51 protein-coding genes (1 of these 51 running past the window's edge) are annotated in these 57,671 nt (G+C 72.8%); 29 read left to right on the forward strand and 22 right to left on the reverse strand.

Annotation, left to right across the window (positions count from 1 at the left end; genetic code table 11):
- Positions 1-91: 91 nt before the first annotated feature.
- The 9 genes from AB0469_RS32135 to AB0469_RS32175 form a co-directional block, all read right to left on the reverse strand.
- Positions 92-1,342, reverse strand: a complete 1,251-nt coding sequence (locus AB0469_RS32135) for a cytochrome P450 (RefSeq protein ID WP_366455004.1) — start codon at positions 1,340-1,342, stop codon at positions 92-94.
- 15 nt (positions 1,343-1,357) lie between these two features.
- Positions 1,358-2,752, reverse strand: coding sequence for an FAD-dependent oxidoreductase (locus AB0469_RS32140; protein ID WP_366455005.1), 1,395 nt, complete (start codon positions 2,750-2,752; stop codon positions 1,358-1,360).
- On the reverse strand, positions 2,742-2,972 hold the full coding sequence (locus AB0469_RS32145; RefSeq protein WP_042813422.1) for a ferredoxin: 231 nt from the start codon (positions 2,970-2,972) through the stop codon (positions 2,742-2,744). The genes AB0469_RS32140 and AB0469_RS32145 overlap by 11 nt, the downstream gene beginning before the upstream one ends.
- A gap of 122 nt (positions 2,973-3,094) precedes the next feature.
- On the reverse strand, positions 3,095-3,712 hold the full coding sequence (locus tag AB0469_RS32150; RefSeq protein ID WP_366455006.1) for a hypothetical protein: 618 nt from the start codon (positions 3,710-3,712) through the stop codon (positions 3,095-3,097).
- A gap of 84 nt (positions 3,713-3,796) precedes the next feature.
- Positions 3,797-4,702, reverse strand: coding sequence for a hypothetical protein (locus AB0469_RS32155; RefSeq protein WP_366455007.1), 906 nt, complete (start codon positions 4,700-4,702; stop codon positions 3,797-3,799).
- A gap of 150 nt (positions 4,703-4,852) precedes the next feature.
- Entirely contained in the window at positions 4,853-5,932 is a 1,080-nt protein-coding gene (locus AB0469_RS32160) for a hypothetical protein (protein WP_366455008.1), read from the reverse strand.
- Complete coding sequence (locus tag AB0469_RS32165) at positions 5,914-6,669, reverse strand: ATP-binding cassette domain-containing protein (protein ID WP_366455009.1); 756 nt, start codon at positions 6,667-6,669, stop codon at positions 5,914-5,916. Before AB0469_RS32165 ends, AB0469_RS32160 begins: the two co-directional genes overlap by 19 nt.
- Before the next feature lie 220 nt (positions 6,670-6,889).
- The gene (locus AB0469_RS32170; RefSeq protein ID WP_366455011.1) at positions 6,890-8,251 is read right to left on the reverse strand and encodes an aspartate aminotransferase family protein; all 1,362 of its coding nucleotides are present in this window, start codon (positions 8,249-8,251) and stop codon (positions 6,890-6,892) included.
- Positions 8,252-8,254: 3 nt separating this feature from the next.
- On the reverse strand, positions 8,255-8,758 hold the full coding sequence (locus AB0469_RS32175) for an Lrp/AsnC family transcriptional regulator (RefSeq protein WP_042814156.1): 504 nt from the start codon (positions 8,756-8,758) through the stop codon (positions 8,255-8,257).
- A gap of 169 nt (positions 8,759-8,927) precedes the next feature.
- Here AB0469_RS32175 and AB0469_RS32180 point away from each other — a divergent pair, with 169 nt between their 5' ends.
- The 3 genes from AB0469_RS32180 (at position 8,928) to AB0469_RS32190 (ending at position 12,263) form a co-directional block, all read left to right on the forward strand.
- Positions 8,928-10,367: a gamma-aminobutyraldehyde dehydrogenase gene (locus tag AB0469_RS32180; RefSeq protein WP_366455013.1), complete on the forward strand. Its 1,440-nt coding sequence runs from the start codon at positions 8,928-8,930 to the stop codon at positions 10,365-10,367.
- A 130-nt stretch (positions 10,368-10,497) separates the two neighbouring features.
- On the forward strand, positions 10,498-11,676 hold the full coding sequence (locus AB0469_RS32185; protein WP_366455014.1) for a spermidine/putrescine ABC transporter substrate-binding protein: 1,179 nt from the start codon (positions 10,498-10,500) through the stop codon (positions 11,674-11,676).
- Between the two features lie 77 nt (positions 11,677-11,753).
- Entirely contained in the window at positions 11,754-12,263 is a 510-nt protein-coding gene (locus AB0469_RS32190) for a hypothetical protein (protein WP_366455015.1), read from the forward strand.
- Here the strand turns inward: AB0469_RS32190 and AB0469_RS32195 are convergent.
- The 5 genes from AB0469_RS32195 to AB0469_RS32215 form a co-directional block, all read right to left on the reverse strand.
- Positions 12,230-13,429, reverse strand: coding sequence for a serine hydrolase domain-containing protein (locus AB0469_RS32195; protein WP_366455016.1), 1,200 nt, complete (start codon positions 13,427-13,429; stop codon positions 12,230-12,232). The genes AB0469_RS32190 and AB0469_RS32195 overlap by 34 nt on opposite strands.
- Positions 13,430-13,579: 150 nt before the next feature.
- On the reverse strand, positions 13,580-14,281 hold the full coding sequence (locus AB0469_RS32200) for a response regulator transcription factor (RefSeq protein ID WP_366455017.1): 702 nt from the start codon (positions 14,279-14,281) through the stop codon (positions 13,580-13,582).
- On the reverse strand, positions 14,278-15,438 hold the full coding sequence (locus tag AB0469_RS32205) for a histidine kinase (protein ID WP_366455062.1): 1,161 nt from the start codon (positions 15,436-15,438) through the stop codon (positions 14,278-14,280). The genes AB0469_RS32200 and AB0469_RS32205 overlap by 4 nt, the downstream gene beginning before the upstream one ends.
- An 8-nt stretch (positions 15,439-15,446) precedes the next feature.
- Complete coding sequence (locus tag AB0469_RS32210; RefSeq protein ID WP_366455018.1) at positions 15,447-16,136, reverse strand: glycerophosphodiester phosphodiesterase; 690 nt, start codon at positions 16,134-16,136, stop codon at positions 15,447-15,449.
- Between the two features lie 36 nt (positions 16,137-16,172).
- Complete coding sequence (locus AB0469_RS32215; RefSeq protein ID WP_366455019.1) at positions 16,173-17,198, reverse strand: adenosine deaminase; 1,026 nt, start codon at positions 17,196-17,198, stop codon at positions 16,173-16,175.
- A 245-nt stretch (positions 17,199-17,443) separates the two neighbouring features.
- Here AB0469_RS32215 and AB0469_RS32220 point away from each other — a divergent pair, with 245 nt between their 5' ends.
- A complete protein-coding gene (locus tag AB0469_RS32220; RefSeq protein ID WP_366455020.1) occupies positions 17,444-18,037 on the forward strand; it encodes a hypothetical protein in 594 nt (197 codons plus the stop codon).
- An 87-nt stretch (positions 18,038-18,124) separates the two neighbouring features.
- Here the strand turns inward: AB0469_RS32220 and AB0469_RS32225 are convergent, their stop codons facing one another.
- Entirely contained in the window at positions 18,125-19,711 is a 1,587-nt protein-coding gene (locus AB0469_RS32225) for a TROVE domain-containing protein (RefSeq protein ID WP_366455021.1), read from the reverse strand.
- Between the two features lie 488 nt (positions 19,712-20,199).
- The gene (locus AB0469_RS32230; protein WP_366455022.1) at positions 20,200-20,754 is read right to left on the reverse strand and encodes an NADAR family protein; all 555 of its coding nucleotides are present in this window, start codon (positions 20,752-20,754) and stop codon (positions 20,200-20,202) included.
- 181 nt (positions 20,755-20,935) lie between these two features.
- Between AB0469_RS32230 and AB0469_RS32235 the strand changes: the two genes are divergently transcribed.
- The 7 genes from AB0469_RS32235 (at position 20,936) to AB0469_RS32265 (ending at position 28,768) form a co-directional block, all read left to right on the forward strand.
- Complete coding sequence (locus AB0469_RS32235; protein WP_366455063.1) at positions 20,936-22,450, forward strand: gamma-aminobutyraldehyde dehydrogenase; 1,515 nt, start codon at positions 20,936-20,938, stop codon at positions 22,448-22,450.
- Between the two features lie 74 nt (positions 22,451-22,524).
- Positions 22,525-23,775, forward strand: a complete 1,251-nt coding sequence (locus AB0469_RS32240) for a spermidine/putrescine ABC transporter substrate-binding protein (RefSeq protein WP_366455023.1) — start codon at positions 22,525-22,527, stop codon at positions 23,773-23,775.
- Between the two features lie 70 nt (positions 23,776-23,845).
- Positions 23,846-24,994, forward strand: a complete 1,149-nt coding sequence (locus AB0469_RS32245; RefSeq protein ID WP_366455024.1) for an ABC transporter ATP-binding protein — start codon at positions 23,846-23,848, stop codon at positions 24,992-24,994.
- Positions 24,991-25,920, forward strand: a complete 930-nt coding sequence (locus AB0469_RS32250; RefSeq protein WP_366455025.1) for an ABC transporter permease — start codon at positions 24,991-24,993, stop codon at positions 25,918-25,920. The genes AB0469_RS32245 and AB0469_RS32250 overlap by 4 nt, the downstream gene beginning before the upstream one ends.
- The gene (locus AB0469_RS32255) at positions 25,920-26,714 is read left to right on the forward strand and encodes an ABC transporter permease (protein ID WP_365152982.1); all 795 of its coding nucleotides are present in this window, start codon (positions 25,920-25,922) and stop codon (positions 26,712-26,714) included. The genes AB0469_RS32250 and AB0469_RS32255 overlap by 1 nt, the downstream gene beginning before the upstream one ends.
- Positions 26,715-26,735: 21 nt before the next feature.
- Positions 26,736-28,154: an FAD-dependent oxidoreductase gene (locus AB0469_RS32260; protein ID WP_366455026.1), complete on the forward strand. Its 1,419-nt coding sequence runs from the start codon at positions 26,736-26,738 to the stop codon at positions 28,152-28,154.
- A 143-nt stretch (positions 28,155-28,297) separates the two neighbouring features.
- A complete protein-coding gene (locus AB0469_RS32265) occupies positions 28,298-28,768 on the forward strand; it encodes a hypothetical protein (protein ID WP_366455027.1) in 471 nt (156 codons plus the stop codon).
- 41 nt (positions 28,769-28,809) lie between these two features.
- Here the strand turns inward: AB0469_RS32265 and AB0469_RS32270 are convergent, their stop codons facing one another.
- Positions 28,810-29,283 carry a phosphatase PAP2 family protein gene (locus tag AB0469_RS32270; protein ID WP_366455028.1) on the reverse strand — a complete coding sequence of 158 codons (474 nt, stop codon included), beginning with the start codon at positions 29,281-29,283 and terminating at the stop codon, positions 28,810-28,812.
- 445 nt (positions 29,284-29,728) lie between these two features.
- Entirely contained in the window at positions 29,729-31,075 is a 1,347-nt protein-coding gene (gene gabT, locus AB0469_RS32275) for a 4-aminobutyrate--2-oxoglutarate transaminase (protein WP_042809935.1), read from the reverse strand.
- A 239-nt stretch (positions 31,076-31,314) separates the two neighbouring features.
- On the opposite strand from gabT, the gene AB0469_RS32280 reads away from it, so the two are divergent.
- The 11 genes from AB0469_RS32280 to AB0469_RS32330 all read left to right on the forward strand — a co-directional run bounded on the left by AB0469_RS32280 (position 31,315) and on the right by AB0469_RS32330 (position 47,909).
- The gene (locus tag AB0469_RS32280) at positions 31,315-33,690 is read left to right on the forward strand and encodes an ATP/GTP-binding protein (RefSeq protein ID WP_366455029.1); all 2,376 of its coding nucleotides are present in this window, start codon (positions 31,315-31,317) and stop codon (positions 33,688-33,690) included.
- A 134-nt stretch (positions 33,691-33,824) separates the two neighbouring features.
- Entirely contained in the window at positions 33,825-35,405 is a 1,581-nt protein-coding gene (locus AB0469_RS32285) for a PucR family transcriptional regulator (protein WP_366455030.1), read from the forward strand.
- A 136-nt stretch (positions 35,406-35,541) separates the two neighbouring features.
- Positions 35,542-36,987: an aldehyde dehydrogenase family protein gene (locus AB0469_RS32290; protein ID WP_366455031.1), complete on the forward strand. Its 1,446-nt coding sequence runs from the start codon at positions 35,542-35,544 to the stop codon at positions 36,985-36,987.
- 158 nt (positions 36,988-37,145) lie between these two features.
- Positions 37,146-39,095 (forward strand): acyl-CoA dehydrogenase family protein, encoded by a 1,950-nt coding sequence (locus AB0469_RS32295; protein WP_366455032.1) that lies wholly within the window; start codon positions 37,146-37,148, stop codon positions 39,093-39,095.
- A gap of 68 nt (positions 39,096-39,163) precedes the next feature.
- Positions 39,164-40,474, forward strand: a complete 1,311-nt coding sequence (locus AB0469_RS32300) for a hypothetical protein (RefSeq protein WP_366455033.1) — start codon at positions 39,164-39,166, stop codon at positions 40,472-40,474.
- A gap of 21 nt (positions 40,475-40,495) precedes the next feature.
- The gene (gene dxr / locus AB0469_RS32305; protein WP_366455034.1) at positions 40,496-41,749 is read left to right on the forward strand and encodes a 1-deoxy-D-xylulose-5-phosphate reductoisomerase; all 1,254 of its coding nucleotides are present in this window, start codon (positions 40,496-40,498) and stop codon (positions 41,747-41,749) included.
- A complete protein-coding gene (locus AB0469_RS32310; RefSeq protein ID WP_366455035.1) occupies positions 41,746-43,047 on the forward strand; it encodes a site-2 protease family protein in 1,302 nt (433 codons plus the stop codon). Before dxr ends, AB0469_RS32310 begins: the two co-directional genes overlap by 4 nt.
- A gap of 176 nt (positions 43,048-43,223) precedes the next feature.
- Positions 43,224-44,381 (forward strand): flavodoxin-dependent (E)-4-hydroxy-3-methylbut-2-enyl-diphosphate synthase, encoded by a 1,158-nt coding sequence (ispG, locus tag AB0469_RS32315; protein ID WP_045947680.1) that lies wholly within the window; start codon positions 43,224-43,226, stop codon positions 44,379-44,381.
- Positions 44,382-44,602: 221 nt separating this feature from the next.
- Positions 44,603-45,445, forward strand: a complete 843-nt coding sequence (locus AB0469_RS32320; RefSeq protein ID WP_366455064.1) for a GNAT family N-acetyltransferase — start codon at positions 44,603-44,605, stop codon at positions 45,443-45,445.
- Positions 45,446-45,577: 132 nt separating this feature from the next.
- Complete coding sequence (locus AB0469_RS32325; RefSeq protein ID WP_366455036.1) at positions 45,578-46,150, forward strand: GNAT family N-acetyltransferase; 573 nt, start codon at positions 45,578-45,580, stop codon at positions 46,148-46,150.
- Positions 46,151-46,211: 61 nt separating this feature from the next.
- Positions 46,212-47,909 (forward strand): proline--tRNA ligase, encoded by a 1,698-nt coding sequence (locus tag AB0469_RS32330; RefSeq protein ID WP_366455037.1) that lies wholly within the window; start codon positions 46,212-46,214, stop codon positions 47,907-47,909.
- 54 nt (positions 47,910-47,963) lie between these two features.
- Here AB0469_RS32330 and AB0469_RS32335 read toward each other — a convergent pair whose 3' ends face one another.
- From AB0469_RS32335 to AB0469_RS32350, 4 genes are read right to left on the reverse strand one after another with little or no spacing between them, the layout of a single operon-like run.
- The gene (locus tag AB0469_RS32335) at positions 47,964-49,142 is read right to left on the reverse strand and encodes an SPFH domain-containing protein (RefSeq protein WP_366455038.1); all 1,179 of its coding nucleotides are present in this window, start codon (positions 49,140-49,142) and stop codon (positions 47,964-47,966) included.
- 42 nt (positions 49,143-49,184) lie between these two features.
- Entirely contained in the window at positions 49,185-50,087 is a 903-nt protein-coding gene (locus AB0469_RS32340; RefSeq protein ID WP_366455039.1) for an aminoglycoside phosphotransferase family protein, read from the reverse strand.
- A 16-nt stretch (positions 50,088-50,103) separates the two neighbouring features.
- Positions 50,104-50,586 carry a ferritin-like domain-containing protein gene (locus tag AB0469_RS32345; RefSeq protein WP_366455040.1) on the reverse strand — a complete coding sequence of 161 codons (483 nt, stop codon included), beginning with the start codon at positions 50,584-50,586 and terminating at the stop codon, positions 50,104-50,106.
- Complete coding sequence (locus AB0469_RS32350) at positions 50,583-51,113, reverse strand: hypothetical protein (RefSeq protein ID WP_366455042.1); 531 nt, start codon at positions 51,111-51,113, stop codon at positions 50,583-50,585. The genes AB0469_RS32345 and AB0469_RS32350 overlap by 4 nt, the downstream gene beginning before the upstream one ends.
- A 202-nt stretch (positions 51,114-51,315) precedes the next feature.
- Between AB0469_RS32350 and rimP the strand changes: the two genes are divergently transcribed.
- The 7 genes from rimP to truB all read left to right on the forward strand — a co-directional run.
- Positions 51,316-51,813 carry a ribosome maturation factor RimP gene (gene rimP, locus AB0469_RS32355; protein ID WP_366455043.1) on the forward strand — a complete coding sequence of 166 codons (498 nt, stop codon included), beginning with the start codon at positions 51,316-51,318 and terminating at the stop codon, positions 51,811-51,813.
- Positions 51,814-51,815: 2 nt separating this feature from the next.
- Positions 51,816-52,820, forward strand: coding sequence for a transcription termination factor NusA (gene nusA / locus AB0469_RS32360; RefSeq protein ID WP_042809345.1), 1,005 nt, complete (start codon positions 51,816-51,818; stop codon positions 52,818-52,820).
- A 192-nt stretch (positions 52,821-53,012) separates the two neighbouring features.
- Entirely contained in the window at positions 53,013-53,300 is a 288-nt protein-coding gene (locus AB0469_RS32365) for a YlxR family protein (protein ID WP_362063020.1), read from the forward strand.
- Between the two features lie 148 nt (positions 53,301-53,448).
- Positions 53,449-56,517, forward strand: a complete 3,069-nt coding sequence (gene infB / locus AB0469_RS32370) for a translation initiation factor IF-2 (RefSeq protein ID WP_366455044.1) — start codon at positions 53,449-53,451, stop codon at positions 56,515-56,517.
- A 153-nt stretch (positions 56,518-56,670) separates the two neighbouring features.
- On the forward strand, positions 56,671-56,964 hold the full coding sequence (locus tag AB0469_RS32375; protein ID WP_030227569.1) for a DUF503 domain-containing protein: 294 nt from the start codon (positions 56,671-56,673) through the stop codon (positions 56,962-56,964).
- A gap of 33 nt (positions 56,965-56,997) precedes the next feature.
- On the forward strand, positions 56,998-57,456 hold the full coding sequence (gene rbfA, locus AB0469_RS32380) for a 30S ribosome-binding factor RbfA (RefSeq protein WP_366455045.1): 459 nt from the start codon (positions 56,998-57,000) through the stop codon (positions 57,454-57,456).
- Positions 57,453-57,671, forward strand: partial view of a tRNA pseudouridine(55) synthase TruB gene (gene truB, locus AB0469_RS32385; RefSeq protein WP_366455046.1) — the start only. It continues 690 nt past the right edge of the window; the window shows 219 of its 909 coding nt (coding positions 1-219); it begins with the start codon at positions 57,453-57,455; the stop codon falls past the right edge of the window. The genes rbfA and truB overlap by 4 nt, the downstream gene beginning before the upstream one ends.

Below are 57,671 nucleotides of genomic sequence, written 5' to 3' on the forward strand. Positions count from 1 at the left end.
GGCTCCACACCTACAATCACCACCGCGGACACACCGCGCTCGCAGGCAAACCACCCGCCAGCCGCGTCCCCAACCTCACCGGGCAATACACCTAGGCCGCGCGGATGCCGTCGCAGGCGATCGGCAGGTGGCGCGGGCCGCGCAGGACCGCGTTCTGCCGGTAGGGCGGCGGGTCCTCCAGCAGCCGGGGGTTCTCCAGCCTGCGGGCCAGCTCGCTCAGGGCCAGCGCGGCCTCCAGCCGGGCCAGCGGCGCCCCGAAGCAGCTGTGGATGCCGCTGCCCAGGCCCAGGTGCTGGACGTCCTCGCGGTCGGGGTCGAAGCGGTCCGGGTCCTCGAACCGCTTCGGGTCGCGGTTCCCGGAGGCGAGGACCAGCCAGAGCGAGGAGCCCTTGGGGATGGTCACCCCCGCCACCTCGATGTCGGCCAGCGTGCTGCGCTGCGGCAGCAGCTGCACCGGGGGCTCGTAGCGCAGCAGCTCCTCCACCATCGGCACGGCCAGGTTCGGCTCGGAGCGCAGCCGTTCCAGGTGCTCCGGCTGGCGCAGCAGGGTGAGCATCCCGTTCGTGATCAGGTTGACGGTGGTCTCGTGCCCGGCGATCAGCAGCAGCGCCGCCGTGCTGAGCACCTCCATCGTGCTCATGGTCCCGTCCGGCCCCTGCCCGGTCGCCAGCTCCGAGAGCATGTCCCCGGTCGGGTTCTTGCGCCGCTCCTCGATCAGCCCGGCCAGGTACATGCCGAGCTCCATGCGGGAGTCCTGCGTCTTCTTCATCCGTTCGGCGGGGTCGGCGTCCGGATCGGGGTCCAGGCTCGCGGCGAGGGTGTCGGCCCAGACGTGGAAGCGGGCCTCGTCCTCGGGCGGCACGCCCAGCAGCCGGCAGATCACCGTCACGGGGAAGGGGTACGAGAACTCCTCGACCAGGTCGATCCGGCCCGGGTCCCCCTTCTCGGCGATCGTGTCGATCAGCCCGGTGACGATGCCGCCCAGATCGCCGCGCATCTGCTCGACCCGGCGCGGGGAGTGCGGCGGCCCGAAGGGGCGGTTGGTCATCCGGCGCAGCCGGTCGTGGTCGGGCGGGTCCAGCTTCAGGAAGGACGGCGGCAGGACCTGTCCCTCGTCCTCGTCGGCCTCGTTCAGCGGGTCGCCGGCCGTCGCCGTCAGGTTGCGGGAGTCGGAGCTGATCCGCGGGTCGTGCAGCAGGCCCTTGATCTCGTGGTAGGTGCTGATGACGTACGGGCCTTCCCCGTCGTGGAACACCGGTGTCTTGCGGAGCTCCTCGTACAGCGGGTACGGGTTGGCACGGCTGGAGTAGTCGAGGATCTGCCGCAGGATGCCTTGGGTCATGAGAGGTCCTCGTGCTCAGTTGTGCGCCGGTGTGAAGGTCATCCGCCGGTCGGCCGGCGAGTAGCCGCTCAGGGTGATGGTCGGCCCGTGCGTGGGCACCGACGGGTCGGGGAAGTCCGCGGGGAGCGGCCGGTCCCCCTCGGGCCTGCGGTCCACCGTCGGGAAGGGCGGCGGGAACGGCGCGGTCTGCTCGATCTGCTGCTCGTAGAAGTCCAGCCAGCGGCACTGGTCGAAGGTGACGGCCCCGATGACGCGGCCCTGGTACCCGTACACGCCGACGAAGCGGCGCTCGGCGCGGGAGCCCTGGGTGATCACGATCTCGGTCCCCATCGACGGGACCCCGACCGACTTGATGCTGACGCCGAACTGGGAGGACCAGAACGCCGGGACCCACAGGTGCGGCCGGCGGTCGGAGCTCCTGCTGAGCATGTTGTGCGCGGCGGTCTCGGCCTGCGCCACGGCGTTGCCCCAGTGCTCCAGGGACAGGAACTGGTAGCCGAAGAGGGCGTGCGGGGAGCGGGCGACGTCGCCGGCCACGTAGATGTCGTCGGTGACGATGCCCCGGATGTCGAAGGCCCGGCACCCCGCGTCGCAGGCGATGCCGCGCGGACCCGCGCCGAGTCCGGACCCGGCGAGCCACTCGGTGTTGCGCTGGGCGCCGAGCGAGACGACCACCACCTCGGCCTCCAGCGTGCTGCCGTCGGAGAGGTGCGCGGACCGGACCCGGCCGGAGGAGTCGCCCTCCAGGGCCGTGACCATGATCCCGGTGCGCAGATCGACGCCGTTCTCGCGGTGCATGTCGGCCGCGACCGCTCCGACCACCCCGCCGAGCGCGCCGACCAGGGGTGCGTCACCGCGTTCGGCCACGGTGACGGCGAGCCCGCGCTCCCGGCACGCGGAGGCGATCTCGGAGCCCGTGAACCCGGCCCCGATCACCAGCACCCGGCCGGGCCCGGCCGCGAGGGCGCGCTCCAGGGCGGCCGCGTCGCCTCGGGTGCGCAGGACGAAGACCCCGTCGAGGGCGGCCTCGTCGGGCTTGGGCCAGGGCCGGGCCCGCACGCCCGTCGCGATCAGCAGCCGGTCGTACTCCACCTCGTCCCCGTCGGCCAGCCGGACCCGTTGGGCCGCCATGTCCAGGCCGGCGGCGGGCACCCCCAGGCGCCACTTCGCGTCGATGTCCCGGCGGCGGGGGAGGGCCGTCCCGTCGGCGGTGGCCATGCCCAGCAGGACCTGCTTGGACAGGGGAGGGCGGTCGTACGGCTCGTGGGGCTCGTCGCCGATCATCGTCAGTGAACCGGTGAAGCCCTTCTCGCGCATGGTCTCGGCGGCCCGCAGGCCGGCCAGGGAAGCGCCCACGACCACGATGCGGCCCTCGCGCTTGAGCTGCTCCAGGCCTCCGTCACCGTTCACCGTCGGCCTCCGGCGTGTTGAGGGATCCGTTGACCGCGTCCAGGAGGATGGCCCGGACCGGGCAGGCGTGGGCGGCGCGCACGACGTTGTCGTGCTGGTCGTCGGGGGCCTGCGGGTTGTAGAGCAGCGCCTCGTCGCCGTGCATGGCGAAGACGTCGGGCGCGAGGAACGCGCACTGCGCGTACCCCTGACAGCGGTTCAGGTCGACGACGAGCCTCATGAGGCATCAGCCTTTCCGTGCCCTGATGACCCCCACTACCCCCCAAGCCCCCGCCACCCCTCCAGCATGCGCGAGGAACGAGCCCGCCGCCTGCCGGGCCGCAGCGGCGGCGAACGGGCAGGTCAGTGCGGTCGGCGCAGGTTGACGCGGAGGATGTGGAGGCTGACGGCCAGTACCCAGAGCGGGAACACCAGCTCGATCCACGGCAGCCACGACCCGGTGACCAGCAGGACCAGCCCGGCGGCGAAGCCGAGCAGGACCAGCGGCCGGGGGAAGACCCCCAGCCGGCGGGCGATGGTCGAGGTCGAGAAGACGAACACGGCCGCCATGCGCATCGCATAGGTGCTCAGGACGGCGTACGCGAAGGGCCGGCCGAAACCGGGTGGCGACCCGGCCTCCTGGAGCACGGTCCCGGCGGCCGCGGCTGCCACGAACAGCGTGGCGATGAAGACGTACCCGCTGCCCAGGAAGACGGTGGCGAGGAACCGGTCCTCGCCCTCGCCCGAGTGCGCGCGCAACGCCCCCATGAACCACAGGAAGAAGATGCCCGCGAATGGGACGATCTCCAGCGCCAGACGGACCGCCCAGCGCACGTCCGGCTCGATCGCGGCCTCGGCCGGGTTGCCCGAGGGGATGGCGATCCGCATGAGCACGATCGCGGCCCCGAGCAGCAGGGAGAAGACGACACCGGCCGTCCCGGCGGCGCGGGGCGTGCGCATCCGCGTGGTGGGGGAGTCCATGCCTTCAGCAGGCACCGGCCGCCGGGGCGCCGCCACCCCGGGGACCCGTGGGGGTGAACCGGTCGCCGCGGCCGGGCCGGCGGCTCAGCCGACGGGCTCGGGGACCGGCTCCCGCTCCGGCGTCGCGGCCCCGTCGTGGTTGCCGTACCAGGCCACCGCGACCGCGCCGGCCACCGCCAGCACGAAGCCGGCGACGGCCAGCCAGGCCAGCCCCGGCCGGGAGGCGTCGCCGAGCCACAGGACGCCGATCGCGCCCGGCAGCACCGTCTCTCCGACGACCAGGGCGGCGGTCGCGCCGTTCACCGAGCCGATCTGGAGGGCGACGGTGTGCAGGTACATGCCGCCGACGCCCGCCACGAGGATCGCGTACAGCGCGGGGTCGGTGAGCAGCGTGCCCAGGTCGAAGGGGTCGACGCCGTCCAGGATGCGCACGCCCACGCCCAGCGCGCCGAAGGCCAGGCCCGAGAGCAGGCCCGCCAGGATCGCCGCCCGCGCGCCGAGGAACCGTACGGCCACCGTGCCGCCGACGATGATCAGGAGGGTCACCGCCAGCAGCCACCAGTGCGTGGCCGTCGGGGCGTGGTGGCCGCCCTCGTGGCCCGCGGCGGTCGCGAGCAGCACCAGCGCCGCGCAGACGACCCCGATGGAGGTCCACTCCTTGCGGGAGAGGCGGATCCCGAGCATCTTCACGCTCAGCACGGCGGTGATCACGAGGTTGGCGCTGATCACCGTCTGCGAGAGGAACAGGGGCAGCAGGCGGGCCGCCAGCGCGCCCAGTCCGAAGCCCACGAAGTCCAGGATCGTGCCGACGATGAACTCCCAGGTCATCGCGGCCTTGGCGGTGGAGGTCAGGTTCGGTCCGCCGTGCGCGGTCACCCCGGCCGCAGCCGGCGACGTCCGCGCGGCACGGCGCGAGCCGACGGCTTGCAGGACGGAGCCCGTCCCGTAGCAGATGGACGCCGCGACAGCGGTCAGCAGGCCTATGAGCACGGAGGGCTCCGTTCAACGTCTGGCAGGTAAGGCGGTACCTCTGCCAGACGTCGGAACGGGCCGCGGAGTTGCCTGTCCAAGACGATTCGTTGACCGGTTCTTTGCCCGCGCCCGCCCGGGCCGGGGCGACGGGGCCACCCGGGCCCGGTCTCAGCGGGCCAGGGCCAGCGACGTCAGCTGCGCCACGCCCCAGGCCAGCGGTACGCATCCGGCGAGCAGCGCGGCGGCCCGCAGGCCGGCGGCCGTACGGAGCACCGTGCCCGGGGTGCCCAGCTCGAGCAGCGCCGCCCGGGCCGAGCCGCGGGCCTGCCGGGACTCGACCGCGGCGGTGAGCAGCGAGGCGGCCGCGCACAGGGCGACGAGCACGGCGGCCGGTATGGTCAGCGGCCCCAGCGGCGGCGCGGCCCCGCCGCCGGGGCCGTGCGGGGCGAGGGTGGTGAGGGCGGCCGCGCCGACGGCGCACAGCACCCCGAGCGGGCGGCCCAGCCGGGAGGCCTCCTCCTGGAGGGTCCGTCCGGCGAGCAGCCGCAGCGCGCCCGGGCGGACGGCCTGGACCAGGGTCCCGCAGGCGTAGGCCAGGCCGGGTCCGGCCAGGGCGAGGCCGAGCGCGATCAGCGCGCCGGCCGCCGGCGTCGCCGGGCCGTCCGGGCGGGCGTACGCCAGGAGCGCGAGCCCGCACGCGGCGAGCGCCACCCCCCAGGGCACGCCCGACTGCGGCGCCGGCCCGGAGCGCCGGGGGCGCAGGGCGAGGACGGTCGCGGCGGAGGCCGTCAGGGGGAGCAGGGCCAGCAGGGTGAGCGCCGCGGCCACCGGCAGCGGCCGGCCGGCGTGGAGCAGCCGGGCCCCGGCCCCGTCGAAGGGCAGTCCGGTGAGGTCGCCGCGCAGGTGCAGGAACGCGGCGAGGGCGAGGGCGCCGCCGAGGGAGCAGACGAGGGCGGTGGAGACGGCGGCGGCCAGCGCCAGCCGCACGGGTCCCAGCCCGACGGCGTCGAGCCCCTCGCGGGGGCGGGTGGCCGGGTCGGTCCGGGCCACGGCGACGGCGAACTGGACGGTGGCGGCCAGCGGCACCAGCGCCCACAGCAGCCGGGGCAGCGATCCGACGGTCCGGGCCTCGGCGTCCGCGAGGACGTACAGCAGCAGGAAGCCGCTGGCGGCGCAGGCGGCGGCGACCAGCAGCCTGCGCAGCTGGACCAGGGGCCGGGAGCCGCGGACTAGGCGGAGAGAGAGCACGCGGCCTGGCCCTCCGTGGTCCCGGGGGAGGCGGCGGCCGCGGCTGCGGCGGCCGGGCGGCCGTCGACCAGGGCCAGGCCCCGGTCGGCCGCGGCCGCGGACTCCTCGTCGTGGGTGGCGAGCACCACCGTGATCGCGTGCGAGCGGGCGGCGGTGGTGAGGGTACGCAGCAGCCGTGCGCGCTCGGCGAGGTGCAGCGGGGCCGTCGGCTCGTCGGCGAAGAGCACGTCGGGCTCCCCGACCAGCGCGCGGGCGAGGGCGACCCGCTGGGACTCGGCGCGGTTGAGGGCGCCGGGGCGCTTGCCGGCGAAGGCGCCGATGTCGAGGCGCTCCAGCCATTCGTGGGCGGCGGCCCGGGCGGCCCGGTGAGGGGCGCCGGTGATCAGCAGGGGCAGGGCCGTGTTCTCCCAGACCTTGAGCTCGGGCAGCAGCTGCGGCTCCGGCCCGATCCAGGCGAACCGGGCGCGGAACAGCCGTTCCCGGGCCAGGGCGCCGAGGGTGTGCACGGGGGCGCCGTCGAACCAGACCTCGCCCTGGTCGGGCACCAGCCGTCCGGCCAGGCAGCGCAGCAGCGTGGTCTTGCCGCTGCCGCGGGGGCCGGTCACGGCGACGATCTCGCCCCGCCGGACTCCTGCGCCGACCCCGATCAGGCCGGGGGAACCGCTGTGGGAGTAGTGAAGGGACCGCGCCCAGAGGACGTTGTCGTCTGGCGGGGCACTGTCCGGTGGAGCCACCATGGCGTACACCTCCGTCCGGGGGAACGAAACGGAGCCGCTTCGGTCACTGGCCCGCACTGAGATGGAAGGTGACGAACCCCCCGGACGGCGACAGCACACGGCCCGGACCTCCTGTTCTCACTCGAACAGGGGATCCGGGCCATGTGGTTGGACTAGTGCAGCGTTGGACCAGTGCAGCGTGGGACCGGTGCAGCGTGGGACCAGCGCGCCGCCGGACCGCTTACAGCTTGGTCCAGGCCTCCGTGAGCACGTTGCGCAGGATGCCCTCGATCTCGTCGAAGGTGCCCTGGTCCGCGATCAGCGGCGGCGCCAGCTGGATGACCGGGTCGCCGCGGTCGTCGGCCCGGCAGTACAGGCCGTTGTCGAAGAGCGCCTTGGAGAGGAAGCCGTAGAGCACGCGCTCGGTCTCCTCGTCCGTGAAGGACTCCTTGGTGACCTTGTCCTTGACGAGCTCGATGCCGTAGAAGAAGCCGTTGCCGCGCACGTCGCCGACGATCGGGAGGTCGTGCAGCTTCTGCAGGGTGCTGAAGAAGTTGCCCTCCTGGTCCAGCACGTGCTGGTTCAGGCCTTCCTTGTCGAAGATGTCGAGGTTGGCGAGGGCCACCGCGGAGGACACGGGGTGCCCGCCGAAGGTGTAGCCGTGCAGGAAGGTGTTGCCGCCCTTGTAGAACGGCTCCGCGATGCGGTCCGAGACGATGCAGGCGCCGATCGGGGAGTAGCCCGAGGTCATGCCCTTGGCGCAGGTGATCATGTCCGGCACGTAGCCGAACTTGTCACAGGCGAACATCGTGCCGAGGCGGCCGAAGGCGCAGATCGTCTCGTCGGAGACGAGCAGCACGTCGTAGGTGTCGCAGATCTCGCGCACCCGCTGGAAGTACCCGGGCGGGGGCGGGAAGCAGCCGCCGGCGTTCTGCACGGGCTCCAGGAAGACGGCCGCGACGGTGTCGGGGCCCTCGAAGAGGATCTGCTGCTCGATCTGGTCGGCGCACCAGCGGCCGAAGGCCTCGGGGTCGTCGCCGTGGATCGGGGCGCGGTAGATGTTGGTGTTCGGCACCTTGTGCGCGCCGGGGACCAGCGGCTCGAAGGGGGCCTTCAGGGCCGGCAGGCCGGTGATGGACAGGGCGCCCTGCGGGGTGCCGTGGTAGGCGACCGCACGCGAGATGACCTTGTACTTGGTGTGCTTGCCCTGCAGCTTGTAGTACTGCTTGGCGAGCTTCCAGGCGGTCTCGACCGCCTCGCCGCCGCCCGTGGTGAAGAAGACCTTGTTCAGGTCGCCGGGGGCGTAGCCGGCGAGGCGCTCGGCCAGCTCCACGGCCTTGGGGTGCGCGTACGACCACACGGGGAAGAACGCGAGCTCCTGGGCCTGCTTGTAGGCGACCTCGGCCAGTTCCTTGCGGCCGTGACCCGCGTTGACCACGAACAGTCCGGCGAGACCGTCCAGGTAGCGCTTGCCCTTGTCGTCGAAGATGTAGGTGCCCTCACCCCGCACGATGGTGGGGACGGGCGCGTTCTCGTACGACGACATGCGGGTGAAGTGCATCCACAGGTGGTCGTACGCGGTTTTGGAGAGGTCCTGGCTCACGGGCTATCGAGTTCCCCACATGTAGGTCTGCTTCTTGAGCTTCAGGTAAACGAAGCTCTCGGTTGATCGCACGCCGGGGAGCGTGCGGATCTTCTTGTTGATCGTTTCGAGCAGGTGGTCGTCGTCCTCGCAGACGATCTCCACCATCAGGTCGAACGACCCGGCGGTCATCACGACGTATTCGCACTCGGCCATGGCGGTCAGGGCGTCGGCCACCGGATCGAGGTCTCCCTCGACGTTGATGCCGACCATGGCCTGGCGCCGCAGACCCACGGTGAGCGGGTCGGTGACGGCGACGATCTGCATGACGCCCTGGTCGAGCAGCTTCTGCACGCGCTGGCGCACAGCCGCCTCGGAGAGGCCGACGGCCTTGCCGATCGACGCGTAGGGGCGCCGGCCGTCTTCCTGCAGTTGCTCGATGATCGCCAGGGACACAGCATCGACCGAAGGGGACGGTTGTCTGTTCCTGGAATCTGCGCTTCGACTGACCACGACGCCACTGTGCACGAGGAGTCGTCCGTTCCGCAACCCGTAATCGATGAAATCCGTTGTGGATGGTCTCTCAATGAACGGATTTCGTAGTTGGCCGGGTCTGGCTCTGTCGAAAGCGTTGCCCGAGGGGCTACTCTTGGGACTTGTCTCAATCGTTGGACATGTGATCAGGAGAGTGGCTGTAGTGACCACCGAACTGCGTCGTCTGCGCAACTACATCGGCGGGGAGTTCAAGGACGCCGCCGACGGGCGCACCACCGAGGTGGTCAACCCGGCCACCGGCGAGGTCTACGCGACCGCCCCGCTGTCCGGCCAGGCCGACGTGGACGCCGCCATGGCCGCCGCCGCTGCCGCCTTCCCGGGCTGGCGCGACACCACGCCCTCCGAGCGCCAGAAGGCCCTCCTGAAGATCGCGGACGCCTTCGAGGCGCGTGCGGAGGAGCTGGTCGCCGCCGAGTCGGAGAACACCGGCAAGCCGCTGGCCCTGACGGCCAGCGAGGAGCTGCCCCCGATGGTGGACCAGATCCGCTTCTTCGCGGGTGCCGCGCGCCTGCTCGAGGGCCGCTCGGCCGGCGAGTACATGGACGGGATGACCTCGATCATCCGCCGTGAGCCGGTCGGCGTCTGCGCCCAGGTCGCGCCGTGGAACTACCCGATGATGATGGCCGTGTGGAAGTTCGCCCCGGCGATCGCCGCGGGCAACACCGTCGTCCTGAAGCCCTCCGACACCACCCCGGCCTCCACGGTGCTGATGGCGGAGATCATCGACTCGATCCTGCCCAAGGGCGTCTTCAACGTCGTCTGCGGCGACCGCGAGACCGGCAAGGCCATGGTCGAGCACTCCACCCCGGCGATGGCCTCCATCACCGGCTCGGTGCGCGCCGGCATGCAGGTCGCCGAGAGCGCCTCGAAGGACGTCAAGCGCGTCCACCTGGAGCTGGGCGGCAAGGCCCCCGTCGTGGTCTTCGAGGACGCCGACATCGCCAAGGCCGTCGAGGACATCGCGGTCGCCGGCTACTTCAACGCCGGCCAGGACTGCACCGCCGCCACCCGCGTGCTCGTGCAGGACTCGGTCCACGACGAGTTCGTGGCCGCGCTCGCCAAGGCCGCCGCGGAGACCAAGACCGGCCAGCCGGACGACGAGGACGTGCTCTACGGCCCGCTCAACAATCCGAACCAGCTCAAGCAGGTCGCGGGCTTCATCGAGCGCCTCCCCGCCCACGCCAAGGTCGAGGCCGGCGGCCACCAGGTCGGCGAGAAGGGCTACTTCTACGCCCCGACCGTGGTCTCGGGCCTGAAGCAGGACGACGAGATCATCCAGAACGAGGTCTTCGGCCCCGTCATCACCGTCCAGTCCTTCGCGGACGAGGCCCAGGCGCTGGAGTACGCGAACGGCGTCGAGTTCGCCCTCGCCTCCTCCGTGTGGACCAAGGACCACGGCCGCGCGATGCGGATGTCCAAGAACCTCGACTTCGGCTGCGTGTGGATCAACACCCACATCCCGCTCGTCGCCGAGATGCCCCACGGCGGCTTCAAGAAGTCCGGCTACGGCAAGGACCTCTCCGCCTACGGCTTCGAGGACTACACCCGCATCAAGCACGTGATGACCTCGCTCGACGGCTGAACCGGCCCGGCGGCCCGCTGACCGGTGCGCACGGATCCACCGCGCACTGATCACCGCAGGCCAACGAAGGGGTGGGTGGTAGACAAGTTGTCTATTGCCCGCCCCTTTCGCGTTGACCGAGGCTGAGCCCATGCCAGAACTCCCCTTCTCCCGCCGCGCGGCGCTGCGCGGCCTCGGTGCCGCGGGCCTGCTCGCCGCCCTCACCGGCTGCGGTGTTCCCGCCGCCTACGTCCCGGAGGACCGCAGGCAGGGCCAGGACCTCTCGGAACGGGAGCGGAGCCTCGCCTTCTCCAACTGGCCGATGTACATCGACACCGACGACCAGGACGAGGAGAGCCGGCCGACGCTGGACGCCTTCTCGAAGAAGACCGGCATCGAGGTCCGGTACACCGAGGAGATCAACGACAACGACGAGTTCCTCGGCAAGGTCAGCCCGGCCCTGATGAACCACCAGGCGACCGGCCACGACCTCGTGGTGGTCAGCGACTGGATGGCCGCCCGCTTCGTCCACCTGGGCTGGGCCCAGAAGATGGACCGCTCGGCGCAGGCCAACGTGGCCCGGCACCTCGACCCGCAGCTGCGCTCGCCCGCCTTCGACCAGGGACGGCTGCACACCGTCCCCTGGCAGTCCGGGATCACCGGCATCGCCTACAACCGCAAGGCCCTGGGCCGGGAGATCAGGTCCGTGAAGGACCTGTGGCACCCGGACCTCGCGGGCAAGGTCACCCTCTTCTCGGGCCTCGACGAGTCCTTCGCCCTGCTGATGCAGGGCAACGGCACCGACACCACCCGCTGGACCGAATCCGACTTCCACCGGATGTGCGACCAGGTCGAGAGCATGGTGAAGAAGAAGCACATCCGCCGCTTCACCGGCAACGACTACACCTCCGACCTCGGCAAGGGCGACGTCCTGGCCTGCCAGGCCTACTCCGGCGACGCCATCCAGCTGAAGGCCGACAACCCCGACATCGAGTTCGTCGTCCCCGAGGAGGGGGCGGAGCTGTGGGCGGAGAGCCTGCTCATCCCCAACCTCGCCCGTCACAAGGCCAATGCGGAGGCGCTGGTCGACTACTACTACGACCCCGAGGTGGCGGCGGAGCTGGCCGCGGCGGTCAACTACGTCTGCCCGGTCCCCGCAGCCCGAGAGGTCCTGGCCGCCTCATCCGACAAGGCCACCGCCGAACTGGCCGAGAACCCGCTGGTCTTCCCGGACGAGGAGATGCGCAAGCGCCTGGTCGTGGCCCGCGACATCTCCTCGGCCGAACGCCGCGCCTTCGCCCCGCGCTGGAACGCCATCGTCGGACTGTGACCATGATCTCGGGGCGGAACTGAACACGTTCAGGAAATCTGCTGAACGTGTTCAGTTCTGCCGGTAGGCTCCCTGCCATGAGCGAGAGAAACGCCCTCCGGCGGCGGATCCGTGCCTGGCTTGCGCTGTTCCTCGTCTGCCTGGTCCTCAGCGGGCTCACCGCCTTCCCCCTGGTCACCGAACTCCACTGGGCCAATGCGCTGGTCTCCCACCCGTGGCTGCGCCGGATCGGCGACGGGCTCGACCACGCCGACGCCGCCTACCCCTTCCTCCTCTACGGCAACGACTGGCTCGCCTTCGCCCACCTGGTGATCGCGGTGTTCTTCTACGGGGTCCACCGCGACCCGGTCCGCAACCTCTGGATCGTCGAAGCCGGAATGGTCGCCTGCGCCGGCATCCTCCCGCTGGCCCTGATCTGCGGGCCGATCCGGGGGCTCCCCCTCGGGTGGACGCTGATCGACATCTCGTTCGGCGTCTTCGGGATCCTCCCCCTGCTCGTGCTGCGCCGCCTGATCAAGCGGCTCGAGGCCCTCCAGGAGACCGACGGGCCGGGCTACTTGGCGAAGGCCGCGCCGATGATCCCGTAGGCCACCGCGTTCATGTCCCGGCCCTTGGCATCGGTGGAGTTCACCGAGTAGACGAGGGTGCGCGACAGGTCGCGGGTGCCGCCGATGACCGTGCTGTAGCCGTAACGGGAACCCGTCTTGCCGTAGAGCTTCGTGCCGTCCGGGAGGACGAACTCCTTCAGGCCGGCCGTCTGTACCGCGTGCCCGCCGGTCGTGCTCTCGGCGTCCGGCACGTCGGGAACGGTGAACATCTCCTCCAGCTGCGCCGCGGGCACCACCCGGCCGCCGAACAGCGCCGTCGTGAACCGCTCCAGGTCCGCCGTCGTCGAGATCAGGTCCCCCGCAGCCCAGTTGGACGAGGAGTTCCAGTCCGACACGTCGACCAGCGAACGGCTGCCGTCGGGCTGACGCACCGCCTGGTAGCCGTGGTTGTACGGGCCCGGTATGCGGTTCTGGGTGCGCGACGGGAACGAGGTGTGGCGCAGGCCCAGCGGCTTGATGATCCGGTCCCCGACGGCCTTCTCGTACGTCGTCCCCGTCAGCTTCTCGATCAGCACGCCCAGCACCGTGTAGTGGATGTTGCTGTACCGCTGCTTCTCCCCGGGCCTGAACTCCGGCCCCTTGGCCACCGCGTTGGCGATGAGCGCGTGCGGGTCGACCAGGTCGAAGCGGTGGGCGTACTCGTCCTCGAAGGCGTCGCCCGGGCCGTCGGCCGACTGCAGCCCGCTCGTGTAGTCCAGCAGCTGCCGCACCTTCACCGGCTCGAAGCCGGGCAGCAGCCCCGGCAGGTAGTCCTGCACCGGACGGTCCAGGTCCACCCGGCCCTCGGCGGCCAGCTGGAGCACCACCGCCGCCGTGAAGGTCTTGGTCACCGACCCGGCCCGGAAGCGGGCGTCCTCCACCGCCGCCCGCCCGCTGCGGACGTCCGCGACACCGGCGCTGCCGCGCCAGCTGCCGCTCGTACCGCCCACCCGGACCAGCGCGGCCGTCGCGTCCTTGTTCTGCGGTCCGACCCCCTCGATCGCCTTCCGCAGCGCCGCCGCATCCGGCGGAGTGGAGAAGACGGGCGCCGTGACCCGCGCCGAAACCGGCGCCTGCACCGGAGCGGCCTGGGCGGCGGCCACCGGACCGGCGGCGATGCCCAGGACCACGGCGGCGGCGACGAGCGTGCGCGTACGAGCCTTCATGACGGTTCCCCCTGTGTGCGACCCGAGCGGCCGACTGCCCCCCGATGACCTCAATGCTGCAGGTCGCAGGGGTCGTCGCGGATCACCATCGAGAGGGGTCTTCAGCAGTACGACAACTCGCCCGTGCGGGGGAGTGGACCCGCCGCCCCCTCACTCCCCGGAGGGAGGTACCCGAGAGGGATCCGCCGCGCCCGCCGCGATCAGGCCCGTCTCGTACGCGCAGATCACCGCCTGGATCCGGTCCCGCAGCCCCAGCTTCGCCAGCACGTTCCCCACGTGCGACTTCACCGTGTGCTCGCTCACCACCAGCGCCGCCGCGATCTCCGCGTTCGACAGCCCCCGCCCCAGGTGCAGCAGGGTCTCCCGCTCCCGGGCCGTCAGCACCTCCAGCCGCTCCGCCGCCAGGGCGGGCGGGGCCGCGGGCCGGGCCGTCGCCGCCGTGTACTCCTCGATCAGCCGCCGCGCCACCGAAGGCGCCAGCAGCGACTCGCCCGCCGCCGCCACCCGCACCGCGTGCACCAGGTCGTCCCGCCGCACGTCCTTCAGCAGGAACCCGCTCGCCCCCGCGTGCAGCGCCTCGTACACGTACTCGTCCGAGTCGAAGGTCGTCAGCATCACCGTCCGGCACGCGCTGCGCGCCGAGATCGCACGGCAGGCCTCGATCCCGTCCAGCACCGGCATCCGCACGTCCAGCAGCGCCACGTCCGGGGAGAGCCGCTCCACCGCCGACACCGCCGCCGCCCCGTCCCCGACCTCCGCCACGACCTCGATGTCCTCCTGGACGTCCAGGATCATCGCGAACCCGCTGCGCACCAGCTCCTGGTCATCGGCCACCACCACACGGATCGTCACTTCCCCACCTCCAGCGGCGAGGTTACAAGCACGGTGAACCCGCGCCCGTCCGCACCCGGACCGGTCCACGCCGTCCCGCCGTGCGCGGCGGCCCGCTCCCGGATCCCGATCAGCCCGTGCCCGCCCGCGGCGCCGCCGGACGGCCCCCGGCCGTCGTCCGCGACCCGTACCGTGAGCTCGCGGGGCCCGTACTCCAGGCGGACGTCCACCGCCGAGGCCCCCGCGTGCTTCACCACGTTGGTCAGTGCCTCCTGCACCACCCGGTGCACCGTCGCCTCCAGCGCGGCCGGCAGCTCGCGCACCTGGCCCGTCCGCGCGTACGACACCGCCAGTCCGCTCGCCCGCACCCGGTCCACCAGCGCGGGCAGCCCGCCGATCCCCGGCTGCGGAGCACGCGGAGCCGCCTCCTCCGCCCGGAGCACGCCCAGCATCGTCCGCAGCTGCGCCATCGCGTCACGCCCCGTCTCGGCGATCGCCTCGAAGGCCGCCTCTGCCCGCTCCGGAGCCCGGCGCACCGCCACCGGACCGGCCTCCGCCTGGACGACCATGATGCTGACGGCGTGCGAGAGGATGTCGTGCATCTCCCGTGCGATGCGCGCCCGTTCGCGCGCCGCCGCCTGCTCCGCCTCGATCCGGTTGGCCCGCTCCAACTGCTCCGCCCGGTCCAGGGCCGCCGCCGTGTACGCCAGCCGCGTGGCCTGGAGCCGCCCGAGCACGAAGGCCGCCGCGAACACGAACAGTGCGAACAGCAGCTCCCTGGCCGTACCGGTGTTGAGCCCGACGGACACCGCGATCACCACGACCAGGGCGGCCGCCACGGCCAGCCGCACCCGCGGCGGCCGCAGCAGGGCGATGGAGTAGACGCAGACCAGCCCCGCGTACGGCAGCGGCTGCCCGGGACCGTCCAGGCCCAGCTGGTACACCGAACCGGCCACGACCACCCCGAGGAGCGCCGTGACGGGCGCCCGGCGCCGCCACACCAGCGGCACGTTGCCGAGCGTCGTCAGCAGGTACGCCGTCCAGGTTGCCGGAGAGTCCGCCGGGTCCCGGGGCACCACGAAGGGGATCGTCGCCGCCACCTGCACCAGCAGCGTCAGCCCCGCGTCCTGCCAGCGCGGACCCGCCCGCAGGACGAGCCCGCGCAGCCGCCCGCCCAGTCCGCCCGTCACCGCCCGGGCTCGGCCCGTACGGCGGCCAGCGCGTCCAGCCTGTTCGTGGTGACGGAGTCCGCCCCGGCCCGCAGCAGGGCGCGCATCGACCGCTTGGTGTCCGCCGTCCAGGCGGACACCAGCAGCCCGTCCCGGTGCAGGGCGTCGGTGAGTTCCCGGGTGACCAGCCCGAAGCGGTAGTTCAGCCAGCGCGGGGACACCGCGTCGACCAGCACCCGGCGCGGCGGCGACAGCGTGGTCCAGGTCAGCGCGATCTCCGCGCCCGGGTCGGCGGCGCGGACCGCCAGCATGGTGTTCGGGCCCCCGCAGTAGTACGTGCGGTCGCGGGCCCCGCACTCGCGCACCAGGTCGACCACGGTCCGCACGGCCTCCGCGGCCGCCCCCGGCAGGTCGATCATCAGCCGGCCGGCCCCGGCCTCCGTCAGCGCCTCGCGCAGGGTGGGCACCCCGCCCCCGCAGAGCTCCTTCAACTGCGGGGCCGTGACGGCGTCGAGGCGCACGTCGTGGCCCCACAGCCGCTGCAGCGTCTCGTCGTGGAGCAGGACCGGCACTCCGTCGCGGGTCAGCCGCACGTCGACCTCCACCGCGTCGGCGCCGCGCGCGAACGCGGAGTCGACGGAGGGGAGGGTGTTCTCACGGACTCGGTAGGGATCGCCGCGGTGGCCGACGGCAGTCAGGGTGCTCATGCCCCCATTCTCGGGGGCCGGAGCGATCAACGGGAGTCAGCGGGCGAGCCATTCGGTGGTGTACGCGTCGATCTCCGCGGTCAGCCGCGCCTTGCCGGCCGGGTCCAGGAAGGAGGCCTCGACGGCGTTCTTCGCCAGCTGCGCGAGTCCGCGCTCGTCGAGGTCGAGGAGCCGGGCGGCCACCGCGTACTCGTTGTTGAGGTCGGAACCGAACATCGGCGGGTCGTCGCTGTTGATGGTGACGAGCACGCCCGCCCGCACCATCTCCTTGACGGGGTGCCGGTCGAGGTCGGTCACGGCGCGGGTGGCGATGTTGGAGGTCGGGCAGACCTCCAGGGCGATGCGGTGCTCGGCGAGGTAGGCCAGCAGCTCCGGGTCCTGCGTGGAGCTGGTGCCGTGGCCGATGCGCTCGGCGCCCAGTTCGCGGATGGCGTCCCAGACGGTCTCCGGGCCCGTGGTCTCGCCCGCGTGCGGCACGCTGTGCAGGCCGGCCGCGCGGGCCCGGTCGAAGTACGGCTTGAACTGCGGGCGCGGCACGCCGATCTCCGGGCCGCCCAGGCCGAAGGAGACCAGGCCCTCGGGGCGCAGGTCGACGGCGAGGCGGGCGGTCTCGGCGGCGGCCTCCAGGCCGGCCTCGCCCGGGATGTCGAAGCACCAGCGCAGGATGACGCCGAGCTCGGACTCGGCGGCCTTGCGGGCCTCCTCGATGGCCTCCATGAAGGCGTGCTCGTCGATGCCGCGGCGGGTGGACGAGTAGGGGGTGATGGTCAGTTCGGCGTAGCGGATGTTCTGCCGGGCCATGTCGCGGGCGACCTCGAAGGTCAGCGTGCGGACGTCGTCGGGGGTGCGGACCAGGTCGACGACCGACAGGTAGACCTCGATGAAGTGGGCGAAGTCGGTGAAGGTGAAGTAGTCGGCCAGTGCCTCGGGGTCGGTGGGCACCTTCGAGTCCGGGTGGCGGGAGGCGAGTTCGGCCACGATGCGGGGGGACGCCGAGCCCACGTGGTGGACGTGGAGTTCGGCCTTGGGCAGCCCCGCGATGAAGGGGTGCAGGTCGGGCATGGGGGCCTCCGGTGGGACGCTGGTGCGGGCAGGTCGCCTTCATCGTAGGCAGGCCCGGTGCTGTCGGTGGCAGCGCTTAGCATGGCTGTACGAGAGGGGGGTGCCGTATGACCGACCAGAGCCCTGAGCCGAGGGACCCGTGGGCGCCGCCCGAAAGGCCGGCGGCCCCGATGGGCGGCGGCCCGCGGCAGGCCCCCGGGACGCCGGGCGGGCCGTCCGTGCACGACCAGCCGACGTTCGTGGGGATGCCGGGACCCGACGGGACGCCCCCGGTGTCCGCGCACCCGCCGATACCCGGCGCGGGCCCCGCACCGGCGCCCGTGCCTCCGGCCGCGCCCGCACCCGGCGCCGCGTACGGCTACCCGGCCCCGGGCGGCTACGGACAGCCCGGCCCGGCCGCACCCCAGCCGCAGCAGCCCTACGGCTACCCAGGCCACCAGGGCCCCCCGGGATACCCCGGCGCCCCCGGCTACCCGCCCGCGCCCGGCTACCCGGGCCCCGCCGGGTACCAGCCGTACGGCCTGGGCCCCAGCAACGGCTTCGGCATCACCGCGCTGGTCCTCGGCATCCTCGCGGTCGCCGGCTGCGTCACCAGCTTCTTCGCGATCGCGCTGGGCATCGCCGCGGTGGTCTTCGGCGTCCTCGGCCGCGGCAAGGCGAACCGGGGCGAGGCCACCAACGGCGGGGTCGCCCTCGCCGGCATCATCCTGGGCGGGATCGGCATCGTGCTGGGCGCCGTGCTCGTGGCGGTCATCTTCGCCGGGTTCATGGCGGACACCCTCAACGAGACCCCGGACGGCGGCTCGCACTCGAACACGCAGGTCCGCGAGCGGGTCTGAGCCCGCGGAACGCGCGCACCGCGGACACGGCGCAGGGCCGGCCCCGGGCATCCGATGCCCGCGGCCGGCCCTGCGCCGTCCACCGCCCTACCGCGCCCACGGCCAGTCGGCGTCCCGGCCTCCCTCCAGCAGGGAGACCATCCGGAACGCCGCGTCCGTGAGCCCGCCGAAGGTGTGCCGGTTCCCCGCCCCGGACGGAGCGTGGCCCACCCGGTACCCGGCCAGGTTCCAGGTGTAGACGGGGACCCGCTCGGGCACCAGGGCCGTCGGATCGCCGCCGTACTGGTACGTGGCCTGCTCGTCCGTGACGATCAGGACCCGGTCGTGGCGCCGGTAGTGCCGGCGCACGGCCTCCGCGGTGTTGGTCCCCCCGAGGTTCTCGAACCGCTCCAGCACCTTGAGCACCGACTCGCCCCGCCGGTACGCGACCTCCTTGCTGCCGGTGCCGAACTGGACCAGGTCCGCCCGCTCGGCCCGCAGCGCCAGCGCCGTGCCGAAGACGGCCGCCGCGTCGGCCCGGTTGAGCTGCGAGCGGGCCGACAGCGGCGACCACATCGACCCGGAGCGGTCGACCAGGACCAGCGTCCGCCCGGACAGCTGCGGCACGTTGGCCAGCGAGTGCCCGAGCGCCTTCTCCAGCGGGTACGACCAGCGCAGCGAGGGCGCGTGCTGATGGGCGGCCAGGTAGCGGAAGGGGAACTGCCGCGACCGGGCGACCGACTCGGGATCGGCGACCTTCGCCGCGACCTGCTCGGCGACTTCGTCCGACACCCCGGCCCGGTCGAAGTTGCGCAGGTTACGCAGCAGGGCCATCGCGCCCATGGACGGGATGACCGCCTCCCACGCGGCCGCGTCCATCGGCCCCTGGAGCCAGCCGGTCAGCGCCTCCCAGGTCATCCCGGCCTCGGCGAGCCGCTCGGCGCCGTCCTCCGCGGTGACCACGGCCCGGCGCCGCTCGACCGGGAGTTCCATGAGCTCCCGGTGGGCGGTCAGGGTGCGGTCGCCGGCCGGCACCTCGGCGGTCTCCGGGTGGTGGCGGCGGTCGAGGGCGTACCGGAACAGCTCGCCCTGCCAGGGCTTCGCCGGGTCGGGCGAGGCGTGGACCAGGTTCAGGACGTCGCCGAAGCGGTAGCCCCTGGACGCGGTGTCGTACTTCAGCAGTGAGGCGCCGGAGTAGAGCCGGCGCACGGCGTCGGCGATGCCGCGCTTGACGGGCTTGGGCACGTTCCGCCCGTACGCCGCCGTCCAGTAGGCCAGCAGTTCGCCGGGTTCGTCGGCGCGCAGCAGCACGGAGTCCACGACCTGCCGGTTGGAGGGGCCGTCCGTCGCTCCGGCGTCGAGGCGCGCCCTGACGTACTCGGCGGCGCCGACGAGGGAGGCCGTCCGCATGCTGCCGTCGCGGCGCAGCCAGCGCAGCAGGCCGGCCGTCCACTCCGGGTCCTCGACGGCGAGCCGCCGCACCAGTGCGGCGAAACGGTCGTCGCGTTCCCCGCCGGACTCGTAGGCGGTGTCCTGCGTGACGACGTTGGATACGGCCAGCAGGAACAGCTCGGAGCGGGCGTCGCGGACGAAGCCGGGGCTGCCGTGGTGGTTGGCGGCGCGGCGGCCGGTGGACCGGACGGGCGAGGCGGGCGCGGGCGCGGCCTTGGACGCGCGGAGGTTGAAGCGGGCCATGTGAATCCCCCCGAATTCGAAGAAGAGCGGGGGAGGCGCGCCGGGTGGGGGATGCCCGAGATCGGAGTCGGTGACGGTACACATGCCCGGCGAGCTTCCGAGCTGCTCCACCGGCCCTCGCCCTCGCGGGTGTCGGGCCGGGTGGGATTCGAACCCACGGCCTCCGGGTCCCGGAAGTAACCGTCGCCTGCGCACCGGGCATCCCCCACGCGGGCCTCCCGAGATCAGACGGGGCGGCGGCATGGTTTCTGCGAGAAGGAGCCGCCGCCGGGCGCACCGGGAGGTGCGTGACGAAAGGGTGTCCAGAGAACAAGGCCGACGAAACCACAAGGTGCTCTGCCGACTGAGCTACACCGGCACGAGTGCCGGTGGCGGGACTCGAACCCGCGGCCTCCCGATGAGTAGTCGAAGTAGGTCTCGCCTTCGCACCTGGACACCGCTCACGTTAGGGCCGGTGCCAACGGCCCCGCCACGCATTTACGGAGCGCTCAGGCCGCGTTCCCGCCCAGCCGGGCCCGCGCCTCCATCAGGGCGAAACCCAGCAGGTTCAGGCCGCGCCAGCGCGCCGGGTCCAGGACGCGGTCGTCGTCGGGGGCCAGGCCGACGCCCCAGATGCGGTCCACCGGGCTCGCCTCCACCAGCACCCGCGACCCCGTCCCCAGCAGGTAGGCGCGCAGCGCCGGGTCCGAGTCGAACTTGTGCACGCTGCCCTCCACGACCAGCGCGAACCGCTCCCGCTCCCACACCGCGTCGTCGAACCCGCGCACCAGCCGCCCGGCCTTCTTCGCCTCGGCCGGAGTCCGCGCCTCCAGCGCGGCGCGCTCCGCCTCGGGGTCCTCGAAGAGGCGTGCCTTACCGGCCATCATCCAGTGCTCCGCCGTCGCGTACCGGACGTCACCCACAGTGAAGGGGGAGGGCCACCACTGGCTCAGGCAGCTGGGCCCCAGGCTTCCGTCCGTACGCGGCCGGTGTCCCCAGAAGGGCAGGAACTTCACCCGCTCACCGCGGCTGACCTGGCCGATCAGGGTGTCGATCTTCTCCATGCACGCGAGTCTGCCAGCCACCACGGACACTTCGTACGGGATTTGCGGCGCGCCTCGACATATGGTCGACCGATTCCGTCGCGTAATCAAAAGGCAACAACGGAATCACTTGGCGGAGGCAGAGGCCTCTGTCAGGATCGGCACTCAATTCGAGCTGTAGCTACGAGAGCGTGAGAGCGTGATGGGTAACCGCTTCCAGGTCAAGGACCGCTTCGCAGACGGCGCGCAGTACATCGACGGGCGGCTCCGGGCCGGCACCTCGGGGCGGTCGCACACCGTCGTCGACCCCGCCACCGGCCAGGAGGTGCTCACCTACGAGCTGGCCGGCCCGGCCGACGTGGACGAGGCCGTCGCCGCCGCCAAGCGGGCCTTCCCGGCCTGGTCGGCCGCCACCCCGGGAGAGCGCTCGGACGCCCTGCACCGGCTGGCATCCGTCCTGGCGGAGCAGGCGGAGGACTTCGCGTACGCCGAGTCCCTGCAGTGCGGCAAGCCGCTGAAGCTGTCCACCGGGTTCGACGTCCCGGGGACCGTCGACAACACCGCCTTCTTCGCCGGCGCGGCCCGCCACCTCCAGGGACAGGCGGCCGGCGAGTACTCCGGCGACCACACCTCGTACGTACGCCGCGAGGCCATCGGGGTGGTCGGCTCCATCGCCCCCTGGAACTACCCCCTCCAGATGGCCGCCTGGAAGATCCTCCCGGCCGTGGCCGCGGGCAACACGATCGTCCTCAAGCCCGCCGAGCTCACCCCGCTGACCTCCCTGATGTTCGCCCAGGCGGCCAAGGAGGCGGGCATCCCCGACGGGGTGATCAACATCGTCACCGGCGCCGGCCGCGACGCGGGCGAGCACCTGGTCGGCCACCCCGACGTGGTCATGACCTCCTTCACCGGCTCCACCGCCGTCGGCAAGCGGGTCGCCGAGATCGCCACCGCCACCGTCAAGCGGCTCCACCTGGAGCTCGGCGGCAAGGCCCCCTTCGTGGTGTTCGACGACGCCGACGTGGAGGCCGCCGCCCACGGAGCCGTCGCCGCCTCCCTCATCAACACCGGCCAGGACTGCACCGCGGCCACCCGGGCCTACGTCCAGCGCCCCCTGTTCGAGGCCTTCACCGCCCGCGTCGCCGAGCTGATGGAGACCGTCCGACTGGGCGACCCCTTCGCCGCCACCACCGACCTCGGCCCGCTGGTCTCGCACGCCCAGCGCGACCGGGTCGCCGCCTTCGTCGACCGCGCCCGCGCGTACGCCACCGTCGTCACCGGCGGCGAGATCCCCGGCGGCGACCTCGCCGAGGGCGCCTACTACCGGCCCACCCTGATCACCGGCGCCGCCCAGGACAGCGAGGTCGTCCAGTCCGAGATCTTCGGCCCGGTCCTCGTCGCCCTGCCCTTCGACACCGACGACGAGGGCCTGGCGCTGGCCAACGACACTCCGTACGGCCTCGCCGCCTCCGCCTGGACCCGGGACCTCTACCGGGCGGGCCGGGCCACCCGGGAGCTCAAGGCCGGCTGCGTCTGGGTCAACGACCACATCCCGATCATCAGCGAGATGCCGCACGGGGGCTACAAGGCGAGTGGCTTCGGAAAGGACATGAGCTCTTACTCTTTCGAGGAATACACGCAGGTCAAGCACGTGATGTACGACAACACCGCGGTCGCCGCGAAGGACTGGCACCGCACGATCTTCGGGGACCGATAAGTATCGATATGCGGCTACCGCCGCGTGGCCGCGCCGCCCGACCAGCGGCCCTCCCTCCCGAAAGGGCAACGCGCATGGAGCAGTTCGAGCCCGACCGCCTCTCGGCGGCGCAACTCGCCGCGATGCGGCGCAGTCTCACCAGTGGCCGCGGCGCCCTCACCCGCCGCTCGCTGCTGCGCGCCTCCGGAGCCGGGGCGCTCACCCTGGGCGGCCTCGCCGCCCTCACCGGCTGCGGAATCCCGCCCGCCAAGCGCGAGGGCGGCCAGGCGGCCCCCTCCGACGACCACTCGGACCAGGAGAAGGAGATCAACTTCTCCAACTGGACCGAGTACATGGACACCGGCGACGACGAGAAGTCGCGGCCGACGCTGGAGGCGTTCACCAAGCGCACCGGCATCGAGGTCAAGTACACCGAGGACATCAACGACAACGTCGAGTTCTTCGGCAAGATCCGCCCGCAGCTCGCGGCGGGCCAGGACACCGGCCGCGACCTGATCGTCGTCACCGACTGGCTCGCCGCCCGCATCATCCGCCTCGGCTGGGCGCAGAAGCTCGACGCCTCCCACCTGCCGAACGCCTACGCCAACCTGATCCCGCAGTTCCGCAACCCCGACTGGGACCCGGGCCGCGCCCACAGCTACCCCTGGACCGGCATCGACACCGTCATCGCCTACAACGCCAAGGCCACCGGCGGAAGGAAGGTCGACTCCGTCACCCAGCTGCTCGACGACCCCACCCTCAAGGGCCGCGTCGGCTTCCTCACCGAGATGCGCGACACCGTCGGCATGACCCTCCTCGACCAGGGCAAGGACCCGGCGAAGTTCACCACCGCGGACTACGACGCCGCCATCGGCCGCCTCCAGAAGGGCGTCGACACCCAGCAGATACGCCGCTTCACCGGCAACGACTACACCGCCGACCTCGACAAGGGCGACCTGGCGGCCTGCCTCGCCTGGGCGGGCGACGTCATCCAGCTCCAGGCCGGCAACCCCGACATCAAGTACGCGATCCCGGCCGCCGGCTACATCACCTCCAGCGACAACCTGCTGGTCCCCGCCAAGGCCCGGCACAAGGCCAACGCCGAGAAGCTCATCGACTACTACTACGAGCCCGAGGTGGCCGCGCAGCTGGCGGCGTTCATCAGCTACGTCTGCCCGGTCGACGGGGTCAAGGACGAACTGGCGAAGATCAAGCCCGAGCTCGCGGACAACCCGCTGATCGTCCCGGACAAGGAAATGGCCGCCAAGGCCCGCGCCTTCCGCTCCCTCAGCAGCGAGGAAGAGACGGCGTACGAGGAGAAGTTCGCCAAGCTCATCGGCGCCTGACCGGCCCCCTCGCCGGCCCTCCACCGCGCCCCGCCCCCCTCCCACGACACACCACCGAAGGCCCAGGCCCATGACCGACACCACCGCGAGCGGCGACGTCCGCCTCGCCGGGATCAGCAAGCACTACGGCTCCTTCACCGCCGTGCACCCGCTGGACCTCACCATCCCCCAGGGTTCCTTCTTCGCCCTGCTCGGCGCCTCGGGCTGCGGGAAGACCACCACCCTGCGCATGATCGCCGGACTCGAGGAGCCCTCCACCGGCACCATCAGCCTGGGCGGGCGCGAGGTGACCCACCTGCCGCCGTACAAGCGCCCGGTGAACACCGTCTTTCAGAGCTACGCGCTGTTCCCGCACATGGACATCTTCGAGAACATAGCCTTCGGCCTGCGCCGCCGCGGCATCAAGTCGGTCAAGAAGCAGGTCGACGAGATGATCGACCTCGTCCAGCTCGGCGAGCACGCCCGCAAGAAGCCCCACCAGCTCTCCGGCGGACAGCAGCAGCGCGTGGCCGTCGCCCGCGCCCTGATCAACCACCCCCAGGTCCTCCTGCTCGACGAGCCCCTCGGCGCCCTCGACCTCAAGCTGCGCCGCCAGATGCAGCTGGAGCTCAAGCGGATCCAGACCGAGGTCGGCATCACCTTCGTGCACGTCACCCACGACCAGGAGGAGGCCATGACGATGGCCGACACGGTCGCGGTGATGAACGGCGGCCGCGTGGAGCAGCTGGGCGCCCCCGCCGAGCTCTACGAGAACCCGCGCACCACCTTCGTCGCGAACTTCCTCGGCACCTCCAACCTGATCGAGGCCTCCGTGGAGTCCACCGGCTCCGACGTGACCGTCTCGGCCTCCGGCAGCACGCTCCGGCTGCCCGCCGCCCGATGTTCGACCACGCCCCGCACCGGCGGAAAGCTGCTGGTCGGCGTGCGCCCCGAGAAGATCTCCCTGGTCCCGGCCGAGGACGGCCGCACCGTCGCGGCCGGCCGCAACACGATCACGGGCAGGATCGCCGAGTCCTCCTTCATCGGCGTCTCCACCCAGTTCGTCATCGACAGCCCGGTCTGCCCCGAGCTGGAGGTCTACGTCCAGAACATCGAGCGCGACGCCCGCCTGGTCCCCGGCGCCGAGGTCGTCCTGCACTGGAACCCCGAGCACACCTTCGGCCTCGACGCCGACCAGGACATCGACGCGGGCATCGAGACGGTCGGGGAGAGCGCGTGACCGCCACCGCCGCGCCCCCGCAGGCCGCCGCCCCGACCGAGCCCCCGGTCCACCGCGCCTCGCTGCGCAAGCGCCTGATCCCGTACTGGCTGCTGCTGCCCGGCATCGTCTGGCTGCTCGTCTTCTTCGTGCTGCCGATGGTCTACCAGGCCTCCACCTCGGTGCAGACCGGCTCCCTCGAAGAGGGCTTCAAGGTCACCTGGCACTTCCAGACCTACTGGGACGCCTTCACCGAGTACCTCCCGCAGTTCCTGCGCTCCCTGGCCTACGCCGGCACCGCCACGGTCCTGTGCCTGCTGCTGGGCTACCCGCTGGCCTACCTGATCGCCTTCCGGGCCGGCCGCTGGCGCAACCTGCTGCTGGTCCTCGTCATCGCCCCGTTCTTCACCAGCTTCCTGATCCGCACCCTGGCCTGGAAGACGATCCTGGCCGACGGCGGCCCCGTCGTCGGCGTCCTCGACAAGATCGGCTTCCTGGACGTCACCTCCTGGCTCGGCATGACCGATGGGAGCCGGGTGCTGGCCACGCCGCTCGCGGTGGTCTGCGGCCTCACGTACAACTTCCTGCCCTTCATGATCCTCCCGCTCTACACCTCGCTGGAGCGCATCGACACCCGCCTCCACGAGGCCGCCGGCGACCTGTACGCCACCCCGGCCACGGTGTTCCGCAAGGTGACCTTCCCGCTCTCGATGCCGGGCGTGGTCTCCGGGACCCTGCTGACCTTCATCCCCGCCAGCGGCGACTACGTCAACGCCGAGCTCCTCGGCTCCACGGACACCCGGATGATCGGCAACGTCATCCAGTCGCAGTACCTGCGGATCCTCGATTACCCGACGGCGGCCGCGCTGTCGTTCATCCTCATGGCCATCGTGCTGATCATGGTCACCGTCTACATCCGCCGAGCGGGAACGGAGGACCTGGTCTGATGCGTTGGCTCCGCCGCAATCTCGTCGTCATCGCGGGCCTCGGCACGCTCGCGTACCTCATCCTGCCGAACGTCGTCGTGACGGTGTTCTCCTTCAACAACCCCACGGGCCGCTTCAACTACGCCTGGCAGGAGTTCTCCCTGGACGCCTGGAAGGACCCCTGCGGGGTCGCCGACATGTGCGGCTCCCTCGCGCTGTCCCTCCAGATCGCCCTGTGGGCCACCATCGGCGCCACCGTCCTCGGCACCGCCATCGCCTTCGCGCTGGTGCGCTACCGCTTCCGGGCGCGCGGGGCGGTCAACTCGCTGATCTTCCTGCCGATGGCCATGCCCGAGATCGTGATGGCCGCCTCGCTGCTCGCCCTGTTCCTCAACATGGGCATCCAGCTGGGCTTCTGGACCATCCTGATCGCCCACGTGATGTTCTGCCTCAGCTTCGTCGTCGCCGCCGTCAAGGCGCGCGTCCTGTCGATGGACCCGAGGCTGGAGGAGGCCGCCCGCGACCTCTACGCCGGGCCCGTGCAGACCTTCCTGCGCGTCACCCTGCCGATCGCGGCCCCCGGCATCGCCGCGGGCGCGCTGCTGTCCTTCGCGCTCTCGTTCGACGACTTCATCATCACCAACTTCAACTCGGGCAACACCGTCACCTTCCCCATGTTCGTGTGGGGATCGGCCCAGCGCGGTACGCCCGTCCAGATCAACGTCATCGGCACGGCGATGTTCGTCATCGCGGTGCTGGTGGTCCTCGCCGGCCAGTGGGTCGGCAACCGCCGCAAGAAGGCACAACCGAAGTAACCCTGTAGGGAGTTGGAAGCCATGGCCCCAGTCGCCATGCGTAGTGTTGCGAAATCCCTTTCCGAAGCGAAGCCGGTCTCGTACTGGCTGGACGACCCCGGCCGCCCCGACCCGCAGCCGGCCCTCACCTCCGACGAGCGCTGCGACCTGCTGGTCGTCGGAGGCGGCTACAGCGGGCTGTGGACCGCGCTCCTCGCCAAGGAGCGCGACCCCGGCCGGGACGTCGTACTGATCGAGAGCAAGGAGGCGGGCTGGGCCGCCTCCGGCCGCAACGGCGGCTTCTGCGCCGCCTCCCTCACGCACGGCTTCGCCAACGGACTGGCCCGCTGGCCCGGCGAGCTGGCCAAGCTGGAGGAGCTCGGCGCCCGCAACCTCGACGCCATCGAGGAGGCGGTCGCCCGCTACGGCATCGACTGCGACTTCGAGCGCACCGGCGAGATCGACGTGGCCACCGAGCCGCACCAGGTCGAGGAACTGCGCGAACTCCACGAGGAGGCCCGCAAGCTCGGCCTCGCCGACGGCTCCGCATGGCTGGAGGGCGAGGCCCTGCGCGCGGAGGTCAACTCGCCGACCTTCCTCGCGGGCCTGTGGGACCGCGACGGCGTCGCCATGCTCAACCCCGCCAAGCTGGCCTGGGGCCTGAAGCGGGCCTGCCTGGAGCAGGGCGTGCGGATCTACGAGAACACGCGCGGCCTCAGGATGGCGCGGGCCGGGCGCGGGATGACGGTGGAGACCCCCTACGGGACGATCCTGGCCCGCCGGGTCGCCCTGGGCACCAACATCTTCCCGTCGCTGGTCAAGCGCGTGCGCCCGTTCACCGTCCCGGTGTACGACTACGCGCTGATGACCGAGCCGCTGACCGAGGAGCAGCTGGCCTCCGTCGGCTGGAAGAACCGGCCGGGGCTGGGCGACAGCGCGAACCAGTTCCACTACTTCCGCATCACCCGGGACAACCGGATCCTGTGGGGCGGCTACGACGCGATCTACCCCTACCGGGGGAAGCTCGACTCGGAGTACGACCACCGCCCGGAGACCTACCTCAAGCTGGCGGAGCACTTCTTCACGGCCTTCCCGCAGCTGGAGGGCCTGCGCTTCAGCCACGCCTGGGGCGGGGCCATCGACACCTGCTCCCGCTTCTCGGCCTTCTTCGGCACCGCCCACTCCGGCCGGGTCGCCTACGCCGCCGGCTACACCGGGCTGGGGGTGGGCGCCACCCGCTTCGGCGCGGACGTGATGCTGGACCTGCTGGACGGGCTCTCCACCGAGCGCACCCGGCTGGAGATGGTGAAGTCCAAGCCGATGCCCTTCCCGCCCGAGCCCCTGGCCTGGACCGGGATCGCCCTCACCAAGTGGTCGCTGGCCCGGGCCGACGCCCGGGGCGGCCACCGCAACCTGTGGCTGAAGACGCTGGACCGCCTCGGCCTCGGCTTCGACAGCTGACGCTCACGGCCCCGGCGCGCACCCGCGCCGGGGCCGTGACCCGCTTCACCCCCACGGAACGGCCCGACCCGCGTCATAACGCCGCCCGGCCCCGCTCTCTCCCGGTGAGAAACCCTCACCGCGAGACGAACGGAGGCCGGGCGATGGCGTTCCCGGGGAGCAGGACGGCAGTGGAGTGGCTGGTGGCGGCGGCGCCGGACCCCGACGCCTGCCGGTGGGAGTGGGAGCGCGGCCCCCTCGGGGTCGCCCTCCTGCCGGCGGGCCTCCTCTGGGACCTCCTGGTCACCCCGGCGGAACTGGGCCGGGCCGCCCTCGGCGTCCTGCACCGGCTGCCGGCCCCGCCCGGCCCGGTGCTCGCCGCCCGCACCACCGGCCGCCTGGGCTTCTTCGTCCCCGCGGGAACGGCCTCGCGCTGGATCGGCACGGGCGTACGGGGCGCGGGGCGCGGGAGCTGGGTCGCGGTCCCGTACCCCGGCCGGACGACGGGCGGTCCGCACTGGCTGCACCTCCCGGACGGCCGGGGCACCCTCACCGACCCGGCACTGCTGGAACTCGCCCTGCACGAGGCGGCGGGCAGAACCCTGGCGGGGGAGCGCCCGGGCGGCCGTGCGTGAAGCCGCCGGCGCGGACCGGGACCGCCGTGGCGGCCGGGAGTTCAGCCGGAACGCCGACGCGTGCTCCGGCGGACCGCCCACCGCACGCCCAGCAGCAGCGGGGTGCACATCAGCAGGCTGGCCAGGACGTCCAGGGGCCAGTGGAACCCGCGCAGGACCAGCCCCGCCGCGGTCAGGGCCGTCAGGGCGGCCGCGGCGGGCAGGGGCCAGCGGCGGCGGGCGTGCGGGGTGAGGAGGAGGGCCGCGGCCGTGTAGGCGGTGAAGGCCGTGGCCGTGTGGCCCGAGGGGTAGTAGCCGGCGGCCCAGGGCTCCAGCGGGCCCGGGCGGGCGGTCCACTCCTTGAGGGGCACGATCAGCGCGGGCACCAGGGCCATCGCCAGGCCGGCCGCGAGGGCGGCGAGCCGGTGGCCGCGCCGGACGGCGAACGCGACGGCCAGGGCGAGGACGGGGACGGCCACCGGGACGTTCCCGAGGTCCGCGAGGCGTTCGGTGACCGCGTCGGGGACCGTGCGCACCAGGGCGCGGCTCAGCGCCCGGTCCGGCGTCAGGAGCGGTCCGCGGACCAGGACCTGCCAGGTGATCAGGGCGAAGGCGACGGCGCACGCGGCCGTCGGCAGGAGGGGGAGGAAAGAGGCCGGCCGTCCCGGAACAGGGGGGATGGTTCCGGGACGGCCGGCCGGACCGGGTTGCCGTGCGCCCCGGGGGGTTTGGGGCGGACGGCCGTCCGATCGGAGAGGAGTGTGCGCGAACGCATGCCCAGTACGGCGCTGGGGAAGCCCGGTACCGGTGTCGCCCCCGGTCGCCCGGGAGCGGTCTGTCTCACTCATCTGCAGAAACCGTACGGCAGCCGAGGGGGGACCGACAGCAGGAACGGCCTCTTGTCATCGGCCCCCCACAGCTTCTTCACAGGGCCCGACCGTTACCGGCGGTACCGGCGGGCTCCTGTGTTCGGCCGGTCGCTCAGGCGTCCGTACCGATGGCCGCGAACGCCGCTTCGATGAGGTCCAGGCCCTCGTTCAGCAGCTCGTCGCTGATGACCAGCGGCGGCAGGAAGCGGAGCACGTTGCCGTAGGTGCCGCAGGTGAGGACGAGCAGGCCCTCGGCGTGGCAGGCCTTGGCGAGGGCGCCGGCCGCCTCCGGGAACGGGGTCTTGGACGCCGGGTCCTTCACGAGCTCGATCGCGATCATGGCACCGCGGCCGCGGATGTCGCCGATGATGTCGTACTTCTCCTGCATCGCGGAGAGGCGGGACTTCATGATGGACTCGATGTTCTTCGCCTTGGCGTTGAGGTCGAGCTCCTTCATGGTCTCGATGGAGCCGAGCGCGCCGGCGCAGGCCACCGGGTTGCCGCCGTAGGTGCCGCCCAGGCCGCCCGCGTGCGCGGCGTCCATGATCTCCGCGCGGCCCGTCACGGCGGCGAGCGGCAGACCGCCCGCGATGCCCTTGGCGGTGGTGATCAGGTCCGGGACGATGCCCTCGTCCTCACACGCGAACCACTGGCCGGTGCGGCAGAAGCCGGACTGGATCTCGTCGGCGACGAAGACGATGCCGTTCTCGTTGGCGAACTTCACGATCGCCGGGAGGAAGCCCTTGGCCGGCTCGATGAAGCCGCCCTCGCCGAGGACCGGCTCGATGATGATCGCGGCGACGTTCTCGGCGCCGATCTGCTTGGTGATCTGGTCGATCGCCTGGGCGGCGGCCTCGGGGCCGCAGTTCTCGGCACCGGTGGGCCAGCGGTAGCCGTAGGCGACCGGGACGCGGTAGACCTCGGGGGCGAACGGACCGAAGCCGTGCTTGTACGGCATGTTCTTCGCCGTCAGCGCCATCGTCAGGTTCGTACGGCCGTGGTAGCCGTGGTCGAAGACGACGACGGCCTGGCGCTTGGTGTACGCGCGGGCGATCTTGACGGCGTTCTCGACGGCCTCGGCGCCGGAGTTGAACAGGGCCGACTTCTTGGCGTGGGTGCCGGGCGTCAGCTCGGCGAGGGCCTCGCAGACCTCGACGTAGCCCTCGTAGGGGGTGACCATGAAGCAGGTGTGGGTGAAGTCGGCGAGCTGCGCGGAGGCGCGGCGCACGACGGCCTCGGCGGAGGCGCCGACGGAGGTCACGGCGATGCCGGAGCCGAAGTCGATCAGGCGGTTGCCGTCGACGTCCTCGATGATGCCGCCGCCCGCGCGCGCCGTGAAGACGGGGAGCACGGAGCCCACGCCGCCGGCCACCGTCGAAAGGCGGCGGGCCTGAAGCTCCTGCGACTTGGGGCCGGGGATCGCGGTGACGATGCGGCGCTCCTGCGGGACAGCGGTCATAGAGGGCTCCCTGGGGGGTGTTTTCGGACGCACTTGTGTCTTTGTCCGCAGGCTAGGCCCGGGGGAGGGGGTAAGGCATGCTCCGTTAGGGAGTGGTGTCCTCGTGTCCTTGTCCGTGGCGGCCATAGGAAGGGCGCGGCGCGTGGTTCGTGGATCATGCCGGGGTGCGGGCCCAAGTGGGGGGCCGGGCACTAGATTGAGCGCCGCGGCGTTACAGGAACGGCAGGGGGCAGGGGTTCATGGACAGCGAGGGCACCTACGACGGACAGGCGACCCGTACGGGACGCGTCCCCCGCCCGGCGCCCCCCGCCGAGCCCCCACCGAAACCCCGGCACGCACCGGCGGTCGGCGCCGGTTCCGGGTACGGCGCGGGCCAGGGTTTCGCCGACTGGCTGCGGACCCCGCGCAACCAGGCCGGCCCGGGGATCTGGGCCTTCGGCTATGTGCCACGGGCCGAGGAGGAGCCCGAGGCGGGTTCCGGCCGCTCCCTGATCAGCGGCGCCGTCATCTCGGCCCTTGCCTGCGTGCTCGTCTGGTCGCTGATGCGCAACGAGTACATCCCGTACTGGACCCTGCCGCTCAAGCTCTTCACGCCGGACGGGTGGTGGGCACCGTTCACCGGGGCTCCCGTCAAAGGGACCGGCGGCGAGGTGGCACAGCCGCTCTACGAGCTCCTCTTCGACGCCGCCCTGCTCTACGGATTCGGGCGCCTGGGCGCCTGGGCGGCGGCGTGGCGGCGCCTGGTCGTCGTGCGCGGCCGACTGGTCCAGGCTGGGGTGACCGCCGTCGCCTGCCTGATCACCATCTGGCTGGTCGCCCACTACTCGCTGCCGGTACGGCTCGTCGTCTACCCGTTCCTGCCCCTGGTCCCGGGTGACCCGGACGGCAACAACTCCACCATGACCCAGGCGGACACGGTCGTCACCGTACTGATCGTGCTGGCCTTCCTGTGGCCCGCGCTGCGCCGGCCCGCCGGCAAAGCCCCGGCGGGCGGGCGGGGCGTCCCGACCGTCGAACCGAACCGGGCCGAGCCCGGTTCGCCCGCCGACCCCGTCCTCTGGCCCGAGGTGCGGGACGCCGGGTTGCCCGAGGTGGCCGAGAGGCTCGGGGGGGAGGTGCGGGGCGGGGGGATGAACGACGTGGACTACGCGCGGATCCGGCGGGCCTGGGAGACCGTGCGCGCCGACCCCACCCGGCTGTCGGCCTTCGCCGACGCCGTCCGCGACAAGGGCGCCGCCGCCTGCGTCCACCCCTCCGGCGACCGCGACCTCCCGGTCCGGGCCGCCCGGCACGACCTCCTCGCCCGCCAGGTGCTGCTCGGCACCGTCGAGGACGGGGAGCGCAACCCCTACGCCCGCCGCGGCACCGGCCTCGCCCTCGGCCCCGACGTCCTCGGGACCTCCCTGCTGGCCGTCGGCCCCTCCGGCAGCGGCAAGACCGCCCGCCTCGTGCGGCCCGTCGTCGAGTCGCTCGCGCTCCAGGCGCTGGCCGGGCAGGCCGCCGTCATCGCCGTCGGCGCGGCCGGGTCCCGGCTCGGGCCCGACGAGGCCTACGACATCGTGGTCCGCGTCGGCGACCCCGACTCCGTCCACGACCTCGACCTCTACGGCGGCACCGGCGACTGCGACGAGGCCGCCGCCCTCCTCGCCGAGGCCCTCGTCGCCGACGTCCCCGGCACCGACGTACGCCGCGCCGCCACCGCCCTCGCCCAGCTGCTCGGCCCGTTCCGCGCCGCGCACGGCCGCTTCCCCGCCGTGCCGGAGCTGCGCGAGCTGCTCGACGGGGTGCCCACCGCCGTCACCTCGCTGCGCCAGGCCCTGGAGGGCGCCGGCCAGCAGGCGATGCTCCGCGAGCTCGACGCGCGCGAGCGCCAGTACGGGGCCCACGGCGACCCCGGACCGGCCCTCGCCGACCGGATCGCCCTGCTCGACCGGCCCGCCTTCGCCGGCTTCTTCGACACCACCGGACGCGGGCGGCCCTTCTCGCTGCGCGCCCTCGAACACCCCGTCCGGGTCCGCGTGGACCTGCCCGAGCGCGGGCACGCCGACGCCTCGCGGATGCTGGCCCGGCTGCTGCTCGCCCAGTTCAACGCCTCCGCCGCCGCCCGTGCCGACCGGTCGCTGTTCGCCTTCCTCGCCCTCGACGACGCCTCCCACACCCTGACCCCCGAGACCGTCCGCGGGCTCCAGCGGCTGCGCTCGGCGAACGCCGGGGTCCTGCTCGCGCTGCGCTCGCTGGACGACGTACCGGAGGCCCTGCGGACGCCGCTGCTCGGGGCGGTCGGCTGCCGGATGGCCTTCTCCGGGGTGACCACCTGGGACGGGCAGCGCTTCGCCGAGGCCTGGGGCACCGAGTGGGTGGAGACCCGCGACGTCACCCACCGCACCGTCTTCGCCGACCAGCCGCTGACCCGCGCCATCCACGCCTTCCGCAAGATGGTCACCGGCAAGGCGGTGACCACCGACGCGGTCACCGTGCGCCAGGTGGAGCGCGAGCGCTGGTCCGCCTCCGAGCTGGCGCACGCCGTACCGCCCGGGTGCGCGGTGCTCTCCCTGACCTCCATCCGAGGGGAACGTGCGGCTCCGCTTCTGCTCCGGCTGGCCGGAACGGGCTGAGCGGACCCGTACGGGGTGGCAGAATCGAGAGGGGTCGTTCATACGACTTGGAGAAGTCCCCGGACCGGGGGAGCCCAGGATCGAGGACGCCCCGCCCGCTGCTCCCCGCCCTCCCCCGAAGGCCCCTGGTACCGATGCCGCTCACCCTCGCCTCGCTCGTCCAGCACTCGGCGCTCAAGCTCAGCGTCCGGGCGGGGGAGGGCCGCCTCGACACACCCGTGCGCTGGGCCCACGTCAGCGAGCTCGCCGACCCCGTCCCCTACATGGAGGGCGGCGAGCTGCTGCTCGTCACCGCCATGAAGCTGGACGCCGACGACCCCGAGGAGATGCGGCGGTACGTGCGGCGCCTCGCGGCCGCCGGGGTCGTCGGCATCGGCTTCGCCGTCGGCGTCAACTACGACGCGGTCCCCGACGCCCTGGTCCAGGCCGCCCGTGAAGAGGACCTGCCGCTGCTGGAGGTCCCCCGGCGGACCCCGTTCCTCGCCATCAGCAAGGCCGTCTCGGCGGCCCTCGCGGCCGACCAGTACCGGGCCGTCACCGCCGGTTTCGAGGCGCAGCGCGAGCTGACCCGGGCCGCGCTGTCCTCCGACGGCCCGGCCGACCTGCTGGCGAAGCTCGCGGCCCACGTGCACGGCTGGGCCGCGCTGTACGACACCTCCGGCGCCGTCGTCGCCGCCGCCCCCGACTGGGCCGCTCGGCGGGCCGCCCGGCTCACCCCGGACGTGGAGCGGCTGCGCGAGCGGCCGGCGCCCGCCAGCGCGGTGGTGGGCGGTGCGGAGGACCGGGTCGAGCTCCAGTCCCTCGGCACCGGGCGGCGGGCGCGGGGCGCCCTGGCCGTGGGCACGGCGGCCCCGCTGGGCACCGCCGAGCGGTACGCGGTGCACTCCGCCGTCGCCCTGCTGACCCTGACCACCGAGCGCTCGCGGTCCCTGCACGACGCGGAGTCCCGGCTGGGGGCGGCGGTGCTGCGGATGCTGCTGGAGGGGGAGGCGGAGCACGCCCGGGCGGTGGCGGGCGACCTCTACGGGGCCCTGCTGGAGGCGCCGTTCCGGATCGTCGTCGCCGAGCCGGCCCTCGCGGGGACGGCCCAGCCGGAGGGGCTGGCGCTGCTGGCCGACGCGGTGGAGTCGGCCGCGTCGCGGACCGGGGAGGCGCTGCTGGTGGTGCCGGAGCCCGGACGGCTGGTGGTGCTCGCCGCCGACGGGGGTGCGGCGGTGCAGGCGTGCGCGGACCACGCCGAGGCGCTGGAGTCCCGGCGCGGGCGGGAGGCGGCGGGGCCGGAGCCGGACGAGCTGGTCGTGGGCCTCTCGGCGCCGGCCGGGCCCGAGGGGGTGGCCGCCGCGTTCAAGCAGGCCGACCAGGCGCTGGCCGTGGCCCGGCGTCGGGGGCGGCCGCTGGTCGAGCACGAGGACCTCGCGGCGGGGTCGGTGCTGCCGCTGCTGGCCGACGACGCGGTGCGGGCGTTCGCGGAGGGCACCCTGCGGGCCCTGCGGGAGCACGACGCCACCGGGCGGGGCGACCTGGTCGCCTCGCTCCAGGCCTGGCTGGCCCGGCACGGGCAGTGGGACGCGGCCGCCGCCGACCTCGGCGTCCACCGGCACACCCTGCGCTACCGGATGAAGCGCGTCGAGGAGATCCTCGGGCGCTCCCTGGACGACCCGGACGTCCGCATGGAGCTGTGGCTGGCCCTGAAGGCCAGCCCGTCCCAGCGCTGAGTGCCGCACCGCGACACTGACAAAGCGGCGCAGGTGCGCGGGGAGGTTCTCCAACGCGGATAAACCGTGAATCGGCCGCGGAGACCTACCGTGGTGGGGACAAGGACCACCGCACCAACGAAGGGCCGGGATTCGCATGACTTCCACCCACGCCTTCTGGCTCGCCGGCCGCCAGGCCACCGGCGAGGACAGCTTCGACGTCCACAACCCGTGGGACGGCCGGCTCGTCGGCACCGTCAGCGTGCCCACCGACGCCCAGGTGGAAGAGGCCGTGGCCGCGGCGTACGCCGTGACGGCGGAGTTCTCCGCGACGCCCGCCCACGTACGGGCCGCCGCCCTGGACCACGTGTCCAAGCGGCTCGCCGAGCGCACCGAGGAGATCGCCCAGCTGATCTCCGCCGAGAACGGCAAGCCGGTCAAGTGGGCGCGCGGTGAGGTCGGCCGTGCGGTGTCCGTCTTCCGCTTCGCCGCCGAAGAGGCCCGCCGCTTCAACGGCGGGGAGGCCCAGCGCCTGGACACCGACGCCGGCGGCGTCGGCCGTCTGGCCCTGACCCGCCGCTTCGTCAAGGGCCCGGTCCTCGGCATCGCGCCGTTCAACTTCCCGCTGAACCTGTGCGCCCACAAGGTGGCCCCCGCCATCGCCGTCGGCGCGCCGATCATCCTGAAGCCGGCCCCGGCCACCCCGCTCTCCGGTCTGATCCTGGGCGAGCTGCTCGCCGAGACCGACCTGCCGGCCGGTTCCTGGTCCGTCCTGCCCGTCGCCAACGAGAAGATGCCGGCCCTGGTCAAGGACGACCGCCTCCCGGTCATCTCCTTCACCGGCTCCGACACCGTCGGCTACGCCATCCAGCAGTCGGTGCCCCACAAGCACTGCACCCTGGAGCTCGGCGGCAACGCCGCGGCCGTGGTCCTCGCCGACTGGTCCTCCGACGCCGACCTCGACTGGGCCGCGACCCGCATCGCGACCTTCTCGAACTACCAGGCCGGCCAGTCCTGCATCTCCGTGCAGCGCGTGATCGCCGACGCCTCCGTCTACGACCGCCTCGTCGAGAAGGTCGTCGCGAAGGTCCAGGCCCAGGTCACCGGCGACCCGGCGGACGACGCCACCGACGTCGGCCCCCTGGTCTCCGAGGACGCCGCCAAGCGCGTCGAGTCCTGGGTGGACGAGGCCGTCTCCGCCGGCGCCAAGCTGCTCACCGGCGGCAGGCGCGACGGCGCCACGGTCGAGCCGACCGTCCTCGCGGAGGTCCCGGCGGGCGTCAAGCTCGCCACCGAGGAGGTCTTCGGCCCGGTCCTGACCATCACCCGGGTCGAGAACACCGACGAGGCCTTCGCCGCCGTCAACGACTCGAAGTTCGGCCTGCAGACCGGCGTCTTCACCCGCGACGTCCAGGTCGCCTTCCGCGCCCACCGCGAGCTCGAGGTCGGCGGCGTGATCATCGGCGACGCCCCGTCGTACCGCGCCGACCAGATGCCGTACGGCGGCGTCAAGCAGTCCGGCGTGGGCCGCGAGGGCGTGCGCTACGCGATGGACGACTACACGTACGAGCGCGTCCTGGTCCTCACGGGCCTCGACATCTGACCGACTCGTACGGTCGAGGACCGACGGCCGGAGCCTACTGTGCGGGGGCTCCGGCCGTCCCCCTTTTGCCACACCCCCCGAATCCCCGGCGCCCGAAACGGGTACGACTCACACGCAACCGATCGGCAGCCCCCCGATGCGGCGAGGTGAGGACCCGGATGTCGGCAACACAGCCCGTACAGCCCAAGGTGACCGAGCGCGAGGCACGGCAGGTCGCGGAAGCGGCCCGGGAGCAGGACTGGCGCAAACCCAGCTTCGCCAAGGAGCTCTTCCTCGGCCGCTTCCGGCTCGACCTGATCCACCCCCACCCGCTCCCCGCCGACGAGGACGTCCGGCGCGGCGAGGCCTTCCTCGCCCGGCTGCGGGACTTCTGCGAGAACGAGATCGACGGGCAGCGCATCGAACGCGAGGCGCGGATCCCCGACGAGACGGTGCGCGGGCTCAAGGAGCTCGGCGCCCTCGGCATGAAGATCAGCCCCGAGTACGGGGGCCTGGGCCTCACCCAGGTGTACTACAACAAGGCGCTCGCCCTCGTCGGCTCCGTCAGCCCGGCCATCGGCGCCCTGCTCTCCGCCCACCAGTCCATCGGCGTCCCCCAGCCGCTGAAGATGTTCGGCACCAAGGAGCAGAAGGACGCCTACCTGCCGCGCTGTGCCACCAGCGCGATCAGCGCCTTCCTGCTGACCGAGCCCGACGTCGGCTCCGACCCGGCGCGGCTGGCCACCACCGCCGTCCCGGACCCCGAGGACCCCGGCTCCTACCTCCTCGACGGGGTGAAGCTGTGGACCACCAACGGGGTGGTCGCCGACCTGCTCGTGGTGATGGCCCGGGTGCCGAAGGCCGAGGGCCACCGGGGCGGGATCACCGCCTTCGTCGTCGAGGCCGACTCGCCCGGGATCACCGTCGAGCACCGCAACGCCTTCATGGGCCTGCGCGGCCTGGAGAACGGCGTCACCCGCTTCCACCGCGTCCGGGTGCCCGCCTCCCAGCGGATCGGCCCCGAGGGAGCCGGGCTCAAGATCGCCCTGACCACCCTCAACACCGGACGGCTGTCGCTGCCCGCCATGTGCGTCGGCGCCGGCAAGTGGTGCCTGAAGATCGCCCGCGAGTGGTCCGCCGTCCGCGAGCAGTGGGGCCGCCCGGTCGCCCGGCACGAGGCCGTCGGCGCCAAGATCTCCTTCATCGCGGCCACCACCTTCGCCCTGGAGGCGGTGGTGGACCTCGCCTCCCAGATGGCCGACGAGGACCGCAACGACATCCGCATCGAGGCCGCCCTCGCCAAGCTCTACGGCTCCGAGATGGCCTGCCTGATGGCCGACGAGCTGGTCCAGATCCGCGGCGGCCGCGGCTTCGAGACCGCCGAGTCGCTGGCCGCTCGCGGCGAGCGGGCCGTGCCCGCCGAGCAGCTGCTGCGCGACCTGCGCATCAACCGGATCTTCGAGGGCTCCACCGAGATCATGCACCTGCTGATCGCCCGCGAGGCCGTCGACGCCCACCTGTCGGTCGCCGGCGACCTCATCGACCCCGACAAGGACCTCGGCGACAAGGCGAGGGCGGGCGCCCGCGCGGCCGGCTTCTACGCCCGCTGGCTGCCCAGGCTCGCCACCGGCCCCGGCCAGGTCCCCGGCGCCTACCGCGAGTTCCACCCGGCCGGCCACCCCGACCTCGCCACCCACCTGCGCTACGTGGAGCGCGGAGCCCGCAAGCTCGCCCGCTCGACCTTCTACGCGATGTCCCGCTGGCAGGGCCGCATGGAGACCAAACAGGGCTTCCTCGGACGGATCGTGGACATCGGCGCCGAGCTCTTCGCGATGAGCGCGGCCTGCGTGCGCGCCGAGCACCTGCGCGCCACCGGCGACCACGGCCGCGAGGCCTACCAGCTGGCCGACGCCTTCTGCCGGCAGTCCAGGCTGCGCGTCGAGGAGCTCTTCGGCCGCCTCTGGGCCAACACCGACGATCTCGACGGCAAGGTCGTCCGGGGCGTCCTGTCCGGCACCTACACCTGGCTGGAAGAGGGCGTCCTCGACCCCTCCGGCGACGGCCCGTGGATCGCGGACGCCGCCCCCGGCCCGTCCGCGAGGAAAAACGTTCACCGTCCCCTGCGCTGACCTGCCATCATCGGCATGGTTCGGACGGATGTACGAGCACGGGTGCGAGCGCGAGGCGGACGAGGACGATGCCGACGGCCGAGGAGGACCGGGCCAGCAGGAGGCTGGCCCGGTGCGTGGCGCACCTGCTGCGCCACGCACCGCACCACGTCGTCGCCGCCCTCCTCGACCGGCTCGACGAACCCGTGCGCAAGTACCTGTGCCGCGACGAGTGGCTGCCCGCCGCGGCCGTCACCCTGCTGCTGCGCCACGGCACGGAGGCGGACCGGCACTACATCGCCCGCAACCCGCACGTCGTCGGCCGCCCCCTGCCCGGCCTGCCCGGCGCCGCCCGGTACGCCGCCCGGCCCGGTCCCTCGCCCGAGCTGCTGGCCGAGGTGGGCCCCGGCCCCTTCACCACCGACGCGCTGACCGCCCTGCTGCGCCGCCACGGCCGCCGCCCCAGGATCCCGCTCACCCTGCTGCGCATGCCGCACGACCTCGACCCCGGCCGGCTGCTCCGCGAGCACGCCTGCGCCCCGCTGCCGCCCGGCGCCGTCGAGGCGCTGCTGCTGGTGGGCGGGCTGTCCCGGCGGGAGTGCCTCGCGCTGCTCGACGCGCGCGCGGGGCGGCCGTACGGCCGCCACTGGTACCGGCCCGCCGTCCGCGCCGTCCGCATGGGCCTGCTGACCTGCGACGAACTCGTCGCCCACGTCGCCCCCGCCGCCCACACCCTGCTGCTCGGCCACCTCCCCGTCACCCGGGGCCTGCGCTGGAGCCTGCCCGAACAGGCCGAGATGCAGTCGGCCGTGCACCGCGCCCTGCGCCCCCTGCTCGGCGAGGACCCCGGGCCGTGGGCCGAACTGGCCCGCCGCGGCGCCGGCTTCCCCGGCACCCTGCCCGAGCTGGCGGCCGCCCTGGCCGCGGGCACCCCGGCCGCGCCCGGCGCCGTACGGCACGACCCGGCGCTGGCCCGCGCCGTACGCCACCTCGCGCCCGAGGCGGCCCCCGCCGAGCCCGTCGGGGCCTGGGAGCGCGAACTGGCCCTGGTGAGCCTGGCCGTGCCGATGGACACCGCCTCCGAGGACGTCCGCTGGGTCCGCGACTGCCTGGACCGCTCCCTGCTCACCGGCGCCGACGTCGTCCGGCACAAGGTCCCCGCCTGCTGGGCGCTCGACGAGGACCAGTGGCTCGGCGACATCGGCCACCCCGACCGCCACGACCGCCCGGCCGCGGTGCTCTCCGCCCGCGCCGAGGCCGACCGGCTCTTCGACGCGGCCCTCGGCGACGACCCGGAGGCCTGGTGGCGCGCCGCCCGCGCCCTGCCCGACTTCGCCGGCACCCTCCCCGAACTCCTCGCCCGGGTCACGGACGGGGACTCCGTGTCCAAGCGCCCCTGAGGAGCGGCAACAATGGGGGGCATGAGCGACAGTCCAGCCCCCCTCGCCGACCCGCACCTCCTCTTCGACGCCGCGGCCGGCCGCCGGGACATCGTCATCCTCGGGTCCACCGGGTCCATCGGCACCCAGGCCATCGACCTGGCCCTGCGCAACCCGGACCGCTTCCGGGTCACCGCGCTGTCCGCCGCGGGCGGCCGCACCGCCCTCCTGGCGGAGCAGGCCCGCACGCTGCGGGTGCGGACCGTGGCCGTCGCCCGCGAGGACGCCGTACCGGCCCTGAAGGAGGCGCTGGGCGCCGCGTACGGGCCCTCCGAGCCGCTGCCCGAGATCCTCGCCGGACCCGACGCGGCGGCCGAGCTCGCGGCCTCTCCCTGCCACACCGTCCTCAACGGCATCACCGGCTCCATCGGCCTCGCGCCCACCCTCGCCGCGCTGCGCGCCGGGCGGACCCTCGCCCTGGCCAACAAGGAGTCGCTGATCGTGGGCGGCCCGCTGGTCAAGGCCCTCGCCGCGCCCGGCCAGATCATCCCCGTGGACTCCGAGCACGCGGCCCTCTTCCAGGCCCTGGCCGCCGGCACCCGCGCCGACGTCCGCAAGCTGGTCGTCACCGCCTCCGGCGGCCCCTTCCGCGGCCGCACCCGCGCGGAGCTGGCTTCCGTCACCGTGCAGGACGCCCTCGCGCACCCCACCTGGGCCATGGGCCCGGTGATCACGATCAACTCGGCGACCCTGGTGAACAAGGGGCTGGAGGTCATCGAGGCGCACCTGCTCTACGACATCCCCTTCGACCGCATCGAGGTCGTCGTCCACCCCCAGTCGTACGTGCACTCCATGGTCGAGTTCTCGGACGGCTCCACCCTCGCCCAGGCCACCCCGCCGGACATGCGCGGGCCCATCGCGATCGGCCTGGGCTGGCCGCAGCGGGTCCCCGACGCGGCCCCCGCCTTCGACTGGACCAAGGCCTCCACCTGGGAGTTCTTCCCCCTGGACACCGAGGCCTTCCCCTCCGTGGACCTCGCCCGGCACGTGGGCACCCTGGGCGGGACCGCGCCCGCCGTCTTCAACGCCGCGAACGAGGAGTGCGTGGAGGCCTTCCTGGCCGGGCGGCTGCCGTTCACAGCAATCATGGATACGGTCTCCGCAGTGGTCGATGAGCACGGGACGCCGCGGACGGGAACTTCCCTCACCGTCCAGGACGTCCTCGAAGCGGAGACCTGGGCCAGGGCCCGGGCACGGGAGATGGCGGCGCGGGCCGCCGTGGAGGCGGGCGCATGACGGCTTTGATGACGGTACTCGGGGTCGTGCTCTTCGCGTTCGGCCTGCTGGTCTCCATCGCCTGGCACGAGCTCGGCCACCTCTCCACGGCCAAGCTCTTCGGCATCCGGGTGCCGCAGTACATGGTCGGCTTCGGGCCGACCGTCTGGTCGCGGAGGAAGGGCGAGACCGAGTACGGCATCAAGGCCATCCCGATGGGCGGCTACATCCGCATGATCGGGATGTTCCCGCCCGGCGACGACGGCAAGGTCACCGCCCGCTCGACCTCGCCGTTCCGGTCGATGATCGAGGACGCCCGCTCGGCCGCGTACGAGGAGCTCCAGCCCGGCGACGAGAGCCGGCTCTTCTACACGCGCAGGCCGTGGAAGCGCGTCATCGTGATGTTCGCCGGCCCGTTCATGAACCTGGTCCTGGCCGTGGCGATCTTCCTCACCACCCTGATGACCTTCGGGCTGAACACCCAGACCACCGTCGTCAGCTCGGTCTCCGACTGCGTCATCCAGCAGAGCGAGAAGCGCGACAAGTGCGCCCCCGGCGACCCGGCCGCCCCGGCCAAGGCCGCCGGCCTGCAGCAGCAGGACAGGATCGTCGCCTTCAACGGCCGCCCGGTGAACGACTGGTCCGTCCTCCAGAAGGACATCCGGGCCACCACCGGCCCCGCCGTGATCACCGTCGAGCGCGCCGGCAAGCGCCTCGACCTGCACGCGAACCTGATCGAGAACAAGGTCGCCAAGACCGACGCCGACGGCCGGTACGTCAAGGACCAGTACGTCACCGCCGGCTTCCTCGGCTTCGCCCCCGCCGTCGGCTACGTCCCGCAGACCTTCGGCCAGTCCGTCAGCCGCATGGGCGAGATGATGGAGGCCGGCGCCCAGTCCCTCCTCGACCTCCCCGGCAAGGTCCCGGACCTGTGGAACGCCGCTTTCAACGGGGCCGAGCGCAAGCAGGACAGCCCCATGGGCGTCGTCGGCGCGGCCCGCGTGAGCAGCCAGATCTTCAACCTCGACATCCCCGCCCAGTACCAGCTGGTCTTCTTCCTCAACCTGCTGGCCGGGTTCAACCTGTCGCTGTTCCTGTTCAACATGCTCCCGCTGCTCCCGCTCGACGGCGGCCACATCGCCGGCGCCCTGTGGGAGTCCCTGCGCCGCACCGTGGCGAAGGTCTTCCGGCGCGCCGACCCCGGCCCGTTCGACGTGGCGAAGCTGATGCCCGCCGCGTACGTGGTCGCGGGCGTCTTCGTCTGCTTCACCCTGCTGGTCCTCGTCGCCGACGTGGTCAACCCGATCAAGATCAACTAGCGGTACGGGCGGCACCGCCGCGCACACCGGAGCCGGGCACGCACCGTGCCCGGCTCCCTGCGTTCGGGTGGCGCCGCCCCCTCGGATGCGTGGGGCGCCCGCGCATTGGCGTAACCTCAAAGGCCGGAGCCCGCCGATCTCGGGACCTCGATCCACACCTTGGGGTTGCACAGCAGATGACTGCCATCTCTCTCGGAATGCCGTCCGTACCGACGAAGCTTGCCGACCGCCGGGTCAGCCGCAAGATCCAGGTCGGTTCCGTGGCCGTCGGAGGCGACGCACCCGTCTCGGTGCAGTCGATGACCACCACCCGGACGTCCGACATCGGCGCCACGCTCCAGCAGATCGCCGAGCTGACCGCCTCCGGCTGCCAGATCGTCCGCGTCGCCTGCCCCACGCAGGACGACGCCGACGCGCTCGCCGTGATCGCCAAGAAGTCGCAGATCCCGGTCATCGCCGACATCCACTTCCAGCCCAAGTACGTGTTCGCCGCGATCGACGCCGGCTGCGCCGCCGTCCGCGTCAACCCGGGCAACATCAAGCAGTTCGACGACAAGGTCAAGGAGATCGCGAAGGCCGCCGGCGACGCGGGCACCCCGATCCGCATCGGCGTCAACGCGGGCTCCCTCGACGCCCGGCTGCTCAAGAAGTACGGCAAGGCCACCCCCGAGGCGCTGGTCGAGTCCGCGCTGTGGGAGGCCTCCCTCTTCGAGGAGCACGACTTCCGCGACATCAAGATCTCGGTCAAGCACAACGACCCGGTCGTCATGGTCGAGGCCTACCGCCAGCTCGCCGCCCAGTGCGACTACCCGCTGCACCTCGGCGTCACCGAGGCCGGCCCCGCCTTCCAGGGCACCATCAAGTCCGCCGTGGCCTTCGGCGCCCTGCTCTCCCAGGGCATCGGCGACACCATCCGCGTCTCGCTCTCCGCGCCCCCGGCCGAGGAGATCAAGGTCGGCATCCAGATCCTGGAGTCGCTCAACCTCCGCCAGCGCCGCCTGGAGATCGTCTCCTGCCCGTCCTGCGGCCGCGCCCAGGTCGACGTCTACAAGCTGGCCGAGGAGGTCACGGCGGGCCTGGACGGCATGACCGTACCGCTGCGCGTCGCCGTCATGGGCTGCGTCGTCAACGGCCCCGGCGAGGCCCGCGAGGCCGACCTCGGCGTCGCCTCCGGCAACGGCAAGGGCCAGATTTTCGTCAAGGGCGAGGTCATCAAGACCGTCCCCGAGTCCAAGATCGTGGAGACCCTCATCGAAGAGGCCCTGAAGATCGCCGAGCAGATGGAGAAGGACGGCGTCGCCTCCGGCGAGCCCAGCGTCGCCATCGGCGTCTGATCTTCTCCGGGCTCCTTCGCCTCCGGGGCGCAGAAGCCGGGCTGTTCCCCCGGCGCGCCCCTTCGGCTCAGGAGCCCGTGCGAGCTGTGGGCAGGCCCCGGCCCCGGACCCCGCCCAGGGGCCGGGGCCGGGCCCTTTTCGTGACCTGCGGGACGCGGCATCCCCCCGCCCCGGCGGGTACAGTGCGGAGATCAGCAGACTTGCACGGTGAGGCCCCAGTGTTGACGCAGACCACCACCCGGGTCCTTGAACCCAGTGATCTGGACGCCGCGCTCGCCATCCTCGGACGCGAGCCGGTCGAGAACGCCTTCGTCACCTCCCGTGTCCAGGTCGCCGGACTCGACCCCTGGCGCCTGGGCGGCGAGATGTGGGGCTGGTACTCCGGCGGCGAACTCCGCGCGCTGTGCTACGCCGGCGCCAACCTGGTCCCCGTCTGCGCCGGCCCCGAAGCCGTCCGCGCCTTCGCCGACCGGGCCCGCCGCACCGGCCGCCGCTGCTCCTCCATCGTCGGCCCCGCCGAGGCCACCCGGCTGCTGTGGCAGCTCCTCGAACCCAGCTGGGGCCCCGCCCGCGACGTCCGCCGCCACCAGCCCCTCATGGCCACCGAACAGCCGTCCCCCGACGTCGCGCCCGACCCGCTCGTCCGCCGGATCCGCAAGGACGAGATGGACCTGATCATGCCCGCCTGCGTGGCCATGTTCACCGAGGAGGTCGGCATCTCCCCCCTCGCCGGGGACGGCGGGCTGCTCTACCAGGCACGGGTCGCCGAGCTGGTCGGCAGCGGCCGCTCCTTCGCCCGCGTCGAGAACGGCAAGGTCGTCTTCAAGGCCGAGATCGGCGCCGCCACCGCCCGGGCCTGCCAGATCCAGGGCGTCTGGGTGGCCCCCGAGTTCCGCGGCCGCGGGCACTCCGAGACCGGCATGGCGGCCGTCGTGGAGTACGCGCTGCGCGACGTGGCCCCCGTGGTCAGCCTCTACGTCAACGACTTCAACACCGCCGCGCGAGCCGCCTACCGGCGCGTCGGGTTCCGCGAGGTCGGCGCGTTCATGAGCGTCCTGTTCTGACCGTGCGCCGCGTCCCCCGGCGCACGCGCGCCGCGCGCCGGGCGACCACTGTGCCAACGCACGGCGGCGAGCGGCCGGTTTCGTCCGGGAAGCCGTACCGCAGCGCCCCTACCCCGCAGTAAGGTCGGCCGCATGCTGCCTACCCCCGGGGGCGACGACCCCGCACGGCCCGCTGGACTGCGCATCGGGCACCTCGACCTCGCCGGCCGCGTGGACGATGCCCTGCGCGTGCAGGCCGTGGCCTTCGGGCTCAGCGAGGAGGAGGTCGGCATCCGGCGCTACATCGTCCAGCGCCACATGACCTGTCGCGGCGCCCGCGCCCTCGGAGCCTTCACCGACGACGGCGCCCTCGCCGGGTTCGTCTACGGGATGCCCAACGACCGGGCCCACTGGTGGTCCACGATCGTCGAGCCCTACCTGCGGGCCGCCGGCTCCGAGCACTGGCTCGACGACTCCTTCGTGATCACCGAGCTGCACGTCCACCCCGGCTTCCAGGGCCGGGGCGTCGGCCGCGCCCTGATCACCCGGATCACCGACAGCGCCGCCGAGCCGCGCTCGATCCTCTCCGCCATCGACACCGACAGCCCGGCCCGCGGCCTCTACGGCGCCCTCGGCTACCGGGACCTGGCCCGCAAGGTCCACTTCCCGAGCGCGAGCCTCCCGTACGCCGTCATGGGCGCCCCGCTCCCGCTGCTGCGCGGCTGAGTCCCCCGGCGGCCCCCGAAAACGCTGTCGGGGGCGGGGCGGGCCCCGATAGCCTCGCCGCATGTCAACGCAACACGTGCAGCGCATGTCCCGCCTCATGGCCAAGACCCTCCGCGAGGACCCGGCCGACGCCGAGACACTCAGCCACCGGCTCCTCGTCCGCGCCGGCTACGTCCGGCGCAGCTCCGCCGGGGTCTGGACCTGGCTGCCGCTCGGCAAGAAGGTCCTCGACGCCGTCTCGCGCGTCGTCCGCGAGGAGATGGACGCGATCGGTGCCCAGGAGGTGCTGCTGCCGGCGCTGCTGCCCAAGGAGCCGTACGAGGTCAGCGGCCGCTGGACGGAGTACGGGGACCTGCTGTTCCGGCTCCGGGACCGCAAGGGCGCGGACTACCTGCTCGGCCCCACCCACGAGGAGATCTTCACCCTGGTGGTGAAGGACCAGTGCACGTCCTACAAGGACCTGCCCGTGATGCTCTACCAGATCCAGACCAAGTACCGCGACGAGGCCCGGCCCCGCTCGGGCGTGCTGCGCGGGCGCGAGTTCCAGATGAAGGACTCGTACTCCTTCGACGTCACGGACGAGGGGCTGGCGGAGTCCTACCGGCTCCACCGCGAGGCGTACGTGCGCATCTTCCGGCGGCTCGGCCTCGACCACCGGATCGTGTCCGCCGTGTCGGGCGCGATGGGAGGCTCGGCGTCCGAGGAGTTCCTGGCGCCGGCCGGGGCGGGCGAGGACACGTTCGTGGACTGCCCCTCCTGCGACTACGCGGCGAACACCGAGGCGGTCACCTTCGTCCCGGCGCCCGTAGCCGACGCCGCCCACGGTCCGATGGAGGAGATCCCCACCCCGGACACGCCCACCATCGAGACCCTCGCCGCGCATCTGGGCGTCCCCGCGTCCGCCACGCTGAAGAACCTCCTGGTCAAGGTGGACGGCGAGATCACGGCCGTGGGCGTGCCCGGGGACCGGGAGGTGGACCTCGGCAAGCTCGGGGAGCACCTGGCCCCGGCGGTGGTGGAACTGGTGACGGCGGAGGACTTCGCGGGCCGGCCCGACCTGGTGCGCGGCTACGTGGGCCCGCAGGGCCTGGACAAGGTCCCCTACCTGGCCGACCCGCGGGTGGCGCCGGGCACGGCGTGGGTCACGGGTGCCAACAAGGCCGACACGCACGCCCGGAACGTCGTCTGCGGCCGGGACTTCGAGGTCGACCGGTACCTGGACGTGGTCGTCGTCGAGCCGGGCGACCCCTGCCCCTCCTGCGGCGCGGGGCTGCGGCTGGACCGGGCGATCGAGATCGGGCACATCTTCCAGCTGGGGCGGAAGTACGCGGACGCCTTCGGGCTGGACGTGCTGGGCCCGCAGGGCAAGCCGGTGCGCGTCACCATGGGCTCCTACGGCATCGGGGTCTCCCGGGCGGTGGCCGCGCTCGCCGAGCAGACGGCCGACGAGCGCGGGCTGTGCTGGCCCGCGGAGGTGGCCCCGGCGGACGTCCACGTGGTGGCGGCGGGCAAGGCCGTCCCGCTGGCGCTGGCCGAGCAGGCTGCGCAGGCCTTGGCCGGGGCCGGGAAGCGGGTCCTGCTGGACGACCGCGCCGGGGTCTCGCCGGGCGTGAAGCTCACCGACGCGGAGCTGATCGGCGTGCCGTGGATCCTGGTGGCGGGGCGCCGGGCCGCGGACGGGGTGGTCGAACTCCAGGACCGCCGTACGGGCACCCGCGAGGAGCTCCCGCTGGACGAGGCGCTGGCCCGGCTCTCGTAGGGGACCGGGAGCGGGGCCGGCCCGTCGGCGAGGACGGGAACCGTACGACGCGCCCTACGCCGCCGGGGGCTCCCCGGCGGCGGGCCCGGACCCGGCCGCACCGTCCGCCGCCGGAGCCTCCTGCGGCGGCGGCCCGGTGCGCTCCGGGGGGTCTTCGAAGGGCGTGGCGGAGAGTCCGAGGACGTCCTCCGGGGACGGAGGGGCGAGGCCGGAGGCGTCTTCGGCCGGCGGAGCGGCGAGGCCGGGGGCGTCGTCTGCGGCGGGTGGACCGGTGAGGCCGGGGGTGTCCGCGTCTGGCGCACCCGCGAGGCCCGGCACGTCTTCGGCGGACGGAGCGGCCAGGCCGGGCACGGCTTCGGCCGGCGGGCCCGGGAGGCCCGGCACGGCCTGCGGCGGCGGACCGGCGGGGCCGGCGGCGGCCGGCGCCGCCGGGGCTGGCCGCGCGGGGCCCTGGCGGGCGTCCTGCGGCGGGGTCGGGGCCGCCCGCTCCAGGAAGCGCAGGAGCTCCACCGGGAAGGGGAGGACCAGGGTGGAGTTCTTCTCCGCCGCCACGGCGATCACCGTCTGGAGGAGCCGGAGCTGGAGCGCCGCCGGCTGGTCCGACATGACGGCCGCGGCATCGGCCAGCTTGTGCGAGGCCTGGAGCTCCGCGTCCGCGTTGATCACGCGCGCCCGCCGCTCCCGGTCCGCCTCCGCCTGCCGCGCCATCGACCGCTTCATCGTCTCCGGCAGCGACACGTCCTTGATCTCCACCCGGTCGATCTGCACGCCCCACCCCATCGCCGGGCTGTCGATCATCAGCTCCAGCCCCTGGTTCAGCTTCTCGCGGTTCGACAGCAGGTCGTCCAGGTCGCTCTTGCCGATGATCGACCGCAGCGAGGTCTGGGCCATCTGCGAGACCGCGAAGCGGTAGTCCTCCACCGCGATGAGCGCGCTCGCCGGGTCGACCACCTTGAAGTACACGACCGCGTCCACCCGCACCGTGACGTTGTCCCGGGTGATGCCCTCCTGCGCCGGCACCGGCAGCGTCACGATCTGCAGGTTCACCTTGTGCAGGCGGTCCGCCACCGGGAGGATCATGGTCAGTCCCGGCGGGCGCACGCCCTGCCGCAGCCGGCCGAAGCGGAAGACGATCCCCCGCTCGTACTGCTTCACGACCCGCGCGGCAGCGGCCAGGTAGACCGCGACGCCCGCGGCGGCGGCGATCCCTACTGTCAGCAGTTCCTCGACCATCACGGCCCCCTGCCGGACATGCCCCTTTTATTAAGGTATGCCCTACAGCCAGGCAGCGAACTCCAGCAGCAGCTCCGCGTCCCGCCGACGGCCGGCGGCCAGCGCGCGCACCCCCGACTCCACCGCCCGGAACAGCGTCCAGCCCCGCAGCCGTTCCCGGTCCACCTCCAGCGAGTCGGCGAGCTTGTTCACCCGCCGCCGCGCCCCGGCGGCCCCCGTCGACGAGGCCACCTGGTCCTCCAGCCGGTCCCGCACCAGCCGGGCCAGGTCGTACGCCCGCTCGCCGACCAGCGGCTCCGGTCCCACCGTCAGCCACGGCGCGCGCTCACCCGCCAGCACCTTGCCCTGCCGGAAGTTCCCGTGCAGCAGCAGCTCCTCGGGCGCCCCGGCCGTCAGCTCCTCCCGCACCGCCAGCGCCGCCCCGGCGAGCGCCCGCGCCTCCGCGGGCGCCGCCCGCAGGGCCCCGGCCTGTGCCGCCGTGCGCTCGGCCACCGTCTCGAAGGGGTGGCCGGCCGGCGGGCGCACCCACAGCCGCCGCAGCGTGCCGCACGCCTCCAGCAGCGCCTTGGCCTCCGGGAGCGAGCGCAGCGAGACCTCCGCGTGCAAGCGCTCCAGCAGGAGCGCCCCGTCCTCCTCGTGGTGGCGCGAGTCCAGGACCCGGACCGCCCCGAAACCGCCCCAGTGGGCGAGCGCGGCCAGCTCCAGCCCCGGCCGCGCCGCCGGCGGCGCCAGCTTCAGGGCGGCCGGGGTGCCGTCGGCGTAGCGGACCAGGATCACCAGGCTGCTGCGGCCGCCCGGCGCCAGCGCCCGCTGGGCCAGGACGTCCCGCCGCTCCAGCGCCTCCTTGGCGAGCTCGGGCAGCCGCTCCAGCCACTCCGTGTCCTGAGCGGTCCGCGGCAGCTCGCCGAGCGCCCGTACGAGCCGCTGGGGCGGTTCGAAAGCCATGCGTGCGTGGTCCCTTTCAGCTGGTGCGGGCCCCCTGAGAGCGTTCGGCGAGCCCAGGGAAGGCTACGCCGCTGCCGCGCCACCGCGCCGCCCGCACGGCCGCCGCGCTCAGCGCGTCGGCCGCGTCGCGGCGCAACTGGCCGTCCGCCGCCCGGACGAGGTCCGAGTAGGCGCCCGCCACCCGGTCCTCGATGTCGGCGGCCAGCCGCTCGGCGTCGTCCGGGGAGCGCACCTCGAACGGCAGGGCGTACGCCGCCTCGGAAGGCCGGGGCGCGCCGCCCAGCTCCCGGACGGTCCGGGTGAGCCGGTCGCGGCGCGAGAGGTGGTGGCCGTACGCCTCGCGGGCCTCGGTCGCCCGGGCGGGATCGATCCGGGCGCCGATGACCCCGTACCCGTACGCCGCCGCGTGCTCGGCGGCCAGCGCCGCCTGGGCGGCCTCCAGCGCGCGCCCGCCCGCGGAGGGGGAGGGCTTCACGGCGGGCTTCGCTCCGGTGGTCACGAGGCGGCTCCCGGGTTCGAGGTCAGCAGGTAGGCGTGGACGGCCCCGCAGGCCGCCACCGAGGCCAGCAGCCGGGCCAGTTCCCCGGGGGCGCCGGCCAGGGCGATGGTCCGGGCCTCGGACAGGCTCCGTTCGGCGTCCGCGAGCGCGCTCAGGGCCTCGGCGGGCTTCGCCGGGACCTCCGCCTTCCCGGCCGCGGGCGCGCCGCTCGGGGCCGGGGCGGACGGGGACGCGGACGGCGAGGGCGCCCGGCTGGGCGTCGGGGCGGACTTCGGGGAGGCGGGTGCCAGGGCCCCGGTGTGCGCGGCGACCGCCTCCCGCAGCGGAGCGAGCCGCCCGGCCAGGTCCGGATGGACGGCCGCGGTGGCGTCGTAACGTTCCAGCAGTCGCCGGGTGTCACGGACGGCGCCCTCGCGCATCAGCCGTTCGAGTGAATTCGCGCTGTCCGCGCCGGACGGGGCGCCCCCGCCGGAACACCCGGTGGCCAGTGCGGACCCCGCCGCTGCGGCGGCGGCTCCGGCGAGCACGCTCCTGCGTGAGGGCGAGGGCCTCGAAGGCAAGGTCCAGGGCACGGTGACGTCCTCGGGGTGACGGCGGGACAAGGTGTGATCACCGTACCCGGGGGTCCGCCCGGCGGCGCGGACGGCAACACCCTCCGCGACCGGATACCCTTTCACCTGACACGCGACGGAAAACCACAACAGCACACGCGGCCGAGGAGTCACCCGGATGAGCACCACCCAGAGCGACAGGCTGCGCGGACTGCTGGAGCCGCTCGTCGCCGCCAAGGGCCTGGACCTCGAGGAGATCGAGCTTTCCAAGGCGGGCAGGCGCCGGATGCTGAGGATCGTCGTGGATTCCGACGAAGGCGTGGAGCTGGACGCGTGCGCCGAGCTGAGCCGTGAGGTCTCCGACGCGCTCGACGCCTCCGACGTCATGGGCGAGGACGAGTACGTCCTCGAAGTCAGCTCCCCGGGCGCGGACCGCCCCCTCAGCGAGCACCGTCACTACGTCCGGGCGACCGGCCGTCTCGTGAAGTTCCAGCTCGTCGAGGACGGGGAACTGGTCGCCCGCATCCTCGGCATCGACGACGAGGGCATGGACCTGGAGGTCCCGGGCGTGAAGGGCCGCAAGGCGACCGCCCGCCGCATCGCGTTCACCGACATCGCCAAGGCGCGTGTCGAGATCGAGTTCAACCGCAAGGACAAGAAGGAAGAGGAGGCGTAGCCGTGGACATCGACATGAGTGCCCTGCGGGGTCTGGTCCGGGAGAAGGAGATCTCCTTCGACCTGCTCGTCGAGGCGATCGAGTCGGCCCTCCTCATCGCGTACCACCGCACCGAGGGCAGCTTCCGGCGCGCCCGCGTCGTGCTCGACCGCACCAACGGTCACGTGGTCGTGTGGGCGACGGAGGACCCGAGGGACCTCGAAGAGGGCCAGGAGCCCAAGGAGTTCGACGACACCCCGTCGGACTTCGGGCGGATCGCGGCGACGACCGCCAAGCAGGTGATCCTCCAGCGTCTGCGCGACGCCGAGGACGACCTGACCTTCGGCGAGTTCGCCGGCCGCGAGGGCGACGTCATCACCGGCGTCGTCCAGCAGGGCAAGGACCCCAAGAACGTCCTGGTCGACATCGGCAAGCTGGAGGCCATCCTGCCGGTGCAGGAGCAGGTCCCCGGTGAGGAGTACCCGCACGGGCTCCGCCTGAAGGCGTACGTCGTGCGCGTGGCGAAGGGCGTCCGCGGTCCGTCCGTGACCCTGTCGCGCACCCACCCGAACCTGGTGAAGAAGCTCTTCGCCCTGGAGGTCCCGGAGATCGCCGACGGCAGCGTCGAGATCTCCGCGATCGCCCGCGAGGCCGGCCACCGCACCAAGATCGCGGTCCGCTCCACCCGTTCGGGCCTGAACCCGAAGGGCGCCTGCATCGGCCCGATGGGCAGCCGCGTGCGCAACGTGATGGCCGAGCTGCACGGCGAGAAGATCGACATCGTTGACTGGTCGGACGACCCGGCGGAGATGGTCGCGAACGCCCTGTCACCCGCCCGGGTGAGCAAGGTCGAGGTCGTCGACTGGGACTCGCGCTCCGCGCGGGTGACCGTCCCCGACTACCAGCTGTCGCTGGCCATCGGCAAGGAGGGCCAGAACGCCCGCCTGGCCGCGCGGCTCACCGGCTGGCGCATCGACATCCGTCCGGACACCGAGCAGGCGCCCGACGCGGACGCCGACCGGGACTGACCGGGAACGACCGGGACTGACCGGGGCCGGCCGGAAACGGCGGCCCCGGCGGGAATAAATCACTACCGTTCGGTGGTTTCCGGCCGGTAGACAGGGAGTCCTCCGCCTGGAGGACCCCTCGTGGATCACAACGACATCCGTTCGATTTTTCACCTGAAGGGGTGAGGTCGGTACGGGGAGGTAGACTTAGGCGTGTCTGGCCGGACGCAAGCCCGCGCATGCCCCGAACGCACCTGTGTGGGGTGCCGGGAGCGAGCGGCCAAGAACGATCTGCTGCGCATCGTGGCGATCGGGGACGAATGCGTCCCGGATCCTCGCGGTACGCTGCCCGGCCGGGGTGCGTACGTGCACCCTGCCGTGGTCTGCCTCGACCAGGCGGTCCGCCGCAGAGCGTTCCCCCGGGCCCTCCGGTCCGCAGGACCGCTCGACACGGAGGGCCTGCGCAACGCCCTGGCCGTCCAGGCCGTGGCGACACCGTAAGAAGAAGTACGGCACGGATACCCCGTGCGGTCAGGTACCTCGCGAGTTGGAAGTAGGTCGAGATTGCGATGAGCACTCGATGAGTACGCGATGAGTACGCCCATGAAGTAGCGACGGTCCGGCGTAACCCGGACCTAAAAGGAGCGAAGTGGCTAAGGTCCGGGTATACGAACTCGCCAAGGAGTTCGGGGTTGAGAGCAAGGTCGTCATGGCCAAGCTCCAAGAACTCGGTGAATTCGTCCGTTCGGCGTCCTCGACGATCGAGGCGCCGGTTGTACGCAAGTTGACTGACGCACTGCAGGGGCCCGGCGGCAACGCCGGCAAGTCCGCTGCGAAGCCCGGCGCGCCCCGCAAGGCCGCGCCCGCCAAGCCCGCGGCGCCCTCCCCGGCGACCGCGGCACGTCCTGCCCCGAAGCCCGGCGCACCGGCCCCCAAGCCGGCCGCTGCCGAGGCCCCGGCGGCCCCCGCCCCGGTGACTCCGGCCACTCCCGGCCCGCGTCCCGGCCCCAAGGCTCCGGCCGCCCCGAAGCCCGCTCCGGCGGCTCCCGTGGCGACCGAGTTCTCCGCGCCCCCGGCCGCCCCCGCGCGTCCGTCCGGCGCGACCCCCGGCCCCCGTCCGACGCAGCAGCGTCCGGCCGCTCCGGGCCAGCCCGGCGCGCGTCCCGGCGCCCCGCGTCCGGCCGGTGCCACCCCCGGTGCCCAGGCCCCGCGCCCCGGTGCTCCGGCCCCGCGTCCGCAGGGCGCCCGTCCGGCCGGTCCCCGTCCGGGCAACAACCCGTTCACGTCCGGCGGCTCCACCGGCATGGCGCGCCCGCAGGCGCCCCGTCCGGCCGGCGCCCCGCGTCCCGGTGCCCCCGGCGCCGGCGGCCAGGGTGCCCCGCGTCCGCAGGCCGGCCCCGGCGGCGCCCCGCGTCCGCAGGGTCCCGGCGGCGCCCGTCCGACCCCGGGCGGCATGCCCCGTCCGCAGGGCGGCGCTCCGCGTCCGGCCCCGGGCGGCAACCGTCCGAACCCCGGCATGATGCCGCAGCGTCCCGCTGCCGGCGGTCCCGGTCCCCGTCCCGGCGGCGGTCCCCGTCCCGGTCCGGGCGGCGCGGGCCGTCCCGGCGGTCCGGGTCGTCCCGGCGGCGGCTTCGCCGGCCGTCCGGCCGGTCCGGGCTCGCGTCCGGCCGGTGGCGGCTTCGGCGGCTCGCGTCCGGGTGGCGGCGGCTTCGGCGGCGGCCCGGCCGGCGCCGGTGGCGGCGGTCGTCCCGGCTTCGGCGGCCGTCCCGGCGGCCCGGGTGCCCGTGGTGGCACGCAGGGTGCGTTCGGCCGTCCCGGCGGGCCCGCCCGTCGCGGTCGCAAGTCGAAGCGTCAGAGGCGCCAGGAGTACGAGGCCATGCAGGCCCCGTCCGTGGGCGGCGTGATGCTGCCCCGCGGCAACGGCGAGACCGTTCGTCTGTCGCGCGGTGCGTCCCTCACCGACTTCGCGGAGAAGATCAACGCCAACCCGGCGTCGCTGGTCGCGGTCATGATGAACCTCGGCGAGATGGTCACTGCCACGCAGTCCGTCTCCGACGAGACCCTCCAGCTCCTCGCCGACGAGATGAACTACACCGTTCAGATCGTCAGCCCGGAGGAGGAGGACCGCGAGCTGCTCGAGGGCTTCGACATCGAGTTCGGCGAGGACGAGGGCGGCGAGGAATTCCTCATGCCGCGTCCGCCGGTCGTCACCGTCATGGGTCACGTCGACCACGGTAAGACCCGCCTGCTCGACGCCATCCGCAAGACGAACGTCGTCGCGGGCGAGGCCGGCGGCATCACCCAGGGCATCGGCGCCTACCAGGTGGGCACCGACGTCAACGGTGAAGACCGCAAGATCACCTTCATCGACACCCCCGGTCACGAGGCGTTCACCGCCATGCGTGCCCGTGGTGCCAAGTCGACCGACATCGCGATCCTCGTGGTCGCGGCCAACGACGGCGTCATGCCGCAGACGATCGAGGCGCTCAACCACGCCAAGGCCGCCGGCGTCCCGATCGTCGTCGCGGTCAACAAGATCGACGTCGAGGGTGCCGACCCGGTCAAGGTGCGCGGTCAGCTCACCGAGTTCGGTCTGGTCGCCGAGGAGTACGGCGGCGACACGATGTTCGTCGACATCTCCGCCAAGCAGGGTCTGCACATCGACTCCCTGCTGGAGGCCGTCGTCCTCACCGCCGACGCCTCGCTCGACCTGCGCGCCAACCCCGAGCAGGACGCCCAGGGTATTGCGATCGAGTCCCACCTCGACCGCGGCCGCGGTGCCGTCGCCACCGTCCTCGTCCAGCGCGGTACCCTCCGCGTCGGCGACACGATGGTCGTGGGCGACGCCTACGGCCGCGTGCGCGCCATGCTCGACGACAAGGGCAACAACATCGAGGAAGCGGGTCCGTCGACCCCCGTCCTGGTCCTGGGTCTCACCAACGTCCCCGGCGCCGGCGACAACTTCCTCGTCGTCGACGAGGACCGCACCGCCCGTCAGATCGCCGAGAAGCGTGCTGCGCGCGAGCGCAACGCCAACTTCGCCAAGCGCGTCCGTCGCGTGTCCCTCGAGGACCTCGACTCCGTGCTCAAGGCCGGTCTGGTCCAGGAACTCAACCTCATCATCAAGGGCGACTCGTCCGGTGCGGTCGAGGCCCTGGAGTCCTCGCTGCTCCAGCTCGACGTCGGCGAAGAGGTCGACATCCGCGTCCTGCACCGCGGTGTGGGTGCGGTCACCGAGTCCGACATCTCGCTGGCGATGGGCTCCGACGCCATCGTCATCGGCTACAACGTCCGCGCTGTCGGCCGTGCCGCGCAGATGGCGGACCGCGAGGGCGTCGACGTCCGGTACTACTCGGTGATCTACCAGGCCATCGAGGAGATCGAGGCGGCCCTCAAGGGTCTGCTCAAGCCGGAGTACGAAGAGGTCGAGCTCGGCACGGCGGAGATCCGCGAGATCTTCCGCTCGTCCAAGCTGGGCAACATCGCCGGTGTCCTGGTCCGCTCGGGCGAGGTCAAGCGCAACACCAAGGCGCGGCTCCTGCGCGATGGCAAGGTCATCGCCGAGAACCTCACCATCTCCGGTCTGCGCCGCTTCAAGGACGACGTCACCGAGATCCGCGAAGGCTTCGAGGGCGGTATCAACCTCGGCTCCTTCAACGACATCAAGATCGACGACGTCATCGCGACGTACGAGATGCGCGAGAAGCCCCGCGCGTAAGCGCGAGGCGGTTCGTACCGTGTCGTAACACCGGGGCCGGTCGGCGGAATATCCGTCGATCGGCCCCGGCCGTTGCGTGTACGGTTCTGGTGACCCTGCCGAGCGACGGCCGGCAGGCCACCTAACCCGCACCGGCGGGACATCCGGAACTGCATGTACGTGGGGACTCTGTCCTTCGATCTGCTCCTCGGCGACGTCCATTCGTTGAAGGAGAAACGCTCCGTCGTCCGGCCCATCGTCGCCGAGCTCCAGCGCAAGTTCTCCGTGAGCGCGGCCGAGGTGGGAGACCAGGACCTGCACCGCAGGGCCCGCATAGGGGTCGCCCTGGTGAGCGGGGACGCGGGGTTCGTGTCGGACGTGCTCGACCGCTGCGAGCGGCTGGTCGCGGCGCGTCCGGAAGTGGAGCTGCTGTCCGTGAGGCGGCGGTTCCACGGTGATGAAGACTGATTGCTTGTCTGCAAGGAAGAAGGAGACGGACCAGTGGCCGACAATGCGCGGGCGAAGAAGCTGGCGGACCTGATCCGGGAGGTGGTGGCGCAGAAGCTGCAGCGTGGAGTCAAGGACCCCCGCCTCGGTACGCACGTGACCATCACGGACACCCGGGTCACCGGCGACCTGCGGGAGGCCACGGTCTTCTACACGGTCTACGGCGACGACGAGGACCGGGCCAGCGCGGCAGCGGGCCTGGAGAGCGCCAAGGGCGTACTGCGCTCCGCGGTCGGCCGGGCGGCGGGGACCAAGTTCACGCCCACCCTGACCTTCGTCGCGGACGCCCTCCCGGAGAACGCCCGGACCATCGAGGACCTCCTCGACAAGGCGCGCGCCTCCGACGCCCAGGTGCGCGAGGTCTCCTCCGGCGCCCAGTACGCCGGTGAGGCCGACCCGTACAAGAAGCCCGATGAGGACTCCGACGACTCCGAGGACGCAGCCGCGGAATGAGCACCAACGCAGGGAAGACTCCGGACGGCCTTGTCATCGTCGACAAGCCGTCCGGCTTCACTTCGCACGACGTGGTCGCCAAGATGCGCGGGATCGCCAAGACCCGCCGCGTCGGCCACGCCGGCACCCTCGACCCCATGGCGACGGGCGTGCTCGTCCTCGGCGTCGAGAAGGCCACCAAGCTCCTCGGCCACCTGGCGCTGACCGAGAAGGAG

This window comes from Streptomyces sp. NPDC093801, assembly GCF_040701585.1.
GTDB lineage: Bacteria > Actinomycetota > Actinomycetes > Streptomycetales > Streptomycetaceae > Streptomyces.

Coding starts and splice junctions, on each gene's coding strand:
- AB0469_RS32135 (WP_366455004.1), bottom strand. CDS start 1,342: ATGACCCAAGGCATCCTGCGGCAGATCCTCGACTACTCCAGCCGTGCC.
- AB0469_RS32145 (WP_042813422.1), bottom strand. CDS start 2,972: ATGAGGCTCGTCGTCGACCTGAACCGCTGTCAGGGGTACGCGCAGTGC.
- AB0469_RS32150 (WP_366455006.1), bottom strand. CDS start 3,712: ATGGACTCCCCCACCACGCGGATGCGCACGCCCCGCGCCGCCGGGACG.
- AB0469_RS32165 (WP_366455009.1), bottom strand. CDS start 6,669: ATGGTGGCTCCACCGGACAGTGCCCCGCCAGACGACAACGTCCTCTGG.
- AB0469_RS32185 (WP_366455014.1), top strand. CDS start 10,498: ATGCCAGAACTCCCCTTCTCCCGCCGCGCGGCGCTGCGCGGCCTCGGT.
- AB0469_RS32190 (WP_366455015.1), top strand. CDS start 11,754: ATGAGCGAGAGAAACGCCCTCCGGCGGCGGATCCGTGCCTGGCTTGCG.
- AB0469_RS32195 (WP_366455016.1), bottom strand. CDS start 13,429: ATGAAGGCTCGTACGCGCACGCTCGTCGCCGCCGCCGTGGTCCTGGGC.
- AB0469_RS32210 (WP_366455018.1), bottom strand. CDS start 16,136: ATGAGCACCCTGACTGCCGTCGGCCACCGCGGCGATCCCTACCGAGTC.
- AB0469_RS32215 (WP_366455019.1), bottom strand. CDS start 17,198: ATGCCCGACCTGCACCCCTTCATCGCGGGGCTGCCCAAGGCCGAACTC.
- AB0469_RS32220 (WP_366455020.1), top strand. CDS start 17,444: ATGCCGGGACCCGACGGGACGCCCCCGGTGTCCGCGCACCCGCCGATA.
- AB0469_RS32225 (WP_366455021.1), bottom strand. CDS start 19,711: ATGGCCCGCTTCAACCTCCGCGCGTCCAAGGCCGCGCCCGCGCCCGCC.
- AB0469_RS32230 (WP_366455022.1), bottom strand. CDS start 20,754: ATGGAGAAGATCGACACCCTGATCGGCCAGGTCAGCCGCGGTGAGCGG.
- AB0469_RS32235 (WP_366455063.1), top strand. CDS start 20,936: ATGGGTAACCGCTTCCAGGTCAAGGACCGCTTCGCAGACGGCGCGCAG.
- AB0469_RS32240 (WP_366455023.1), top strand. CDS start 22,525: ATGGAGCAGTTCGAGCCCGACCGCCTCTCGGCGGCGCAACTCGCCGCG.
- AB0469_RS32245 (WP_366455024.1), top strand. CDS start 23,846: ATGACCGACACCACCGCGAGCGGCGACGTCCGCCTCGCCGGGATCAGC.
- AB0469_RS32255 (WP_365152982.1), top strand. CDS start 25,920: ATGCGTTGGCTCCGCCGCAATCTCGTCGTCATCGCGGGCCTCGGCACG.
- AB0469_RS32260 (WP_366455026.1), top strand. CDS start 26,736: ATGGCCCCAGTCGCCATGCGTAGTGTTGCGAAATCCCTTTCCGAAGCG.
- AB0469_RS32265 (WP_366455027.1), top strand. CDS start 28,298: ATGGCGTTCCCGGGGAGCAGGACGGCAGTGGAGTGGCTGGTGGCGGCG.
- gabT (WP_042809935.1), bottom strand. CDS start 31,075: ATGACCGCTGTCCCGCAGGAGCGCCGCATCGTCACCGCGATCCCCGGC.
- AB0469_RS32280 (WP_366455029.1), top strand. CDS start 31,315: ATGGACAGCGAGGGCACCTACGACGGACAGGCGACCCGTACGGGACGC.
- AB0469_RS32285 (WP_366455030.1), top strand. CDS start 33,825: ATGCCGCTCACCCTCGCCTCGCTCGTCCAGCACTCGGCGCTCAAGCTC.
- AB0469_RS32290 (WP_366455031.1), top strand. CDS start 35,542: ATGACTTCCACCCACGCCTTCTGGCTCGCCGGCCGCCAGGCCACCGGC.
- AB0469_RS32295 (WP_366455032.1), top strand. CDS start 37,146: ATGTCGGCAACACAGCCCGTACAGCCCAAGGTGACCGAGCGCGAGGCA.
- AB0469_RS32300 (WP_366455033.1), top strand. CDS start 39,164: ATGCCGACGGCCGAGGAGGACCGGGCCAGCAGGAGGCTGGCCCGGTGC.
- dxr (WP_366455034.1), top strand. CDS start 40,496: ATGAGCGACAGTCCAGCCCCCCTCGCCGACCCGCACCTCCTCTTCGAC.
- AB0469_RS32310 (WP_366455035.1), top strand. CDS start 41,746: ATGACGGCTTTGATGACGGTACTCGGGGTCGTGCTCTTCGCGTTCGGC.
- ispG (WP_045947680.1), top strand. CDS start 43,224: ATGACTGCCATCTCTCTCGGAATGCCGTCCGTACCGACGAAGCTTGCC.
- AB0469_RS32325 (WP_366455036.1), top strand. CDS start 45,578: ATGCTGCCTACCCCCGGGGGCGACGACCCCGCACGGCCCGCTGGACTG.
- AB0469_RS32330 (WP_366455037.1), top strand. CDS start 46,212: ATGTCAACGCAACACGTGCAGCGCATGTCCCGCCTCATGGCCAAGACC.
- AB0469_RS32335 (WP_366455038.1), bottom strand. CDS start 49,142: ATGGTCGAGGAACTGCTGACAGTAGGGATCGCCGCCGCCGCGGGCGTC.
- AB0469_RS32340 (WP_366455039.1), bottom strand. CDS start 50,087: ATGGCTTTCGAACCGCCCCAGCGGCTCGTACGGGCGCTCGGCGAGCTG.
- rimP (WP_366455043.1), top strand. CDS start 51,316: ATGAGCACCACCCAGAGCGACAGGCTGCGCGGACTGCTGGAGCCGCTC.
- AB0469_RS32375 (WP_030227569.1), top strand. CDS start 56,671: ATGTACGTGGGGACTCTGTCCTTCGATCTGCTCCTCGGCGACGTCCAT.